The organism is Zoogloea sp. (assembly GCF_028689785.1).
In the GTDB taxonomy this organism is placed as follows: domain Bacteria; phylum Pseudomonadota; class Gammaproteobacteria; order Burkholderiales; family Rhodocyclaceae; genus Zoogloea.
This window is the reverse complement of the sequence record NZ_JAQVCN010000002.1, coordinates 57,473-112,823: the sequence shown is the minus strand read 5'-3', so window position 1 is coordinate 112,823 and position 55,351 is coordinate 57,473. Positions and strand designations below refer to the sequence as shown.

At 65.3% G+C, this 55,351-nt stretch carries 56 protein-coding genes (2 of these 56 cut by a window edge); 22 read left to right on the top strand and 34 right to left on the bottom strand.

Translation table 11 applies throughout. From position 1 onward, the window contains the following. Positions 1-2,171 carry the 5' portion of a cyanophycin synthetase gene (cphA, locus tag PHI64_RS01720; RefSeq protein WP_299877612.1) on the bottom strand. Its footprint begins 400 nt before the window's first position, so only the first 2,171 of its 2,571 coding nucleotides appear in the window; its start codon is at positions 2,169-2,171; the stop codon falls past the left edge of the window. An 80-nt stretch (positions 2,172-2,251) separates the two neighbouring features. Next, the gene (cphA, locus tag PHI64_RS01715) at positions 2,252-4,447 is read right to left on the bottom strand and encodes a cyanophycin synthetase (protein WP_299877609.1); all 2,196 of its coding nucleotides are present in this window, start codon (positions 4,445-4,447) and stop codon (positions 2,252-2,254) included. A 263-nt stretch (positions 4,448-4,710) separates the two neighbouring features. On the opposite strand from cphA (PHI64_RS01715), the gene PHI64_RS01710 reads away from it, so the two are divergent. Together PHI64_RS01710 and PHI64_RS01705 are read left to right on the top strand one after the other, a co-directional pair. Then, positions 4,711-7,026: an ABC transporter ATP-binding protein gene (locus PHI64_RS01710; protein WP_299877606.1), complete on the top strand. Its 2,316-nt coding sequence runs from the start codon at positions 4,711-4,713 to the stop codon at positions 7,024-7,026. 9 nt (positions 7,027-7,035) lie between these two features. After that, positions 7,036-7,503: a DUF1854 domain-containing protein gene (locus PHI64_RS01705; protein WP_299877602.1), complete on the top strand. Its 468-nt coding sequence runs from the start codon at positions 7,036-7,038 to the stop codon at positions 7,501-7,503. 112 nt (positions 7,504-7,615) lie between these two features. Here the strand turns inward: PHI64_RS01705 and PHI64_RS01700 are convergent, their stop codons facing one another. Then, positions 7,616-9,139 (bottom strand): DUF5666 domain-containing protein, encoded by a 1,524-nt coding sequence (locus PHI64_RS01700; RefSeq protein WP_299877599.1) that lies wholly within the window; start codon positions 9,137-9,139, stop codon positions 7,616-7,618. A 110-nt stretch (positions 9,140-9,249) separates the two neighbouring features. Further along, complete coding sequence (locus tag PHI64_RS01695) at positions 9,250-10,017, bottom strand: hypothetical protein (RefSeq protein WP_299877596.1); 768 nt, start codon at positions 10,015-10,017, stop codon at positions 9,250-9,252. A gap of 171 nt (positions 10,018-10,188) precedes the next feature. Between PHI64_RS01695 and PHI64_RS01690 the strand changes: the two genes are divergently transcribed. Further along, positions 10,189-10,782, top strand: coding sequence for a hypothetical protein (locus tag PHI64_RS01690; protein WP_299877593.1), 594 nt, complete (start codon positions 10,189-10,191; stop codon positions 10,780-10,782). 47 nt (positions 10,783-10,829) lie between these two features. Here PHI64_RS01690 and PHI64_RS01685 read toward each other — a convergent pair whose 3' ends face one another. Continuing rightward, the gene (locus PHI64_RS01685; RefSeq protein ID WP_299877590.1) at positions 10,830-12,494 is read right to left on the bottom strand and encodes an aminotransferase class III-fold pyridoxal phosphate-dependent enzyme; all 1,665 of its coding nucleotides are present in this window, start codon (positions 12,492-12,494) and stop codon (positions 10,830-10,832) included. Positions 12,495-12,518: 24 nt separating this feature from the next. Between PHI64_RS01685 and asd the strand changes: the two genes are divergently transcribed. Further along, the gene (gene asd / locus PHI64_RS01680) at positions 12,519-13,430 is read left to right on the top strand and encodes an archaetidylserine decarboxylase (RefSeq protein WP_299877587.1); all 912 of its coding nucleotides are present in this window, start codon (positions 12,519-12,521) and stop codon (positions 13,428-13,430) included. 73 nt (positions 13,431-13,503) lie between these two features. Here the strand turns inward: asd and PHI64_RS01675 are convergent, their stop codons facing one another. The 6 genes from PHI64_RS01675 to PHI64_RS01650 all read right to left on the bottom strand — a co-directional run bounded on the left by PHI64_RS01675 (position 13,504) and on the right by PHI64_RS01650 (position 20,490). Beyond that, entirely contained in the window at positions 13,504-13,788 is a 285-nt protein-coding gene (locus tag PHI64_RS01675) for a hypothetical protein (RefSeq protein ID WP_299877584.1), read from the bottom strand. Positions 13,789-14,139: 351 nt separating this feature from the next. Beyond that, on the bottom strand, positions 14,140-15,282 hold the full coding sequence (locus tag PHI64_RS01670) for a M14-type cytosolic carboxypeptidase (RefSeq protein WP_299877582.1): 1,143 nt from the start codon (positions 15,280-15,282) through the stop codon (positions 14,140-14,142). A gap of 12 nt (positions 15,283-15,294) precedes the next feature. Continuing rightward, positions 15,295-16,563 (bottom strand): DUF445 domain-containing protein, encoded by a 1,269-nt coding sequence (locus PHI64_RS01665; protein WP_299877580.1) that lies wholly within the window; start codon positions 16,561-16,563, stop codon positions 15,295-15,297. Positions 16,564-16,571: 8 nt separating this feature from the next. Next, positions 16,572-17,357 (bottom strand): peroxide stress protein YaaA, encoded by a 786-nt coding sequence (yaaA, locus tag PHI64_RS01660; RefSeq protein WP_299877577.1) that lies wholly within the window; start codon positions 17,355-17,357, stop codon positions 16,572-16,574. 55 nt (positions 17,358-17,412) lie between these two features. Beyond that, entirely contained in the window at positions 17,413-18,276 is an 864-nt protein-coding gene (locus PHI64_RS01655) for a cation diffusion facilitator family transporter (protein WP_299877574.1), read from the bottom strand. 9 nt (positions 18,277-18,285) lie between these two features. Continuing rightward, complete coding sequence (locus PHI64_RS01650; RefSeq protein WP_299877571.1) at positions 18,286-20,490, bottom strand: bifunctional (p)ppGpp synthetase/guanosine-3',5'-bis(diphosphate) 3'-pyrophosphohydrolase; 2,205 nt, start codon at positions 20,488-20,490, stop codon at positions 18,286-18,288. A gap of 124 nt (positions 20,491-20,614) precedes the next feature. On the opposite strand from PHI64_RS01650, the gene PHI64_RS01645 reads away from it, so the two are divergent. From PHI64_RS01645 to PHI64_RS01635, 3 genes are all read left to right on the top strand, one after another. Continuing rightward, the gene (locus PHI64_RS01645) at positions 20,615-21,418 is read left to right on the top strand and encodes a M90 family metallopeptidase (protein WP_299877568.1); all 804 of its coding nucleotides are present in this window, start codon (positions 20,615-20,617) and stop codon (positions 21,416-21,418) included. A gap of 70 nt (positions 21,419-21,488) precedes the next feature. Beyond that, positions 21,489-21,929 carry a host attachment protein gene (locus PHI64_RS01640; protein ID WP_299877565.1) on the top strand — a complete coding sequence of 147 codons (441 nt, stop codon included), beginning with the start codon at positions 21,489-21,491 and terminating at the stop codon, positions 21,927-21,929. A 205-nt stretch (positions 21,930-22,134) separates the two neighbouring features. Further along, on the top strand, positions 22,135-22,974 hold the full coding sequence (locus tag PHI64_RS01635; RefSeq protein WP_299877562.1) for a PEP-CTERM sorting domain-containing protein: 840 nt from the start codon (positions 22,135-22,137) through the stop codon (positions 22,972-22,974). A 68-nt stretch (positions 22,975-23,042) separates the two neighbouring features. Here the strand turns inward: PHI64_RS01635 and ispF are convergent, their stop codons facing one another. Continuing rightward, entirely contained in the window at positions 23,043-23,534 is a 492-nt protein-coding gene (gene ispF, locus PHI64_RS01630) for a 2-C-methyl-D-erythritol 2,4-cyclodiphosphate synthase (RefSeq protein WP_299877559.1), read from the bottom strand. A gap of 2 nt (positions 23,535-23,536) precedes the next feature. Further along, positions 23,537-24,238 carry a 2-C-methyl-D-erythritol 4-phosphate cytidylyltransferase gene (gene ispD, locus PHI64_RS01625; protein WP_299877556.1) on the bottom strand — a complete coding sequence of 234 codons (702 nt, stop codon included), beginning with the start codon at positions 24,236-24,238 and terminating at the stop codon, positions 23,537-23,539. A 72-nt stretch (positions 24,239-24,310) separates the two neighbouring features. Between ispD and PHI64_RS01620 the strand changes: the two genes are divergently transcribed. The 5 genes from PHI64_RS01620 (at position 24,311) to PHI64_RS01600 (ending at position 28,825) form a co-directional block, all read left to right on the top strand. Beyond that, positions 24,311-25,579, top strand: coding sequence for an MgtC/SapB family protein (locus PHI64_RS01620; RefSeq protein WP_299877554.1), 1,269 nt, complete (start codon positions 24,311-24,313; stop codon positions 25,577-25,579). A 49-nt stretch (positions 25,580-25,628) separates the two neighbouring features. Next, positions 25,629-26,447: an AmmeMemoRadiSam system protein B gene (amrB, locus tag PHI64_RS01615; RefSeq protein WP_299877552.1), complete on the top strand. Its 819-nt coding sequence runs from the start codon at positions 25,629-25,631 to the stop codon at positions 26,445-26,447. Further along, a complete protein-coding gene (amrA, locus tag PHI64_RS01610) occupies positions 26,434-26,997 on the top strand; it encodes an AmmeMemoRadiSam system protein A (RefSeq protein ID WP_299877549.1) in 564 nt (187 codons plus the stop codon). The genes amrB and amrA overlap by 14 nt, the downstream gene beginning before the upstream one ends. 4 nt (positions 26,998-27,001) lie before the next feature. Then, a complete protein-coding gene (gene amrS / locus PHI64_RS01605; RefSeq protein ID WP_299877546.1) occupies positions 27,002-28,075 on the top strand; it encodes an AmmeMemoRadiSam system radical SAM enzyme in 1,074 nt (357 codons plus the stop codon). A 75-nt stretch (positions 28,076-28,150) separates the two neighbouring features. Continuing rightward, positions 28,151-28,825, top strand: coding sequence for an alpha/beta hydrolase (locus PHI64_RS01600; protein WP_299877543.1), 675 nt, complete (start codon positions 28,151-28,153; stop codon positions 28,823-28,825). 19 nt (positions 28,826-28,844) lie between these two features. Here PHI64_RS01600 and PHI64_RS01595 read toward each other — a convergent pair whose 3' ends face one another. From PHI64_RS01595 to tadA, 3 genes are read right to left on the bottom strand one after another with little or no spacing between them, the layout of a single operon-like run. Then, on the bottom strand, positions 28,845-29,261 hold the full coding sequence (locus PHI64_RS01595) for a GNAT family N-acetyltransferase (protein ID WP_366945113.1): 417 nt from the start codon (positions 29,259-29,261) through the stop codon (positions 28,845-28,847). 20 nt (positions 29,262-29,281) lie between these two features. Continuing rightward, positions 29,282-29,761 carry a L,D-transpeptidase gene (locus tag PHI64_RS01590; RefSeq protein WP_299877537.1) on the bottom strand — a complete coding sequence of 160 codons (480 nt, stop codon included), beginning with the start codon at positions 29,759-29,761 and terminating at the stop codon, positions 29,282-29,284. A gap of 5 nt (positions 29,762-29,766) precedes the next feature. After that, a complete protein-coding gene (gene tadA, locus PHI64_RS01585; RefSeq protein ID WP_299877534.1) occupies positions 29,767-30,252 on the bottom strand; it encodes a tRNA adenosine(34) deaminase TadA in 486 nt (161 codons plus the stop codon). Between the two features lie 117 nt (positions 30,253-30,369). On the opposite strand from tadA, the gene PHI64_RS01580 reads away from it, so the two are divergent. Continuing rightward, positions 30,370-33,594, top strand: a complete 3,225-nt coding sequence (locus PHI64_RS01580; RefSeq protein ID WP_299877531.1) for a PAS domain S-box protein — start codon at positions 30,370-30,372, stop codon at positions 33,592-33,594. 39 nt (positions 33,595-33,633) lie between these two features. Here the strand turns inward: PHI64_RS01580 and PHI64_RS01575 are convergent, their stop codons facing one another. From PHI64_RS01575 to PHI64_RS01545, 7 genes are all read right to left on the bottom strand, one after another. Continuing rightward, positions 33,634-34,128, bottom strand: a complete 495-nt coding sequence (locus PHI64_RS01575) for a TPM domain-containing protein (RefSeq protein WP_299877528.1) — start codon at positions 34,126-34,128, stop codon at positions 33,634-33,636. 5 nt (positions 34,129-34,133) lie between these two features. After that, positions 34,134-34,997, bottom strand: coding sequence for a TPM domain-containing protein (locus tag PHI64_RS01570; protein ID WP_299877525.1), 864 nt, complete (start codon positions 34,995-34,997; stop codon positions 34,134-34,136). 33 nt (positions 34,998-35,030) lie between these two features. Further along, on the bottom strand, positions 35,031-35,654 hold the full coding sequence (locus tag PHI64_RS01565) for a LemA family protein (protein WP_299877522.1): 624 nt from the start codon (positions 35,652-35,654) through the stop codon (positions 35,031-35,033). Between the two features lie 160 nt (positions 35,655-35,814). Next, complete coding sequence (locus tag PHI64_RS01560; RefSeq protein WP_299877519.1) at positions 35,815-36,636, bottom strand: uracil-DNA glycosylase; 822 nt, start codon at positions 36,634-36,636, stop codon at positions 35,815-35,817. Positions 36,637-36,646: 10 nt separating this feature from the next. Further along, positions 36,647-37,102, bottom strand: a complete 456-nt coding sequence (gene rimI / locus PHI64_RS01555) for a ribosomal protein S18-alanine N-acetyltransferase (RefSeq protein WP_366945106.1) — start codon at positions 37,100-37,102, stop codon at positions 36,647-36,649. A gap of 43 nt (positions 37,103-37,145) precedes the next feature. Next, positions 37,146-37,838, bottom strand: a complete 693-nt coding sequence (gene tsaB / locus PHI64_RS01550; protein ID WP_299877517.1) for a tRNA (adenosine(37)-N6)-threonylcarbamoyltransferase complex dimerization subunit type 1 TsaB — start codon at positions 37,836-37,838, stop codon at positions 37,146-37,148. A gap of 57 nt (positions 37,839-37,895) precedes the next feature. Then, entirely contained in the window at positions 37,896-38,219 is a 324-nt protein-coding gene (locus PHI64_RS01545; protein WP_299877514.1) for a hypothetical protein, read from the bottom strand. A 191-nt stretch (positions 38,220-38,410) separates the two neighbouring features. Between PHI64_RS01545 and ompR the strand changes: the two genes are divergently transcribed. Genes ompR through PHI64_RS01505 form a run of 8 tightly spaced genes read left to right on the top strand, consistent with a single transcriptional unit; the run spans position 38,411 to position 43,617 of the window. Further along, the gene (gene ompR / locus PHI64_RS01540) at positions 38,411-39,139 is read left to right on the top strand and encodes a two-component system response regulator OmpR (RefSeq protein WP_299877511.1); all 729 of its coding nucleotides are present in this window, start codon (positions 38,411-38,413) and stop codon (positions 39,137-39,139) included. Between the two features lie 10 nt (positions 39,140-39,149). After that, the gene (locus tag PHI64_RS01535) at positions 39,150-40,508 is read left to right on the top strand and encodes a sensor histidine kinase (RefSeq protein ID WP_299877508.1); all 1,359 of its coding nucleotides are present in this window, start codon (positions 39,150-39,152) and stop codon (positions 40,506-40,508) included. Positions 40,509-40,547: 39 nt separating this feature from the next. After that, complete coding sequence (locus PHI64_RS01530; RefSeq protein WP_299877505.1) at positions 40,548-41,258, top strand: MBL fold metallo-hydrolase; 711 nt, start codon at positions 40,548-40,550, stop codon at positions 41,256-41,258. Beyond that, the gene (locus PHI64_RS01525; protein WP_299877502.1) at positions 41,248-41,646 is read left to right on the top strand and encodes a group II truncated hemoglobin; all 399 of its coding nucleotides are present in this window, start codon (positions 41,248-41,250) and stop codon (positions 41,644-41,646) included. The genes PHI64_RS01530 and PHI64_RS01525 overlap by 11 nt, the downstream gene beginning before the upstream one ends. A gap of 58 nt (positions 41,647-41,704) precedes the next feature. Beyond that, the gene (locus PHI64_RS01520; protein WP_299877499.1) at positions 41,705-42,241 is read left to right on the top strand and encodes a septation protein A; all 537 of its coding nucleotides are present in this window, start codon (positions 41,705-41,707) and stop codon (positions 42,239-42,241) included. Then, positions 42,241-42,543, top strand: a complete 303-nt coding sequence (locus PHI64_RS01515) for a YciI family protein (protein WP_299877496.1) — start codon at positions 42,241-42,243, stop codon at positions 42,541-42,543. The genes PHI64_RS01520 and PHI64_RS01515 overlap by 1 nt, the downstream gene beginning before the upstream one ends. Further along, positions 42,540-42,803, top strand: a complete 264-nt coding sequence (locus tag PHI64_RS01510; RefSeq protein WP_299877494.1) for a BolA family transcriptional regulator — start codon at positions 42,540-42,542, stop codon at positions 42,801-42,803. The genes PHI64_RS01515 and PHI64_RS01510 overlap by 4 nt, the downstream gene beginning before the upstream one ends. Positions 42,804-42,837: 34 nt before the next feature. After that, a complete protein-coding gene (locus PHI64_RS01505) occupies positions 42,838-43,617 on the top strand; it encodes a peptidyl-prolyl cis-trans isomerase (protein ID WP_299877491.1) in 780 nt (259 codons plus the stop codon). An 82-nt stretch (positions 43,618-43,699) separates the two neighbouring features. On the opposite strand, the gene PHI64_RS01500 is transcribed toward PHI64_RS01505, so the two are convergent. The 4 genes from PHI64_RS01500 to PHI64_RS01485 are packed head-to-tail and all read right to left on the bottom strand — an operon-like array spanning position 43,700 to position 47,933. Next, complete coding sequence (locus PHI64_RS01500; protein WP_299877489.1) at positions 43,700-45,496, bottom strand: acyl-CoA dehydrogenase; 1,797 nt, start codon at positions 45,494-45,496, stop codon at positions 43,700-43,702. A 52-nt stretch (positions 45,497-45,548) separates the two neighbouring features. Next, positions 45,549-46,214 (bottom strand): energy-coupling factor ABC transporter permease, encoded by a 666-nt coding sequence (locus PHI64_RS01495; protein WP_299877487.1) that lies wholly within the window; start codon positions 46,212-46,214, stop codon positions 45,549-45,551. A 28-nt stretch (positions 46,215-46,242) separates the two neighbouring features. Then, positions 46,243-47,184 carry an FAD-binding protein gene (locus tag PHI64_RS01490; RefSeq protein ID WP_299877484.1) on the bottom strand — a complete coding sequence of 314 codons (942 nt, stop codon included), beginning with the start codon at positions 47,182-47,184 and terminating at the stop codon, positions 46,243-46,245. After that, the gene (locus PHI64_RS01485; RefSeq protein WP_299877481.1) at positions 47,184-47,933 is read right to left on the bottom strand and encodes an electron transfer flavoprotein subunit beta/FixA family protein; all 750 of its coding nucleotides are present in this window, start codon (positions 47,931-47,933) and stop codon (positions 47,184-47,186) included. The genes PHI64_RS01490 and PHI64_RS01485 overlap by 1 nt, the downstream gene beginning before the upstream one ends. Positions 47,934-48,164: 231 nt before the next feature. Here PHI64_RS01485 and PHI64_RS01480 point away from each other — a divergent pair, with 231 nt between their 5' ends. Beyond that, a complete protein-coding gene (locus tag PHI64_RS01480) occupies positions 48,165-48,758 on the top strand; it encodes a TetR/AcrR family transcriptional regulator (RefSeq protein ID WP_299877477.1) in 594 nt (197 codons plus the stop codon). On the opposite strand, the gene PHI64_RS01475 is transcribed toward PHI64_RS01480, so the two are convergent. The 7 genes in view from PHI64_RS01475 to ppx are tightly spaced (at most 54 nt apart) and all read right to left on the bottom strand, a layout consistent with a single transcriptional unit that may run on beyond the window. After that, the gene (locus PHI64_RS01475) at positions 48,715-49,524 is read right to left on the bottom strand and encodes a TatD family hydrolase (RefSeq protein WP_299877474.1); all 810 of its coding nucleotides are present in this window, start codon (positions 49,522-49,524) and stop codon (positions 48,715-48,717) included. The genes PHI64_RS01480 and PHI64_RS01475 overlap by 44 nt on opposite strands. A gap of 19 nt (positions 49,525-49,543) precedes the next feature. Then, positions 49,544-50,344: an enoyl-CoA hydratase gene (locus PHI64_RS01470; protein WP_299877470.1), complete on the bottom strand. Its 801-nt coding sequence runs from the start codon at positions 50,342-50,344 to the stop codon at positions 49,544-49,546. 54 nt (positions 50,345-50,398) lie between these two features. Beyond that, a complete protein-coding gene (locus PHI64_RS01465; RefSeq protein ID WP_299877467.1) occupies positions 50,399-51,019 on the bottom strand; it encodes an ABC-type transport auxiliary lipoprotein family protein in 621 nt (206 codons plus the stop codon). 37 nt (positions 51,020-51,056) lie between these two features. Next, the gene (locus PHI64_RS01460) at positions 51,057-52,001 is read right to left on the bottom strand and encodes an MlaD family protein (RefSeq protein ID WP_299877464.1); all 945 of its coding nucleotides are present in this window, start codon (positions 51,999-52,001) and stop codon (positions 51,057-51,059) included. Continuing rightward, positions 52,001-52,777, bottom strand: a complete 777-nt coding sequence (locus PHI64_RS01455) for an ATP-binding cassette domain-containing protein (RefSeq protein ID WP_299877460.1) — start codon at positions 52,775-52,777, stop codon at positions 52,001-52,003. The genes PHI64_RS01460 and PHI64_RS01455 overlap by 1 nt, the downstream gene beginning before the upstream one ends. Next, entirely contained in the window at positions 52,774-53,895 is a 1,122-nt protein-coding gene (locus PHI64_RS01450) for an ABC transporter permease (RefSeq protein WP_299877861.1), read from the bottom strand. Before PHI64_RS01450 ends, PHI64_RS01455 begins: the two co-directional genes overlap by 4 nt. A 21-nt stretch (positions 53,896-53,916) precedes the next feature. After that, a protein-coding gene (gene ppx, locus PHI64_RS01445; RefSeq protein WP_299877457.1) for an exopolyphosphatase crosses the window boundary here: on the bottom strand, positions 53,917-55,351 show its 3' portion. Its footprint extends 77 nt past the window's final position; only the last 1,435 of its 1,512 coding nucleotides appear in the window; the start codon falls outside the window, past its right edge; its stop codon occupies positions 53,917-53,919.

The window sequence follows — 55,351 nt, the reverse complement described above, 5'->3', positions numbered from 1 at the left end:
AGGGTAGCGCCCTTGTAATCGAAGATGTTGAAGCGGCCCGGTGCCGTGGCCGCATCGTTGATGAAGGTGGCAACGCCCTTGAGGATGGTGTCCACCGACAAGCCCAACGCCCAGGCTGCGGCGATGGAGGCCATGGCGTTCTCGATCTGGAAGGAGATCGTGCCGTTGCGGGTGATGGGGATACCGGCCAGGGGCACGCGGAATTTCTCTTCACCCTCTACCGCCACGATGGCGTTGTCATCCACAAAAACCACGCGGTGCCCCTGCACCCGATGGGTGTTGAGCACGTGGTTGTGCTGGTCGGCCGCGAAATACAGCACCGAGCCCGGGCAGGCGCTGTACATCTTCACCACCATGGGGTCGGCAGCGTTGAGCACCGCCGTGCCGTGGGGGGCGACGTTCTGCACGATCACGCGCTTGACTACGGCCAGATCTTCCACCGTACTGATGTAGGACAGGCCCAGGTGATCACCCATGCCGATGTTGGTCACCACCGCCACGTCACAACGGTCGAAGGCCAGGCCTTCGCGCAGTACGCCACCACGGGCGGTTTCGAAGACCGCCGCATCCACATCCGGGTGCAGCAGGATGTTGCGGGCGCTGCGCGGGCCACTGCAGTCGCCGGTATCGATGCGGCGCTTGCCCACATACACGCCGTCGGAATTGGTCATACCCACCCGGTTGCCGGCCACGCCCAGGATGTGGGCGGTGAGGCGCACGGTGGTGGTCTTGCCGTTGGTGCCGGCCACCGCCACCACCGGGATGCGGCCGTTCTCGCCGGGCTTGAACATGTTGGCGACGATCGCCTCGCCCACCGGGCGGCCTTTACCGTAGGACGGCTGCAGGTGCATGCGCAGACCAGGGGCGGCATTGCACTCGACGATGCCACCACTCTGGGCCTCCATGGGTTCGAGCATGCTTTCGCACACCACGTCCACGCCGCAGATGTCGAGGCCGATGTTGCGGGCCGCAGCGATGGCGCGCTCTGCCACCTCGGGGTGCACGTCGTCGGTCACATCGGTGGCCGTACCGCCGGTGGACAGGTTGGCGTTGTTGCGCAGGATCACCCGCTTGCCCTTGGGCGGAACGGACTCGGCGTCGTAACCCTGCTTGGCGAGGGTGGCCAGGGCAATCTCGTCGAAGCGGATCTTGGTGAGGGAGGTGGCATGGCCCACACCCCGTCGCGGATCACTGTTCACATGATCGACCAGCTCGCGGATGGTGCGTTTGCCGTCCCCCACCACCAGCGGTGGATCACGCCGAGCGGCGGCGATGAGCTTGTTGCCGATGACCAGCAGACGATAGTCGTGCCCCGGCAGGTAGCGCTCGACGAGCACATCGTCGCTGATTTCCTCGGCCACGCGAAAGGCGTTCATCACTTCTTCCTGGGTACGCAGCTTGACCGCCACACCCTTGCCCTGATTACCGTCACGGGGCTTGACCACCACCAGCCCGCCAATCTCGCGGGCCGCCAGCCAGGCGTCCTCGGCGCTGGTCACCGAACGCCCCAGGGGCACCGGCACGCCAGCAGCGCGCAGCAGGGTCTTGGTGAGCTCCTTGTCCTGAGCGATGGACTCGGCGACGGCACTGGTGAGGTCGGTCTCGGCAGCCTGGATGCGGCGCTGCTTGCTGCCCCAGCCAAATTGCACCAGGCTGCCTTCGGTGAGGCGGCGATAGGGAATACCCCGGGCCACGGCGGCCTGCACAATGGAGCCAGTGGAAGGCCCGAGGCGCACGTCCTCATCCAGCTCCTGCAGACGCGCCAGAGCGCTGGTCAGATCAAAGGCGCCATCGCTTTCGGCGGCACGACAAAGCTCGATGGCCAGGTCAAAGGCGAGACGCCCCACCTTCTCTTCGGTGTATTCGACCACTACCTGAAAGACGCCTTCCTCAAGAGTCTTGGAGGTGCGGCTGAAGGTTACCGGGCAACCGGCGCTGGACTGCAGGCCAAGGGCCGCCATTTCGAGAGCGTGGGCCACTGAGATGGCACCCAGGTGGCTCTCGGCCTCGAGAAAGCCCATCTCGGGAAACAGATTGCGCAGGCGTGCCTCGTAACCCGGCACGGCGTCGATGTCGCACTCCGCCGGGGAGCAGGACACGATGGCCTCGATCGCGGTGTGCCGGCTCCACAGATTGGGGCCGCGCAGAGCCCGGATGCGTGAAACTTCCATGGATTTCAGTCCTTGTCTCTTATTGTCGCCAACCGCACTGGGGCGGCCGGCCGATATGTCGGTTCAGTTGAACGTGCGCTTCAGTCGTTACGCAGGGGGGCCTTGGGGTCGTAGGGCGTGACACCGGCACGGATCATGGCCGAAGAGATGCCCAGGGCCCAGGCCCCGGCGATGGCACCGAGCAGGTTGGAGAGCACGCCCGGCGCAGCCGCAGCATCCCCCGCCAGCATGGCGATCCGGTCCAGCTGGACCACCGGCTCTTCCGCGGCCCCGCTGGCCAGCACCACCGCACCGTCACGGATGTAGACGGTGCGCTTGCCCTCTGCCCGTGCCGTGGCAATGGCGGCTGCCTCGGCATCAAGGCCATAAAAGATCACCTCGCCGTCCGACAGCTCGGCCATTTCGACCACCGCCGCATCTTCGGCGTTGAGCACGGCAACGCCGTAGGAGAGCACCAGGTCCACCTGCGTGCGGAAGACGTTCCAGACCTTCTCGGCGCTGTCGATGTAGAACTCGCCGAAATGCAGCTCGGGATCAACGTTGGTGACGACGCCCACCAGGCAGCGGTCATACACCGTGCCATCCGCCAGAATGCTGCGGCAGCTGTTCTCGAACACCGCGGCCTCGACGGAGCGGTTCATCAGCACCCGCTCGGCGGCATCCCAGTTGGTGCCCTCGGCAGTTTCCACCTGGCGGCCGTCCAGGAACACGCCCTCGCTGCAGGCCAGGCCGGTGTATTGGCCGGAGATACGCAGCAGGTGGGCGATGAGGCGCGCCACCGGGGTCTTGCCGCGGCTGCCCGTCACCCCGACCACAGGGATGCGGGCATCCTCGTCCTTCTCGAAGAGGTGATCGACGATGGCCTCACCCACCGGGCGGGGCTGACCGACCGCCGGTTTGATGTGCATCAGCAGGCCAGGGCCGGCATTGACCTCGACGATGGCGCCCTGCTGCCCTGCGAGGGGCTGGGAAATGTCTTCACACACCAAGTCCACGCCGGCGATGTCCAGACCGACGATCCGCGCCGCCAGGCAGGCCAGCTCGGCGGTGTCGGGGTGGACCTCGTCGGTCACGTCGAAGGCCATGTTGCTGGTCCGGACGATCATCACCTCCTGGCCGGCCGCCGGCACCGAGGCGCCGGTGAAGCCCTGGCGGGCCACCTCCATCTGCGCCGCCGGGTAGTTGTCGAGCTTGATCAGGTAGAGGGGGAACTCATGCTCCACCCCCCGGCGCGGATCGGAGTTGATCTGGCTCTCGATGAGTTCGTCGATGCTGTGCTTGCCATCGCCGAGCACCGACACCATGTCGCCCTTGTTGGCCGCTACCATCTTGCCGCCCACCACCAGCAGACGGTGCTCGGCGCCGCGGATGAAGCGCTCGACAATCACCTCGGAGCCTTCGGCTGCAGTCAGTGGGTAGAGCTCACGGATCTCGTCGGCACTGCGCACATTGGTGAACACACCGCGGGCGTGGTTGCCGTCACTGGGCTTGATCACTACCGGGAAGCCGATGTCCTCAGCCGCCTCGATGGCATCCTCGACGCCATCCACAATGCGGCCTTCGGGCACCGGTACGCCGCAGGATTCGAGCAGGCTCTTGGTCAGATCCTTCTCGCGGGAGATGCTCTCGGCGATGGCTGGGGTCCGGTCGGTCTCGGCCGTCCAGATACGGCGCTGGCGGGCACCGTAACCCAACTGCACCAGGTTGCCCTCGGCCAGCAGGCGGATGAAGGGGATACGGCGGGATTTGTCGGCGGCAGCCTCGACGATGCAGCGGGTGCTCGGGCCGAGCATGTAGGTGTCGACCAGGTCACGCAGGCGCAGCACAGCGGCATCCACATCGTAAGGACGATCCTCGATGGCCGCCATCAGCAGGTCGTGGCCCATGTTGAGGGCGGCCATGGAAACGTCCTTCTGCCAGGCGCGGATCACCACCTTGTACACACCACGGATGGCGGTTTCCCGGGCCTTGCCGAAGCCACCCGTCATGCCCGCCAGGTTCTGCAGCTCCAGCGTCACGTGTTCAAGGATGTGCCCAGGCCAGGTGCCGTCCCGCAAGCGCTTGAGAAAACCACCCCGCTCGCCGATGCTGCAGCGGTGCTCGACCAGGGTCGGCAACATCGTGGTGATCCGCTCGTAGAAACCGGGGATCACGTTGGACGGGCAGTCTTCCAGGTCATGGATATCGACCCAGGCCTCAAGGACGGAACGGTAGGTCCAGATGTTCGGACCCCGCAGATGGAGCACGTTCAGGAATTCGATCGTTTTGTTGGTCATGGGCAAGGCTGTGGAAGTGACGAGCTGGGTAGCGGCACGGTGTAACAAAAACTGAGCCTTCGCTTAACGCGGCAGAGCACGGTTGGATTACCGGAGAAAAAAATATCGATGCGTCGATGATTCTGCCCGAACGCCGGGTGTACGTGCCTGTAACGAGTCAGTAAACTTCGGACGCAATTTTGCCCCACGCCGGCCCTTTCCTGTGGCCCTTTTGTCAGGCCCTTTTGTCGGGTCTTTTTCTCAGGCCACCTCGCGTCCCAAAAATGAATTCCGCGCCTGCACAACTTCCTTCCACCTATTCCGACTACCTCGGCCCCGCCGTCCCCGAAGCCTGGCGTGCCCGCCTCGACGCCGCCCTGAACCTCGGCGAGAAGGTCCTGGCCACCCTCAGCCTCGACCTGGACACCCGGCTGCAGTTCCGCAGCGGCATCGTTGCCCTGACCGACAGTCGCCTGATGGCCTGGGATCTGGACGCAGACGCCTGGCAGGCCTGGCCTTTCCGCGAAGGCCTGCAACTGCGCCACCGGGATCACGGCGGCGTGGCGGCTCTCGATCTGGTGGACAGCAGCGGCAAGCTGGCCGGCTGGCGCTTTACCCTGGCCCAGGACCCCGCCGCCCGCAACCTGTCCGACCGCTTCAAGGCCCAGCTTGAGTGCGTGCTGGCGGGCCGCCAGCCGACCCCGCCCGAGCCCCTCACCTGCCCCACCTGTGACGCGCCCCTGCCGCCGGGCACCGACGAGTGCCCCACCTGCGCCCGGGAGATCCACACCCCGCCATCCACCTGGACCCTCTTCCGCCTGTGGCGCTTTGCCCAGCCCTACAAGGGGCAGTTGCTGGCCGGCTTCGTCCTGACCCTGCTGTCCACGGCTGCCACGCTGGTCCCCCCCTATCTCACCATGCCGCTGATGGATGAGGTGCTGATCCCCTTCCAGAACGGCGCTCCCATCGACAGCCATCGCGTCATGATGATGCTTGGCGGCCTGCTCCTCGCCGCTGTGTTCGCCTGGGCCCTGGGCTGGGCCAAGACCTACATCCTTGCCCTGGTCAGCGAGCGCATCGGTGCCGACCTGCGCACCACCACCTACGAACACCTGCAAGGCCTGTCCCTGGAGTACTTTGGCGGCAAACGCACCGGCGACCTGATGGCGCGGATCGGCGCCGAGACCGACCGGATCTGCCTGTTCCTGTCCATGAATTTGCTGGACTTCGCCACCGACGTGCTGATGATCACCATGACGGCGGTCATCCTGGTGTCCATCAACCCCTGGCTGGCCCTGGTCACACTGGTGCCCCTGCCCTTCATCGCCTGGCTGATCCACACCGTTCGTGACAAGCTGCGCTACGGCTTCGAGCAGGTGGACCGGGTGTGGTCCGAAGTCACCAGCGTGCTCGCCGACACCATCCCCGGCATCCGGGTGGTCAAGGCCTTCGCCCAGGAGAAACGCGAGGTCGGCCGCTTCCGCGACGCCAACGCCCGCAACCTGGCGGTGAATGACCGGGTGAACAAGATCTGGTCGGTGTTCTCCCCCACCGTCACCCTGATGACCGAAATCGGTCTGCTCGTGGTGTGGGGCTTCGGCATCTGGCTGGTCTCCGAGAACGACGTCACGGTCGGCACCCTGGCCGCCTTCCTTGCCTACATCTCGCGCTTCTACACCCGCCTCGACTCCATGAGCCGCATCGTGTCGGTCACGCAGAAGGCCGCCGCCGGCGCCAAGCGCATCTTCGACATCCTCGACCACGTCTCCAGCGTGCCCGACCCCGCCACGCCCCAGCACCTGCCCAAGGTCACCGGCGCCATCGAGGTCAAGCGGGTCGGCTTCCGTTACGGCAACCGCACCATCCTGCGCGGTGTTGACCTCAATATTGCGCCGGGCGAGATGATCGGCCTGGTCGGCCACTCGGGCTCTGGCAAGAGCACCCTGGTGAACCTGATCTGCCGCTTCTACGACGTGACCGACGGCTCCATCCGCATCGAAGGCATGGACATCCGCTCGGTGCCCGTATCCGAATACCGCCGCAACATCGGCCTGGTGCTGCAGGAGCCCTTCCTGTTCTTCGGCACCATCGCCGAGAACATCGCCTACGGCAAACCCGACGCCACCCGTGAAGAGATCATCTCCGCGGCCCGCGCCGCCCACGCCCACGACTTCATCCTGCGCCTGCCCCAGGGCTACGACTCCCTGGTCGGCGAGCGCGGCCAGGCCCTGTCCGGCGGCGAGCGCCAGCGCATCTCCATCGCCCGCGCCCTGCTCATCGACCCGCGCATCCTGATCCTCGACGAGGCCACCTCGGCGGTGGATACCGAAACCGAGATGGAAATCCAGGCTGCGCTGGAAAACCTCATCCGCGGCCGCACCACCATCGCCATCGCCCACCGCCTGTCCACCCTGCGCAAGGCCGACCGGCTGGTGGTGCTGGACCGGGGCCAGATCGTCGAGATCGGCAACCACGACGCGCTGATGGAAAGACAGGGCGCCTACTTCCGCCTCTACGAAGCCCAGACCCGCAAACTGGACGACGACGCCATCGGCGCCGAGCCCCGCGTACCCCAGCACCGCGAACACGCGCCCGCCTGAAGACCGACCATGCCCCAGCAGAATCTCGACATCACCCGCAACAGCTTCGGCCAGTTGCTCTTCACCGACACCGAAGGCAAAGCCCACCTGGTCACCCCGGTGCGCGCCTTCCCTATCGGCGCCCCCTCCGAGAACATCGGCCTGATCAACACCGACGGCGAAGAAGTGGCCTGGATCGACAAACTGAGCGATCTGCCCGAAGGCGCCCGCCAGCTCATCGCCGACGAGATGGCCAGCCGCGAGTTCATGCCGGTGATCCAGCGCATCCGCCGCGTCTCCAGCTTTGCCACCCCCAGCACCTGGGATCTGGAGACCGACCGGGGCGACACCAGCATGGTGCTCAAAGGTGAGGAAGACATCCGCCGTCTCACCTCGCCCGCGCTAATGATCACCGACAGCCGCGGCATCACCTTCCTGATCCGCGATCGCTACGCCCTCGACAGCCACAGCAAGCGCCTGCTCGACCGCTTCCTGTAGAGCGAGACGCAAACAAAGGAAAAGCCCGCCAGTGGCTGCCCCTTGGGGGCGCCACTAGCGGGCTTTTCCTTGAGGCAGACGTGCCCCGGGAAGGGCCCCGTCGCCGCGGAGCTCAGTTGCCGCGCTTGGTTTCGATCTCGACGACCTGGAACACGCCGCTGGCATCCAGGTAGCCCTTGGCCTCCACGTAGGGCTGGCTGCCCTGCACATAGCGGCCACCGTCGTCCCACCTGGCGCCGGACAGGTTCGCGTTGAGCACGCTGTCTCCGCTCAGGGTGCAGCTCGACGGATAGCTCACGCAACTCAGGGTCGCGTAGATCTCGAACTTGCTGCTGCCACTGGACAGCACACCACCGGAGCCAGAGGTCAGACTCGCCGTAGCCCCCTTCAGCTCGACCTTGGTGGCCAGCAGCACGCCGTTCTGATAGGTGCCCTTGACCTCCACGTAGCTGTTGTTGCCCAGCGAATTGACGCCGTACTCGAAGCGCGCCTGGCTGGCATCAACGGGCACGCCCTGAACGGTAAAACTGGACAGGGAGCTGAAGTTGGCGACGACACCGTAGAGCTCCTGCTTGTAGGTGCCGCTGTAGGCCACCTGACCGTTGGCCCCCAGCACCTGCAGACTGCGGCCGCTGCCCTCGATTTCAATCCGGCTGGCCACCAGCGTAGCGCCCGACAAATTGCCCTTCACCTCGACAAAACTCCCGATGGCGGGCGCAGCCATGGTACCGAGGCTGACTGGGGTGCCGGAGACGGTGATCGTGCTGCCGCTGACCGAATCCACGACCCCCTTGATCTTCACGGAACTGCCGGAGACCGGGTTTGCGCTGCCCGACACCAGGGTCACCGCCCCCAGCGCCAGCACCCGGCTCGCCACCACCTGGCCATTGACCGGGGCGGCGGCAGCCAGGATGCGCACATCGCTGCCGGCAGCAATGCCCGCACCGGCCGGCGATACCGTGTCGGCCGCATAGAACACGCTGAGGCCATTGCGCAAGGTGAGGCTGCCTGCCCCCACCGAGGCCACGATGCCACGCAGGGCCACGCCGGAAACGCTGCCCGAGGCACTGCCACGGACTTCAATGCGCGTGGCGGTAAAACTGCCATCGGCCTGGGGCAGGCCATAAACCTCCACGTAGCTGCCAGCCACAAGCGCCGCCAGCCCGCTCAGGCCGGAGTCGAACACCGTCGTCCCGGTCACCTTCACGGTCTGGCCGCCCACATTCAGGGTCGCGGCATTCACGTCCACCCCGCCGACCGTACCGCGCAGGCCGCCCACAATGCGGATGCGGGCAGCGCTGCCCGTCCCCTTCACGTCGTCCACATCACCGCTCACCGACACCACGGTGCCGAGCCGGATCGGCGAGGCGTACTCGGTGTTCCCGTAAGGATCGTCCGCATCATGGACCGTGGCACCAAGGGTCTCGAAACGGACACCATTCACCACGATCGAGCCCAGGCCGGAAACCGGCCCGGTATAGGTCACTGCCGCCGGAGTGGCCGGCGCTGCGGAACCGGCGGAAATGCCGGTCCCGCCGCCACCGCCACCACCGCAGCCAGACAGTGCCGTAGCGGCACCCAGGCTGAGCAGGAACAGGGTTCTGGTTGTGGGCTTGAATGGACGAACTGGGTTCATGGGCGGGTTCTCCTCTGGGATTGGTCAGGATTGGGGGCCTGCCCGAACGGACCGGGCGACGGCCGAACTATCCCGGGCACAACTTAAGCCCCGCTTAAACCCCGGTGGCATCAGTCCCCCCCGCCACAACCTCCTCCACCACACCCACTGCCACCGTCGCCGGCATCTCCGCCGCCGCTGTCCGAATCACCGGAGCACCCTCCTCCTCCGCCACTGCAGCCGATATCGCTGGCGCAGTAGGCATCCCCCGACTGCGTCCCGTCCGGCCCCATGCAGTTGAGGGCATAGCGAAAGCCGTCAGGGATCAGCAACAGGCCATCCAGCGCAAAAAGCATGGGCAGGCGCTCGGGCTTGCGCGGGTTGATGCCGTCAAAACGGCAGGCGTGCAGCCAGGTACGACGCAAGCCCTGCCGGGCGCTGCGGGGGGTGGCCATGTATTCCGCCGGTGTGTGATCGAGAAAACGGCCCAGGCCCTGACGGCAGAACAACCGGTAGCCCTTGGTGAACAGAATGAACTCGTGCCAGGCCACGTCCACCGCCTGACTGGGCATGGACACCATCCGCCCCCGCGCCGCCAGCGCCACCTGAAAGAAAGTGCGCAGCTCACGCAACACCATCTCGGCCTGGGCATCACTGAGATGCGGATAGCGCTCGCAGACCTTGCGCGCCAGCCCCGCCGGAAACCGGAAATCCGCCAGGAAGCGCAGCCGTGCGCGCCGCTGCCAGCGCCGCCAGGCAAGGCCCACCAACGCCAGTACAGCGGCCGCCAGCAGCACCCGCGGGAGCCACTCACCGGTCTGCACCTGAGGATGGGTGAGGAGGCCGCCAAGCACTGCAAGGACCAACGCAACACCAAAGATCCGGCGCTTTTCCATCATCCCCTTCACCGCCCTTTCCTGCCCTGAAGATCATGCCGGCATTCTACCCACGGCCTCCGGTGGCCGCTGGAGCACGGGAGATCACACCGCTTTAACATTTTCGCAGCCGCCCGGTAACGCGAGCTTCTTAGTCTTGCCGCGAAGGCCATTCGGCCGATTTCGGGAGACGCCATGAAGGAATTTTTGCGCGCGCTGGAGAACCAGCGCTGGGACGACCACCGCTTTTACCACCACAGCCGGATCAATCAGACCCTGCACCTGATCAGCGCCATCAGCTTCCTGATCGCCTACTCGCTGCTCTTCGTGGATCCGGTAAAGGCCGCCCTGATTGGCTGGCTGATCTCCATGGTCACCCGCCAGTCCGGCCACTTCTTCTTCGAACCTCTGGGCTTTGACGAAGAGAACCAGGTCAGCAATGACTACAAGGAGGCCGTCAAGGTAGGCTACAACCTTCAGCGCAAGGTCGTGCTGCTGTCCATCTGGGCCTTCATTCCGGTGGCTCTGTGGCTCAACCCGACCATGTTCGGGCTCTTCGAGGCCCACACCGACATGACCGGCTACATCGATCACCTGGGCGCCCTGTGGCTGAGCCTGGGCGTGGGCGGGCTGCTGTTCCGCACGGTGCACCTGTTTTTCCTCCGCGACGTGCAGACGGGCCTGGTGTGGCTGGTCAAGATCCTCACCGACCCTTACCACGACATCAAGCTCTACCACCGTTCGCCCCTGCTTTTGCTGCGCGAACTGCGCGAGCGCCAAGCGGCCTGATCGTCCTGCGCTGGGGCGCCCCCCTTCGGGAGGGGGGCCCCATGCGTTCAATCACCCCGCTTCAGAAAACGCCGGAACAGCATCTCTTTCAGGATGCGCCGGCGGATCGCCTTGTTGGTCAGCGTCCCGTCATGCCACCACCAGCCATCGGCCTCCATGCGCCGGGCCGCCATAACAAAGCGGTCGGCCACCTCGGCAAAATCAGCCTCCGTGTAATTGAGGCTGAAGATGAAACGCCCCGTCCCCACCCAGCTCAGGGCCAGCCCCTCCGCCCGCATGTAGTACTGGAGCATCCAGTTGTAGCGGCTCGGGCGGGTATAGGTCACCGTCCAGATCGACGACAGATTGGCCACCCGGACAGGCAGCCCTTCGGCCTCGAAGCGCGCATTCAGGCGGCCGGCCCGGGCGTTCCAGAGATCGTCCAGGCCGTGATAAACGGCTTGAATCTCCGGGGCCTCGAGACGTTCCAGGAACTCCGCCATGGCCCCCATCACCCAGGGGTGGGAATTGAAGGTGCCCCGGGCAAAGCAGATGTCCGCCGGGCGGTCGTCACGGAAGCGCTTCATCAGCGCCCGGCGCCCGCACACCACCCCCACCGGCAGGCCGCCGCCGAGGGTCTTGCCGTAGGTCACCATGTCGGCCCGCACGCCGAAATACTCTTGGGCGCCCCCTGGCGCAAGCCGGAAGCCCACGAAGACCTCGTCGAAAATCAACACAATGCCGCGCTCATCACAGACCTGGCGCAGCGCCTTCAGCCATGCGGTGTAGGCAGCCCTGTCGAAGCCCGCCCGCCGGCTGCTGTCCACCAGAGACGAATCCCCCGGCGCAGCGCCATTGGGGTGCAGGGCCTGCAGGGGGTTCACCAGCACGCAGGCAATGTCCTTGCGCCGGCGCAGCACGCGAAGGGCGTCGGGGTGCATGTCCTTCAGGGTGTAGGTCTGGTTGGCCGCCGTGGGGTTGCCGACGCCAGGCTGCACCTCGCCCCACCAGCCGTGGTAAGCGCCACAGAAACGGACCAGATGGCTGCGTCCGGTGTGGTAGCGGGCCAGGCGCACCGCCTGCATCACTGCCTCGGTGCCCGACATGTGGAAGGACACCTCGTCCAGCCCGGAGATGGCCTTCAGGCGCATCACGTTGTAAGCAAGCAGCGGGTGATAGGCACCGAGCACCGGCCCCAGGGCCGCCACCCGCTCGCTCCCCCGGGCCATGCAGGTCTTGTAGAAATCGTAGCCGAAGACATTCACCCCGTAGGCGCCGCCCAGATCGTGGAAGACGTTGCCGTCCAGATCGGTCACGGTCACGCCCCCCGAGGACTCCAGAAAGGCCCCGCCCTTGAGGTGCTGGCGCAGGAAGCGGCTGTACTGAAAGGGCACCCGGTAGGCGCTGGTGAACTGCAGGTCGGATACCCCCTCCTGGACCTCCGCGGTCAGGGCCGCGCTCTCGGCAAAGCGCTGCCGGTAGAGGGCGGCCAGCCTGAAGAAGCCCTCCCTGCGCCGTGCCACCACCTCGGCCGGCGCATCATCGGAGTTGAAGAATCCGGCTTCGTCGTACTCATAGAAAGGCAGCAGCTTTGCCACCCGACGGGACATCTTGGCATGCCCGGTCAGGGAGGGGTGTTTCCCCTTCGACAGCTCCAGACGCCGCTTCATCTTGAGGATCAGCCCGGGCAATGCCACTGCGCCCAGGCCGGCCAACACCAATGCATCTTCCACGTGCGCGTTCTCCGCTACTGAAAGATGACTGATTTAACCGACCCCCGTTACAGCGCCATGAATCGTCCGACCCCGCCCCGCCGCCTGATCACCCGCCTGCTGGATCAGGAAGACATCAACTTCCTGATCACCAACCGCGTGCCCCGCGCCCTGCTCACCCGCTTCATGGGCTGGTTCAGCAAGATCGAACAGCCCCTGGTAGCCCGGCTGTCCATCGGCATCTGGCGTCTGTTTGCCGATCTGGATCTGTCGGAAGCCCGGGAGCGTCATTTTGCCAGCATGCACGCTTGCTTCACCCGGGCACTGAAGCCCGGCGCCCGCCCCATTGACAGCGATGCGGCAGTGCTGTGCAGCCCGTGCGATGCCATCGTCGGCGCCTGCGGTGATCTGGATGGCACCACAGCCCTGCAGGCCAAGGGCGCGCCCTATCCGCTGATCGACCTGCTGGGCAGCCAGCAGAGGGTAGACGCCTGCCGGGACGGCCACTACGTCACCCTACGGCTCAAGTCCAGCATGTACCACCGCTTCCACGCCCCGGCCGACCTGCAGGTTGAGCATGTGACCTACATCGCCGGAGACACCTGGAACGTCAATCCGCCCACCCTGAGGCGCATTGAGAAGCTCTACTGCAAGAACGAGCGGGCGGTCATCCAGGCCCGCCTCATCGGCCACGACGCGGTGCTGACCATCGTCCCGGTGGCCGCCATTCTCGTCGCCAGCATCCGCCTGCGCTGGCTGGACGTGCTGCTGCACATGCGCTATTCAGGGCCCACGGAGATCCCGGCCAGCGCCGTTTTTCACAAGGGTCAGGAAATGGGCTGGTTCGAACACGGCTCCACCATCATCCTGTTCGTACCGCCGGGATTTGCCCTGTGCGACGGCATCGCGGAAGGCCGGCCGATCCGGATGGGTGAAGCACTGTTGCGGGCTCAATAGAAAAGCCCTCTCTCCGCAGGGAGAAAGGGCTGGATCAATGCACCGGAACTGCCCGCCGGTACCCGGTGGGCGATCAACGATCAGCAGTGAGCTGGGCGATGAAAGCCGCTTCCTTTTCAGCCGGAAAGGCATGTTCTGCCATCACGCGCTGCACTGCACGGGGGTCACTGCCCTCGCCATTCACATGAAACTCGATACCGATCGTACGACCATTGGCGGCCAGGGTCATGAAGGCACTACGCCAGCGCTGGGACTCGGCCAAACGTTCGCGGACTTCGTTTTCATTGCGGATCACGACACCCGCGGCCTTGAGGGAATCCAGAAACTCTGCGTAGGACTCGTTGCAATAACTGCCCATCGACTTCTCCTGTTAAAACCGGCGATTTGGCGCCTGTGTGTCCTTAACGCGAAGGTCAGTCGGCTGGATGACACGATTTCAAAGTTTTTTTCGGCCCCGTGGAATTTCCGTATCGGCGCTGAAAACGGCCGAGGTACGCATTCAGCCGCACGGATCAGCGACTCGGCCTCGCTGGCGATGTCCTGGGCGACGGAGACAGCGCGTTTCGCCACCACGCCCCTCGCCCCGAGTCTGGCAACCAAGACGCAATCAGCCCGGCGGGATGACTACGGTGCCTTGTGTGAATGGACTGAACCCGATTCAGCAATCAGTGGAACAGCAGCTGCCCATCTTGCGCAGTCACTCCGGATTTCAGCCAATCAAATGCCCCAGAATGGGGTTGAGCATGGCCTCACCGAGCCGCTTGCTGCGCTCACCATTCCAGCCCACCAGGCCATCCGGCAGATTGGCGTTGTCCTTGAAGGGCATCTCCAGGGTCAGGGACACGCAGCCGAAGCGATGGGCCACCCACTTGGACGCCAGGGTCAGCAGCTCATCGCGGAAGCGCCCGCTCTGGTAGCCCTGCTCGGTCTGGAAATCAGGGCTGGCGGCCTGCAGGCTGTCAACAAAGCGGGCCTGGCGCACCTGCTGGGTCGGCGTGAAGCCCGGCACTTCCTCGGCGGTGGAAAAGAACACGTAGGGCAGCGCCTCGTCCCCGTGAACGTCCAGGAACAACTCGACGCCGCTGGCCTCCATGGCATCACGCACGAGCAGCACTTCGGGGCTGGTATCGGGACTGGGCTCACGCCACTCGCGGTTGAGGTTGGCGCCGGCAGCGTTGGTACGCAGGTTGCCGCGGATGGCTCCGTCGGGGTTCATGTTGGGCACGATGTAGAGCACGGCTTTTTCGCGGATGCGCCGGGCCACCGGGTCGGCACCGTCGAGCAGGCGCTCAAGCAGCCCCTCGACAAACCACTCGGCCATGCTCTCGCCCGGATGCTGCCGGGCGATGATCCACACTGGCGCCTTGCCCGGCCCCGGCCGTCCTACCGTGACGAGGTCCAGGTCACGCCCCTCCACCGTGGCGCCCAGATTGCTCACCGAGGCAAAGGGCGACATCTCGACCCGCCCCAGCAGATCAAGATGACGCTCATGGGAATACGGCTCGAAATAGGCGTAATAGATGCTGTTGCGCTCGGGCGTGTGCTCGACGATGAGCTGGCCGTTTTCGTAGCGCGTGCCGCGGATGCGGAACCAGTGGCGCCGGTCGTAGGACGCCACACAGCGGTAGTCAGGCCAGCCATCAGGATAGGCCGCCTCGGCCGCGTTCTCGAAGACCAGCCTCACGGGCTGGCCAGCGGCACCGTGCAGACGGAAGTGAAACCACTGGCGAAAGGCGGCGTCGCCGTGGATGCCCTGGTCGGCGCGGATGCGCAGGCGGATGTCGTCGGCCCGGGCCAGGGACAGCACCTCGATGGCGCCGGAATCAAAATTGCTGCTGATGCGAAGGGTCATGTTGAGCGGACTTCAGGCTGCGTACTGGGTCAGGGCGTAGAGGGCGAGGCCGATGAGGCCACCCACGAAGGTGCCGTTGAGGCGGATGAACTGCAGGTCGCGGCCGACGCTGACCTCCACCTCGCGCACCAGATCCTCGTCTTTCCAGGCTTTCATGGTGGCGGCGATGTGCTGGGCCAGGCCGTCGCGGAGCTCGGGCGCCAGACTCTCGACGGTGCGCTCCAGGTGTTCGTTGAAGGACTCGCGCAGGGACGGGTTGTCGGCAAGCGCAGCCCCCAGGGCCGCCACGGCCGAGCCCAGGTGGCGGCGCACCCGGGAGTCGGAGCGCTGCATGTCCCGGGCCAGCCAGGCGCGCAGGTCGTCCCACAGCTCGCGCAGGCTGGCGCCCACGGCCGGGTGAGCCAGGAACTCGCGCTTGGCCTGATCGACCCGGGCGCGGAAGCCCTGATCGTCCCCGAGCCGATCGATGTAGGCCGCAATCAGTTCATCGAAGGCCTGACGCCGGGGATGGGCCGGATCACGGGCAACCTCGTCGATCAACCCGTGCACACCGGTCAGGATGCCGGCCGAGACGCGCTCTCCCAGCTCGGCGGGGTTGATGCCGACGAGGCCCAGGGTGGCCACTACCTTGGGGTACTCATGCCCGGCCACATCCACGATCATTCGGGCAAAGCTCTGGCGCACCGCCGGGTCGTCCAGCCAGTGGGCCAGCCGGGCCAGGGCTTCGTCGACCAGGGCCTGATGGCGCCCCTGCTCGGTGAGCAGGGCGAGCAGCCGGCCGAGCCCATCGGCCATGTCGATGCTGCCGGCCCTCCGCCGCAGGGCGTGCAGAAAGAGGCGACGCACCCGCGGGTCATCCATGAAATCCACCGACTCGGCCAGCACCACCACCAGCCGGCCGGCCAGCAAGTCGCCATTGCCGGGGGTGCGCAGCCAGGCGGCCACACGCTCGGCGGGCTGGGCCGAACGCAGCCGCGCCACCAGGGACGCCGTGTCGAGAAAACGGTCGCGGATGAATTCCGCCAGGTTGTCGGCCAGGCGCGCCTTGTTGCGGGGCAGGATGGCGGTGTGGGGCACCGGCACGCCCAGCGGATGGCGGAACAGCGCTACCACGGCAAACCAGTCGGCCAGGGCACCGATCAGGGCCGCCTCGGCAAAGGCGCCCACCCAGTGCCAGCCCTGCAGCCGCGCCACCACCAGCAGCACCGCCACCGCCACCAGGGCGCCGGTGGCCAGACGCTTCATGCGGGCCAGGCCCGCCACCTTGTCCGGATGTGCCACGGGCCACCTCACTCCTGACGGCGCCGAAACACCCAGCGGGCGTCGTCGGAGACCTCGGGGGCAAAGGCGTAACCGTCCCCGGCAAAGCCCTTCAGCTGTTCAACCTCCTGCAGCCGCCCGGTGATGGCGTGGCGGGCCATCAGGCCGCGGGCACGCTTGGCATAGAAGCTGATGATCTTGTAGCGGCCGCCCTTCCAGTCCTCAAAGGCCATATTGAGAAGCCGCCCTTTGAGCCTGGCGGGTTTGACTGACTTGAAGTACTCCTCGGAGGCCAGATTGACCAGCACCGGCTCGCGCCCGGCCTCCTCCTCGACGGCGAGCAGGCGGTTGAGGGCCTCGGTCTGGGTCATGCCCCAGAAAGCGTAAAGATCCTTGCCCCGCGGGTTGGCAAAGCGCGTGCCCATCTCTAGCCGGTAGGGCTGCATCAGGTCGAGGGGCTTGAGGAGGCCATACAGACCCGAGAGGATGCGCAGCTGCGCTTGGGCGTAGTCGAGGTCGGCCTCGGACAGGCTGCGAGCGTCGAGGCCGTCGTAGACATCGCCATTGAAGGCCAGCACCGCCGGGCGGGCATTGGCCGGGGTAAAGGGCTGCGACCACTCGGCATAGCGCGCCACGTTGAGGGCCGCCAGGGTGTCAGACAGGCCCATCAGCCTCGCCACCTCGGCGTGGGACAGCTCGCGCAGGCCGGCGATCAGCTCGGCCGCATCCTTGAGGTAGTCGGGGTCGGTAAAGCGGGGAGTGGCCAAGGGCGACTCGTAATCGAGGGCCTTGGCCGGAGACAACACGAAAATCATCGAAACAGTCCGGAAGATCGGGAGACGCCCAATCTTATCAAACCGGCACCCCGCTTCAGGGCAGGGGTTCGAGGTGGGTAGTGACTTCCAGGCCGGGAATGGCCGATTCCAGCTCGGCCTCGATCTCATCCAGGAGATCATGCCCCTTGCGCACCGACCAGTCGCCGGGTACCAGCACCACCACCTGCAGGAAGGAGGATGCACCGGCACGGCGGGTGCGCAGCCCCTGGTAGCGCACGCCGCGCATCTGGTAGGCATCGAGCGCCGCCTGCGCCCGGGCCAGGCTGTCGGCATCCAGGCTGCGGTCCATCAAACCATCCACGGACTCCCGCAGCAGGCCCACCGCCTCCCAGGTGATGTGCAGGCCTACCACGATGGCGATCAGTGCATCCAGGCGTAGCCAGCCGGTCCATGCCACCAGGGCCACCCCGAGGATCACCCCGAGGGAGGTCCACACGTCGGTCATGAGATGGCGGGAGTCGGCCCGCAAAGCGATGGAGTTGAGCCGCTCGCCGGCTTTGCCGAGGACTCGGGCCACCACGAAGTTGATGGCAGTCGCCGCTGCTGACCAGGCCAGGCCCCACCCGGGTGATTCAATAGGGCGCGGGGCCATCAGCCGCTCGCCGGCAGTCCAGATGATGGCCACCGCGGCCCCCAGGATCAGAAAGCCTTCGAAACCGCTCGAAAAATACTCGGCCTTGCCGTGGCCGTAGGGGTGATTGCCGTCGGGCGGATCACGGGTGATGAGGATCATCCATAACGCAAAGCCCGCCCCCGCCAGATTGACGAAGGACTCCAGCGCATCGGACAGCAGCCCCACCGACCCGGTGATCGACCAAGCCAGGGTCTTGAGGGAGATGGTCGCCAGGGCTGCCGCGATGGACAGCCAGGCGTAATGGTGTCGCTCAAGAACCGGCACGCCGGCGCCTCAACCGCGCTCGACGTCAGTAACGCCCTTGACCTCGCGGATCAGTGTGAGAGCGCGCTGGATCTGGTGCACGCCCTGCACCTCGAGGGTGAAGCGCATGCGCGCCGCACCCTTGCGGCTAAGGGTGTTGACGGCGATCACGTTGAGCTTTTCCCGGGACAGCACTTCGGAGATGTCCCGCAGCAGGCCCTGACGGTCCATGGCATGAACCAGCACGTCCACCGGAAACACCGCCTCCTTGGGGCTGGCCGCGCCGCCCCACTGGGCGCTGATGAGCCGCTCTGGGTGGGAGCGGACGAGCTGCTGGAAATCACGGCACTCGACCCGATGGATGGAGACACCGCGCCCGCGAGTGACGTAACCCTGAATGGCGTCCGGAGGCGCCGGCTTGCAGCAGCGGCCGAGGGAGGTCATGAGCTTGCCAACCCCGACGATCAGGATGGTGTCGCCGGCATCACCGGAGTGGCTCTGACCCAGCACCACCTCGGGGATGTCCTGGGACTGGTCGCCCCCCTCGGCGCCGCGCAGGGCCACCTGGATGGCCCGGGGCCCTACCTCGCCGCGACCTGCGGCGACGAACAGGGCGTCCGGCCCCTTGAAGCCCAGGCGCGTGGCCAGATCGTCCAGATTGACCTGACCATGGCCCTCACGCTGGATCTCCCGGGCGAGCACGCTGCGCCCGCGCACCAGCAGCTCCTCCTCCTCAAGGGCGCTGAAATACTGCTTGATCTTCTGCCGGCCACGATTGGTGACCACGTAGTTCTGGTGGGGGTTGAGCCAGTCCCGGGATGGCCCGCCCTCCTTGGTGGACATGATCTCCACCGTCTGGCCGCTCTCCAGGGGCGTGTTGAGGGTCACCAGCTGACCGTTGACCTTAGCGCCGCGGCAGCGATGGCCGAGGTCGGTATGTACCCGGTAGGCAAAGTCGATGGGAGTGGCGCCGCGAGGCAGATCGATCACCCGCCCCTGCGGGGTGAGCACGTAGATGGTGTCATCCAGGGACGCCCGCTTGAACTGCTCCAGCCAGTCGGCCGAATCGGTCACCTCATCGCGCCACGACAGCAGGCTGCGCAGGAGGGCGATCTTTTCGTCGTAATCGCCGCTGGAGGGGCCGCTGCCTTCCTTGTAACGCCAGTGGGCGGCCACGCCCAGCTCGGCGTGGTTGTGCATGTCGTAAGTGCGGATCTGCACTTCCAGGGCCCGACCGTCACCGGCATATACAGCGGTATGCAGGGACTGGTAGTTGTTGCCCTTGGGCATGGAGATGTAGTCGTCGAACTCCTTGGGGATCGGCGTCCAGATCTGGTGCACGATGCCCAACACCGCGTAGCAGTCCTTGACCTCCTTCACCAGTACCCGCAGGGCCCGCACATCGTAGATCTGCGAGAAATCGAGCCGCTTGGAGCGCATCTTGTTGTAAATGCTGTAGATGTGCTTGGGCCGGCCATACACCTCGGCAGTGACGCCGATGGACTCCACCTCGCTCTTCAGGCGCACCACCGCATCGACGATGAACTGCTCCCGCTCCACCCGACGCTCATCAAGCATGCGGGCAATGCGTTTGTAGGTGTCGGGCTCGAGAAAACGGAAAGAAAGATCCTCAAGCTCCCACTTGAGCTGCCAGATGCCCAGCCGATTGGCCAGAGGAGCGTAGATGTCGAGGCTCTCTCGGGCGATGGACTCGCGGGTACGCCCGGGGTGGTCAGTAAAGTAACGCAGGGTCTGGGTGCGGGACGCGACCCGCAGCAGCACCACGCGGATATCCTCGACCATGGCCAGCAGCATCTTGCGCAGCACCTCGCTCTGGGCGCGGATCTCTGGCGCGCTGGCGGTGGTGGTCATGCGGGTGATCACACGCAGGCCGTTGAGGCGGCGCAGGCCGTCCACCAGCCGGGCGACGCCGTCGCCGTATCGGGTGGCGATTTCCTCGTTGGGGTGGTCGAGCACGTCGCCCACCGCAAAACACAGGGCGGCAATGCGGGTATCGGCGTCGAGGCGCAGGGATGCCGCAATCAGCGCCGTACCGAGGGCGTGCTGCCACACCTGCTCCTGGGTGCCGAGGGTCCGGCTGTCATAGATGGGCTGCACCCAGGCAAGGGCATCACCCACACGGTGGGCATCGTCGGGCAGCAGGCCCTCGCACAGCAGCTCAGCTGACGAAAGCGCGGACACGGACTGAGATATCGAATGAGTAACGGCGACCATGCCGGCATTATCCTATAGGCTGAGCAGTGAAAGTTTGATCTTGATCGCCCTGCCGGTGATAACGGGCGCGCCACTCCGACTCCGCGTCGGCCCTTTCGGTTTCATCGACATTTATCCCGAGCCCATGTTTTCCGCCTTTCGCCGCTGGCGCCGCCAGCGCGCCGCCGACCGCCACACCATAGCACCCGAGCAATGGAGCGCCGTCGAGAGCAGCCTGCCCTTTCTCGACTACCTGCCCCCCGAAGACCGCCCGCGCCTGCGCCGCATGTCCCTGGAGTTCCTCGCCGACAAGCAGGTACATGGTGCCGAGGGCGTGGTCATCACCGACACCCTCCTCCTCTCCATCGCCCTGCAGGCCTGCCTGCCGGTGCTGAACATCGGGCTCGACGCCTATGCCGGCTGGGTCGGCATCATTGTGTACCCCGGCGATTTCGTGATTCCCCGCAGCATCACCGACGAAGATGGCGTGGTGCACGAATACGACGACGAGGTGCTCGGCGAGGCCTGGGAAGGGGGCCCGGTACTGCTATCGTGGTTCGAAGGTGAAAGCCCTTTCGACGGCATCAACGTAGTGATCCACGAGTTCGCCCACAAGCTCGACATGGGCAATGGCGAGGTCGATGGCTACCCGCAGCTCCCGGCGTCCCTTTCCACCCGGGACTGGGCCCAGGCCTTCCGGCCTGCCTACGACGATTTCTGCAACCGGGTGGACCGGGGCGAGGACACCGCCCTCGACCCCTACGGCGCCGAGCACCCAGGGGAGTTCTTTGCGGTGATGAGCGAGGCTTTCTTCGAGACCCCTGGCCTCCTCAGATCCGAGTACCCCGCCGTCTACGAACAGCTGTCCCGTTACTTCGGACAAGACCCGGCCCTGCGTGAAGCCCAGCTTGGGCACCTTGCCTCCGGGTCATCAACAGGCTCTCTTTGATTTGCCTGGCGGTGCTGTCTACATTGCTTAGGCCGCTCCGGCATTCATGACAGAAAGTGGAGAGCAATTCATGGCCATCACCTGGATTCTTGTCGCCAACGCAAGTCTTGCCCGTCTGTATGCCAATCTGGGGCCCAACAAGGGCCTGCAGTTGGTCAAGGAGATCGCCCACCCCGAAAGCCGCATGAAAAATGCCGACCTTGCCTCCGACAGGGCCGGGCAGCTGCAGGCCGCCGGCAGTGGTCACGGGGCACGGGAGCAACCCACCACCCCAAAGTTGAATGCCGCCAGGGCCTTCGCCCAGCGCTTGGCGAAAGAGCTCTACATGGGCCGCAGCCGCAACCAGTTCGGCCGCGCCATCCTCATCGCTCCCCCCGCCTTCATGGGCATGCTCAACGCCACCCTGGACCGTCCCACAGCCCAGCTGGTAACCGACCGCTTTGAAAAGGACTATACCAAGTCGCCCGAGCCAGCCCTGTGCGGGCGTCTGGAGCAGTGCCTGTTCGTCTGACCTCCCTGCGGCCCCCCTGCGCCCATCCGCCGCGCTGACGGCCTAGACCGGCCCGAGGGGTACGCCGCGCTTGCAGGCAGCTGTGACCAGGGTCGCAACTGCCTGCTCTTTTGCCCCTCCCCGGCCGCCATCCGTGAGGAAGTGCCGGCGCCCGACGGGCCCGGGCTTCTATTCTCGCCACCATCCCATCCAGATTGGTGCGCCCATGAAAACAACGTCCCTCGCCGGCTTCGCCCTTGCCTTCGTTACCGCAGCCATCGCCCTTCCCGCCCATGCAAACCCGCTGACCATCGATGGCAACTTCGCCGACTGGGGTGTCAAGAACAATGGCACGCTCGCAGGATGGACACCGAACAGCGGCGTGCTATTTACCGTGGAAGACCAGAGCAACGCCAACGGCGGCTACCTGAGCCCCGGCTGGGGCGGCCAGGCTTACGACGCCGAAGCCATGTACCTGACCTGGTACACCAAGGCTGATGGCCAGACCTACCTGGCCCTGGGCCTGATTACCGGCCACGATCCGAACACCCCCACCAGCGGCAACAGCTATGGCCGTGGTGACTTCGCCATCGACTTCGGCCGTGACGGCAGCTTCGAATTCGGCGTACTCACCGCAGACCGCAGCAGCACACTGCATCAGGGCGACGTGGTGAGCACCACCAACGCCGACTGGGCCACCGGCCTATGGAGCGCCCCCGGCGTCTATGACCCGGCCCACTCCACCTACATCACCAAGGTGAATACCGGGACCGATGTGGGCAATGCCAGCATGGCCATCTCCAACCGCTTCGGCAACATGGGTACCCTGGGCGGCAACCACTGGTTCTACGAGGTGGAGATCCCGGTGTCGGCCTTCGGCAACCACTGGGTCGGCAACACCCCCTCCGAGAGCTTCGACGTGCAATGGACGATGCTCTGCGCAAACGACATCATCATCCTCGACCCGCCTGCTGCAACGGTGTCCGAACCGGCCTCCCTGGCCCTGGCACTGGGTGCATTCGGCCTCGCCGGCCTGGCCCGTCGGCGCAAACCAGTGCGTCATTAAGCAGAAAGCACGAAGCCGGCAATTGCCGGCTTCCTCGCATTCAGATCAGACCTTCTGCCGCGCAGCCCTCAGGCCTCCACCCGCGCCATCAGCGCCACAGCCTGGGCAGCGATGCCCTCGCCGCGGCCGGTGAAACCCAGCTTCTCGGTGGTCTTGCCCTTGATGTTGACGGCAGCCGGATCAATGCCCAGATCGGCCGCGATGTTGGCCGCCATGGCCGGCACGTGGGGCAGGATGCGCGGCGCCCGGGCGATCACCGTGGCGTCCACGTTCACCGTCACCCAGCCCGCTGCCCGGGCCGCCTCCGCCGCTTCGCGGAGCAAGACGCGGGAGTCCGCCCCTTCGAAACGCGGGTCTGTATCCGGGAAATGCCGGCCGATATCTCCCAACCCGGCGGCGCCGAGTATGGCGTCGGTGATGGTGTGAAGCAGGACATCGGCGTCCGAATGCCCGAGCAGACCCTTGGCAAAGGGAATCGTCACGCCGCCGATGATCAGCGGGCGACCGGGAACCAGGGCATGAACATCAAACCCCTGGCCGATACGAAACGGAACGTGCATCTTCAAGCCTCGCGGTGCTGGAGAATCCACTCGGCCAGGTGCAGGTCGAGGGGAAAAGTGACTTTCAGGTTGGTCGGGTCGCCACGCACCAGACGCGGGCGCAGGCCCATGGCCTCGATGGCGCTGGCCTCGTCGGTGACCTGACGCGCACTTTCGAGGGCCCGCTTGAGCATCACGTAGCGGAACATCTGCGGCGTCTGGGCCTGCCACAGACCCTCGCGGGGCACGGTGCCGGCGATGTGGTGGGTGCTGTCCTCCCGCTTCAGGGTGTCGGCCACTGGCACTGCCAGAATGCCGCCCACATCGTCGTGCATCAACTCGCGCACCAGCCCCTCGATGTGCCAGGGGGCCAGGCACGGCCGGGCAGCATCATGAACGAGAATCCAGTCGCCCTCCGAAGTGTCATCAGCAATGGCCCGCAGACCGTTGAGCACACTGTCGGCACGGGATGCACCGCCACAGAACAGGGGCACCAGGCGATCACCGAACGAAGACCAGTCGTGACGGTCCCATTCCTGGTCACCGACCGAGAGCACTACATAGACGCGGTCTATCATCGGTGACTCGCACAGAACAGCCAAGGTATGGCGGATCAGAGGCTCGCCGAGAAGGGAAAGATATTGTTTGGGTTGTTCGCTGCGCATCCGGCTGCCGCTACCGGCAGCGGGCACAATGGCGAAGCAACGTGTCGTAGAGGTTCGCATCCGCGCAATTCTACTCAATGTCCCTCCGCCTTCTGCCGCTGATTGTGTCTTCCTGCCTCCTGAAAGCACGCCATGCTCTTCTCGCTGCCTTTTGAACCCCGCCAGCTGGAAGCCCTCGCCCTGGCCACAGCCATTGGCCTGCTGATGGGCCTGGAGCGAGAGCGCCGCCCCAACGCGCTGGCCGGCGTGCGGACCTTCGGGCTCACCGGGCTGCTCGGCGCCATCGCCGCCCTGCTTACCGAACAGCTGGCCACCCCAGCCTTGCTCATCGCCGGTTTTGCCCTGGTGGCACTGATGATCATCGCCGCCAACTTCCGCCATCCGGAGCCCAATGACCCCGGTACCACGTCGGTGATCGCCCTGCTGGTGTGCTACACCCTCGGAGCCATGGTGTGGCTGGGTCACGGCCGGCTGGCGGTGATGGCGGCGGTCGGGTCCACCATGCTGTTGTACTTCAAGTCCGAACTACGCGGCGTGGCCTCCAGGCTAACGGCCCAGGACTGGCGATCCATCCTTCAGTTCTCGGTGCTCTCGCTGATCGTGCTGCCCATCCTGCCCAACCGGGGCTTCGGCCCCTACGAGGCTGTCAACCCTCACCAGGTGTGGCTGATGATCGTGCTCATCTCGGGCGTCAGCCTGGCCGGCTACATGGCCCTGCGTCTGGTTGGCGCCCGCTATGGCGCCCCACTGCTGGGTCTGCTCGGCGGGCTGGTGTCGAGTACCGCGACAACCATGGTGTTCTCCCGTCATGCCCGTGAAAACCCGGCCATGACCACCACTGCCAGCCTGGTGATCCTCCTCGCCAACCTGATCATGGTGCTACGCATCCTGGCCATCGCCGGCGCCCTGTCGGCTCCAGTGGTACCCCTGCTGGCCACTGGCTGCACCCTGGCGATCCTGCTCGGTGCAGTCATGCTCGGCCGCGACTGGCGCCAGCTGGCCGGCAAGGACGCCCTGCCCGTTCCGGAAACCCGCAACCCGACTGAACTCAGCGCCGCCATCGGCTTCGGCCTGCTCTACGCCGCAGTCCTCCTGTGTGCGGCCTGGCTGTCGGACATTGCCGGGCGCGGGGGGCTCTACCTGCTGGCCCTGGCCTCCGGCCTGACCGACGTGGACGCCATCACCCTGTCTACCCTGCGCCTGCACACAGTGGGCAAGGTAGAGACCCAGCCGGCTGCCGTCGCGATCCTGCTGGCCATGCTCGCCAACCTGGCGTTCAAGTCGGGGCTGGCCTTCACCCTTGGCGGAAACGCCCTCGGCCGGCATGTGCTTGGCGGCATGCTCGCCGTGGGCGTTGGCCTGGGCGGCGGCATCGCATGGCTGCTGCACTCCTCCCTATAATGGAGAGCTTGGGGGTGTCCCCGTCTCGACATAAGGACCGAAGGAAACCATGGCTCACGCGTCCCAACGTCTGCCGGCTGTCGCCGGGCTGTTTTATCCGGCCGACTCCCACAGTCTCCACGCCCAGGTAGCCGGCTTTCTGTCGGCAGCGATGCCGGCCGAGGTGGTCGATGCCCCCAAGGCCCTGATCGTGCCCCACGCCGGCTATATCTACTCGGGGGCCGTGGCTGCCTGTGCCTATGCCGAGCTCACGCAGCGCCGCGAGACCATCCGGCGGGTGCTGGTCCTGTGTCCGACCCACCGGGTCGCCATTCGCGGGATGGCACTGCCCGCCGCCCAGACCTTCATCACCCCTCTTGGCGCCGTGGCCGTTGACCGAGAGGCTTGGCTGAGGGCGCGGGAAATGCCTGGCGTGATCGTGGACGACCGCCCCCACGCCAACGAACACGGCATCGAAGTCCAACTGCCCTTCCTGCAGAGTACCCTCCATCACTTCGAGATCCTGCCCCTTGCTGTCGGCCAGATAGATGCCCACCTCGTTGCCAGCCTGCTTGAAGCCCTGTGGGGTGGCCCCGAGACCCTGATCGTCATCAGCTCCGATCTGTCCCACTACCATCCCTACCGCCAGGCCCAGTGGCGCGACAAGGCCACCGTCGCCCAGATTCGCCAGTTCGACGCCACCCTCAACGGCGAACAGGCCTGTGGTGCAGCTGCCATCAACGGCCTGCTGCTGGCGGCCCCCCGTCACCAGCTCACCCCTCACGTGCTCGATCTGCGCAACTCCGGCGACACTGCGGGCGACCGCGACCAGGTCGTAGGCTACGCAGCCATCGCCTTTGCCGAGAACATCAACCATGCCCGTCACTGACACCCTCGGGCCGGCCCTGCTGGCCCAGGCCCGCCACGCGATTGCCGCCGCCCTGGAACAGCCAGCGGACGGCAGCGTTGAACACCCGCAGTTCGCCGAACGTGGCGCCTGCTTTGTGACCCTGACCCTCGACGGAGCCTTGCGCGGCTGCATCGGCAGCCTCAACGCCCATCGCCCCCTGGGCGAGGACGTGCGCGAGAACGCCGTGGCCGCAGCCCTGCGCGACCCCCGCTTCCCGCCCCTCGACGCGGCCGAGCTCCAGCGTGTCGAGGTGGAAGTATCCCTGCTCGGGGAACCCGAATTCATCGACTTCCACGACGAAGCCGACGCCCTGAGCCAGCTCGTGCCCGGCCGGGACGGCGTGATCTTCTTCAATGGCTGCCAGAAAGCCACCTTCCTCCCCCAAGTGTGGGAGCAGCTGCCCGACCGGCGCAGCTTCATGGCGGCCCTCAAGCAGAAAGCCCGGCTGCCCGCCGACTTCTGGGGCCCCAACGTGATGCTGGCGCGCTATCAGGTACGCAAGTGGAAAGAGGAATCCGGCGGAAGCTAACGCCATGGACACCCACCCTGCCCGCTACTGGCATCTCCTCGACGACGGCCGCCTGCAGTGCGACCTGTGCCCGCGGGACTGCCGACTCCACGAGGGCCAGCGGGGTGCCTGTTTCGTGCGCCAGCGGGTCGGCGCCGGGATGGTGCTGAGCACCTACGGGCGCAGCTCGGGCTTCTGCATCGACCCCATCGAAAAGAAACCCCTCAATCACTTCCATCCAGGCAGCAGCGTGCTTTCCTTCGGCACAGCGGGCTGCAACCTGGCCTGCAAGTTCTGCCAGAACTGGGACATCTCCAAGAACCGCAGCATGGACCGACTGATGGATGCCGCAGCACCCGACGCGATCGCCGGGGCCGCCGCCCGCCATGCTTGCCACAGCGTGGCTTTCACCTACAACGACCCGGTGATTTTCGCGGAATACGCCATTGACACCGCCCTGGCCTGCCGGGCGCGGGGCATCGCCAGCGTCGCCGTCACTGCCGGCTATATGCACCCGACTCCACGCCGGGATTTCTACGCGGTGATGGATGCCGCCAACGTGGATCTCAAAGCCTTCACCGAAGACTTCTACGTGCACCAGACCGGCGCCCATCTCGCCCCGGTCCTCGACACCCTGCTTTATCTTCGCCACGAGACGCCGGTATGGCTGGAGATCACCACCCTGCTCATCCCTGGCCTCAACGACAGCGACACAGAGCTCGCAGCTCTGTCACGCTGGATCTGTGATGAGCTGGGCCCCGATGTGCCCCTGCATTTCACCGCCCTCCACCCGGATTACAAGCTCGACACCCTGCCGCCCACCCCACCGGCCACCCTCACCCGGGCCCGCCAGATCGCCCGCGCCGCCGGGCTGCACCATGTCTATACCGGTAACGTGCGCGACATCGACGGCGGCAGCACCCGCTGCCCATCCTGCGACAGCCTGCTGATCAAAAGAGACGGGTACCGGATCCTCTCCTACCGGCTCGATGCCAGCGGAGCCTGCATGGACTGCGGCCACAGGCTGGCCGGGCGTTTCGGCAATTTTGTCAGCCCATTCGGAGCGCGCCGTGTTCCAGTGCACATCGGCGATCAATAGGCGCCTGCACAGCCTTGCCGTGCCCGGCAGTGCATGCCATCGTAAACGGCAGAGTACCGCCCGACGCCTTCGATCATGATGAAACTGCGCCATAGCGCCCTCAGCATTGCCGCCGGCCCCGTCTGGCTGGAAGCTCTCCTGGCCCATTCACCCGACGCCGCCGGCCTGGTCCTGATTGCCCAGAATGCCGTCGGCAACCACCGTGACTCCCGGGAAGCCCACTTCGCCCGACGCCTGCAGGAAGACGGCTTCGCCACCCTGCTTTTCGACCTGCTCAACCACTACGAAGAGTCCCGCGACCCGGACACCCGCTTCAACACGCCCTTGCTCGGCCAGCGCATCCGCGCCGTATTCGAATGGCTGCGCCACCAGCCACCTCTCATCACCCTGCCGGTGGGGCTGGTAGCCAGCGGCACGGGCTGTGGTGCGGCAATCCGTGCGCTGGCCCATGAACCGGAAGCCGTAAGCGCTCTGGTGTGCCGCGGCGGCCGCCCCGGGCTGGCTGGCATCTCGCCCCTGCGACAGGTGCCCTGCCCGACCCGGCAGATCGTCGGCGAACGTGACGAGGGCCTGACCAACATCCGCCAGGCCTACGATCTGCTGACCTGCCCCAAAGACTGGCGCAGCATTGCGGGTACCGACGACTTCTTCCGCGAACCCGGCGCCCTGGACGATGCCGCCACCCAGGCCGCCGACTGGTTCCACCTTCACCTCATCCGCAGCACGCCGCCCCCCGAATCAAGCGCCTGAAACCAGCCCGTCGCCGACCTCAGCCCGCTGCCAGGCGCCGCTCCATGGCCTGATGGGGCAGACCTGCCTCCTCATACTCCGGCCCTACCGGCACAAAGCCGAAGCGCGCATAGAAACCCAGCGCGTGGGTCTGGGCGCTGAGGGCGAGCAACGGCTGGCCGCGTCGCAACGCCTCGTCGATGAGGGCCGCTAGCACAGCCGTGCCCACCCCATGGCCACGCCAGCCGGCACTCACCGCCATGCGCCCGATATGGCCGTCCGGCAGGAGACGCCCGGTGCCCACAGGCTCCTCACCAAGCAGTGCCAAGGCATGGCAGGACAGCGGATCGAACTCATCGAGCTCCATCTCCACCGGCACACCCTGCTCATCCACAAAGACCCGAAAGCGGATCGGCGCGACACGCTCGGCAAGTTCGTCCCACGTTCCCAGCACGATACGGACGGCCCCGTCGCCGCTCACGCCTCGATCTCCACTACGGTGCCGACTGGCACCAGGTCGAAGAGCTCAGCCACATCCCGGTTGCGCATGCGCACACAGCCGATGGACAGGGGAACGCCCATGGGCTCCGTGTCCGGAGTACCGTGGATATAGATGTAACGCTGCATGCTGTCCACCGCGCCGAGGCGATTGCGCCCAGGCTCAGTGCCCGACAGCCACAGGATGCGGGTCAGAATCCAATCCCGCTCCGGGGCGCTCTCAGCAAGCGCCGGTGTCCAAACCTCCCCGGTCGGTCGACGCCCCCGGAATGCCGCACCCAATGGCGCCCCTGCACCAATGCGCGCTCGCACGATGTGACGCCCACGGGGCGTACGGTAGCTGCCCTTCTCCTCGCCCGCACCGTTGCGGGCCGTGGACACGCGATAGCAACGCAAACAAGCACCGTCGTCGCCGAAAAGCCGCAGTGTCTGGGTAGGAATATGGATACGGATGTACACGGTATTCAGACTCCAGCAGCCCGTTTGCGGCGGGCAGCAAAAAAATCAGACAAAATCCCACCGCACTCCCCCGCCATCAGGCCTCCCTCGACTCGGGCGTGATGATTTAGGCGTGTTTCGGCAAAAAGATCGATTACGCTACCGGCAACCCCCGTTTTGGGGTCGCTGGCACCAAAAACAACCCTGCCGATACGTGCATGCATGATTGCGCCGGAGCACATGGCGCAGGGCTCAAGGGTGACGTACAGCGTACAGCCAGGAAGGCGGTAGTTACCGAGCGCTTCAGCCGCGCTGCGCAGGGCCATGACTTCGGCATGAGCTGTGGGATCATGCCGGAGAATGGGCTGATTGAAGCCCCGGCCAACGACGATGCCATCGGCAGAGACCACCAGGGCACCGACGGGTACCTCGCCACAGCGGCCTGCCTCGTGGGCAAGTTCGATGGCGGCCTGCATGAATAGCGTATCCTGCTGAGGGCTCGGAAATTTCATGGTGATGTACGGATTGTTGTTTCACAGGTTCGTTTAGGGATTTTAAAGCAGCATCGTGGAAAGACCCGGCACAACGACAACAGGCGCGCTATCGGTAGGGCCTGCGCGATGAACTCCATGCCGAGTTCTCGATCTGGCTCGAAACCGGCAGACGCCGCTTCGCCCCCGCGCCTCACCCCTGCCCTGCGGGCGGCGGGAGTCTACCTGCTGACAGCCTTGGTCCTTGTCGTCGTAAGGCAACTCATCACCGGCGGCGATGCCACTGCGCCCCTGCTGACAACCCCATGGCTGCTGCTGTTCCTTGTCGCCTCGGCGCTATACATCTTTCTCACCCTGAGGCGTGCCGGTAGTGGTTCGATGGCTCCGGCCACCCGAAGTATCGATGCCGACTACCGAACACTCTTTGACGCCAGCCCCGACCCTCAATGGCTCTACGATGCAGACAGTGGCCGTGTGCTGGCTGCCAATGCTGCCGCCCTCCGGCTCTACGGCCTTTCTGCCGACGCGCTGACAGCCACGCGGGCGGACACCCTCATCAGTCCCCTGCCGCTCCCGTCCACAGCCGCGGTGCTGCTCAACCACCAGCCTGCCGGTGGCACGGCGGTGGAGCTCGAAACCCGCATCCTTGAACAGCCCTTCGCCGGCCACGGCTGTCACCTGGTGGTGGTCCATGAGCAGGGCCAGCAGTTGCGCGCCGAGTCACGTTTTGCCGAGGCCCTGGCCAAGGTCCAGCATATCCTGTACCGCTTCGATCCGGTCCATGAATGCTACGACTACATCTCAGCCAAGGCCGAGGACTGGCTCGACACCCCGACCAAGACCCTGTGCTCCCCCGGCGGCTGGCAACATTTCGCCCGCCGTACCCCCCCGGAAGATCTCCGGCGGATGTGGATTGCCATCAGTGATGCCCTGAAAACCCCCGGGGATCATCCGGTCGAGATCAGCGTCGAATATCGCCTCGACGCCAGCAGCGGCCCCCTGTGGATTCATGACTCGATGACCCTGCTGCGCCACCCGGACGGCAGCCTCCGGGCCATCATCGGTGCCGCCTCAGACCAGACCACCCAGCGCGCTACCCGGGAATATCTCGGCGTAACCCTGCGCAGCATCGGCGACGCGGTGATCGCCACCGACGAAGGCAGCCGGATCACCCTGATGAACCCCGTGGCAGAGGCGCTCACCGGCTGGTCTGAAGACGAAGCCCGCGGCCTGCCCCTTGCCGATGTCTTCCGGATCATCAGCGAAGACACCGGCGAAGTGCTCGAAAGCCCTGCCGACAAGGTCATGCGCGACGGCCGACGCGTCGGGCTGGCCAACCACACCCTGCTGATCGATCGGGACGGCCGGCGTCGCCCCATCATAGACAGCGGTGCCCCCATCCTCATGGCGCCCCACCAGACGCCCCTCGGGGTTGTCGTGGTGTTCCGGGACCAGTCCGAGGAGCGAAGCATCGCCCGCACCGTCGCCGACCAGCAGGCCCGCTACCGGGCGCTTGTCGAGAACGCGCCGGTGGGCATCTTCCACTTCACCTCCGACCTTCTCGTCAGCTACTGCAACAGCCGGCTGGCCGACTTCTTCAAGTCTACCCCCGACCAGCTGGCCGGCATGGACCTGCACTCCCTGGGCGACCAGGCCATCCTGTCGATACTCCACAAGGCCCTGCTGGGCCAGCGGGGTGCCTACGATGGCCCGTTCGTCTCACCCCTGTCCACCGACATGCAGATTCTGTCGATCCGGGTAGCCCCCGAATACGATGCAGAAGGCAAGGTCTTCGGAGGCGTGGGCATCGTCGAGGACCGCACCGCCTTCCTCGAGACGGAAGAACAGCTGCGCGACACGCGCGAACGCTACGTGCTGGCCCAGCGGGGTACCAATGAAGGCCTCTGGGACTGGGACCCGAAAACCCGCTACCTCTATCTCTCCGCCCGCCTGCTGTCCCTCCTCGGACTGCACAGCGACACCCTGCGCACCACCGGCGAGGAGTGGCTGAAGCTGATCCACCCGGACGACCGGCCGCGCTTCCGGGCCGATTTTGTGGCCCACCTGCGCGGTGATACCGAACATTTCGAATCCGAATACCGTATTGCCGACAAGGACGGCAAGTTCCACTGGGTCCTGGCCAGGGGCCTTGCCCACCGCAACCAGCAGGGTCGGGCCGTACGCATCGTCGGCTCCATCGGCGACATCACCGCCCGCAAACTCGCCGAAGAGCAGCTCAAGGCCGAGCGCGATTTCTCCCGCGGCCTCATCGACAGCCTGCCGGCACCCTTCTTCCTGTTCGACCAGAGCGGCCACCTGCTGTTGTGGAACCGTTTCGTCAGCGACCTGACCGGGCTGGCCGACGACGTCCTGCTGCATGCCGAAGCCCAGAGCCTGGTGATTCCCGAACAGGAACCGCTGATGGCCCACCGCATCGAGACAGCGCTGATCTCCGGCGAGGCATCGGCCGAGGTGATGCTGCGGCGCGACGGCGGCGAGCCTGTGCCCTTCCTCGTGGTCGGCCGCCGGGTCATCCTCGACGGCAAGCCGCATATCGTCGGCGTGGGCACCGACCTGACCGAACGCAAGTTTGCCGAGCGGGCCATCAAGCGCCTCAACACCGAACTGGAACGGCGCGTGGCCGAACGAACCTCCCAGCTCAGCGCCGCCTTGAGCGAACTGGAGTCCTTCAGCTATTCGGTTTCCCACGATCTGCGGGCACCGCTGCGCGCCATCGAAGGCTATAGCGCCATTCTGGGCTCCGACTACGGCGACAAGCTCGACGATGAAGCCAAGGAGCTGCTGCGCCGGGTACGCGCCGCCGTGCATCGCATGGGCCAGCTGATCGACGACCTGCTGACCCTGTCACGGGTCAGCCGCAAGGAACTGGACCGCCGCCCCGTGGACCTCTCCAACCTCGCCCAGGTGATCTGCGACGAACTGCGCCAGCAGGAGCCCGAGCGGAACGTCAGCGTGCACATCGCCCCCCAGCTCCAGGTCGAAGGCGACCCCAGCCTGATGCGTACGGTGCTGGAAAACCTGCTGGGCAATGCCTGGAAATTCACCGGCCGGGTTGAGCACCCGTGCATCGAGTTCGATTACGCCCGCCACGAAGGCGTCGATGCCTTCGTGGTCCGCGACAACGGCGCCGGCTTTGACATGCGCTACCGGGAGAACCTGTTCCGGCCATTCCAGCGTCTGCACTCCGACCGGGAGTTCCCCGGCACGGGGATCGGCCTGGCAACAGTGGCCCGCATCGTTCACCGCCATGGTGGTGAGGTGTGGGCCGAAGGAGAAGTCGGCAAAGGCGCCTCGCTCTACTTCAGCATCGGCCAGCCTCCCGTCCTGCAGAACGTCAGCTGAGCGTGGGGCACAGCCTCCGCGGCATCCGAAAGCAGCCGTTCAGCGCAACAGCACGGGGTGATCGGAAAGTTCGTTGGGGTTGTCCAGCCGAGCCGGAAAATGCTTCTCCAGCAGATCGCCCACCGCCTTGACGGCGTCCACCGCCCCCTGCTCAAATCGACCACCACGGAAGGCCAGCTCCATCTGCCGGCAGATCCCTTCCCACTCGGCCTGGGCAACCCGGGCGGCAATGCCCCGGTCGGCCACGATCTCGACCCGACGGTCGAGCCACTGGACATACACCAGCACGCCGGTATTCTCCCCGGTGTCCCACACCCGGAGCTGCGAGAAGACCTCGACCGCCCGCTCCCGGGCCGACACGCCCTGGCGCAGGTCGGCCAGATCCAGGCCCGCCTCCACGGCAAAACGCAGCTCGCCCCGGTGACGCGTTTCCGATGCTTTCACCGCCTGCTCGATGGCAGCCAGCACGCCTGCCGGAAAGACCCGGTCCAGAACCCAGGCCGGGGTAAGCAGATGACGCAGAATGCGCAGCATGGACATCACCAGTCCCCCGAGGCGCCACCGCCACCAAATCCACCACCGCCGCCAGACCAGCCGCCTCCGCCGCCACCCCGCCCGAAACCGCCACCGCCCATTCCGCCTCCCATCCAGGGGCCGCCAATCCCGCGACCACCTCCGCCGGACCCCATGGCCAGAACGAATGCGAAAGCCAGCAACCCGCCCACCACACCAATCACGAGCACCCCCGAAAGGGTCCAGGCCGCGAAGCCCACGATCCCCGAGGCGAGACCGGCCCCCAGCAGACGACCGAAGATCGCTCTCAACACCCCCCCTACCACGATGGTGCCAATGATCCCGAGCACCAGCAGCTCCTCGAAGCCCGCCTCCTGCGTGCCACTCGCTGCCGTGGGGGGCGGCAGGGGCTCACCGGCGATGCGGGCCGCAATGGCGTCCACCCCGGCCTCGATACCACCTGCAAAATCCCCGCCCCGCAAATGCGGCGCCACCACGTCGGCGATGATGCGCTTGGCAATGGCATCGGGCACAGCCCCTTCCAGGCCCCGCCCCACCTCGATGCGCATGCGCCGATCATCTCGAGCAATCAGGAAGAGGATCCCGTCGTCGACACCCTGGCGGCCAAGACGCCAGGCTTCCGCCACCCGCAGCGCGTAGGATTCAACCGCCTCCGGCTGGGTAGTCGCCACCACCAGCACGGCCACCTGGGCACCTTTATCCTTCTCAAGGGCCACCAGGCGCGCCTCCAGGGCCTCGCGACGGGCCTCGGGCAACAGCCCCAGAGTATCGGTGACGTGGGCCGACAGACTCGGCAGAGCCTGCAGCTCCTGGGCGTGAAGCACCCCGGCCAGGCTGCACAGCAGCACCATGAAAAAACGCAGAAGCATGCTGCGGCCCAGGGCCTGCGACACGGATCGGACCTACTGGGCCTTGGCCGGCGCAGCCGCCGGAGCGGGAGCACCAAAATTCACCTTGGGCGGCTCGCTGATGGCCTGCTCGTTCTCGACGGTGAAGTTGGCCTTGGCCTTGGCACCGATGACCATGGCGGTCAGGTTGTTGGGGAAAGTGCGCACCGAGATGTTGTACTCCTGAACGGCCTTGATATAGCGGTTACGGGCCACGGTGATGCGGTTCTCGGTGCCTTCGAGCTGGGCCTGAAGGTCGCGGAAGTTGGCGTCGGCCTTGAGGTTGGGGTAGTTCTCGGACACCACCAACAGGCGAGACAGGGCACCGGACAGCTCCCCCTGGGCCTTCTGGAAGCGGGCCATAGCCTCGGGATCATTGACCAGCTCGGGGGTCACCTTCATGCCCGCCACACTGGCCCGAGCCTCGGTCACCCGGGTCAGAACTTCCTTTTCGTGGGCAGCATAACCCTGCACCACCTGCACCAGATTGGGAATCAGGTCGGCCCGGCGCTTGTACTGGTTGAGCACTTCAGACCAAGAGGCGTTGATCTGCTCGTCGTTGATCTGAATCTGGTTATAGCCGCAGCCCGAGAGCAGGAACAGCGAAAGGACCAAAGACAGAAGAGGCTTGATGGACATGGAGCACGCCCTCATGAAAGAGAAATCAGGTTGGAGCCGGCAGTCAAACAGACTCCGGCAAGGTCGCGGCCATTCTAGCGGCGCCCGGCGCACACGCGGGGCTCGCCGCCCCACGTATTGAAATCTTGCATTTCCAGCCCAGAAATGGCTCTTTCGAACCTCACGAGGCTTTCAGGCCAGCCATGGTACGGCGGGCAAAGCAGAGATCTTCCCAGGCCTTGGCCTTGTCTTGCAGATTGCGCAGCAGATAGGCCGGATGGTAGGTCACCACCACCGGAATGTCATTATGAGAGAACAGCTTGCCACGGGACGCTGCGATCCGGACCTCCTCGTTGAGCAAGGCCTGGGCCGCCGGGCGACCCAAGGCGACGATCAGTCGGGGCCGGATCAGGGCGATCTGGCGCTGCAGGTAAGGAAAGCAGGCAGCCAACTCGGCAGCCTCCGGGGTGCGATTGTTGGGCGGACGGCACTTGACTGCATTGGCGATGTACACATCCTCGCCACGCTTCAGATCGATGCGCGCCAGCATGGCGTCCAGCAGGCGCCCGGCCTGACCGACGAAGGGTTCACCACGCTCATCCTCCTCCGCCCCCGGGCCCTCGCCCACGAACAACCAGTCGGCCTGACGGTCGCCGACACCGGGCACGGCCTGCTTGCGACGCTTGCACAGGCCGCAGGCCTCGCAGCCGCGAATGGTCGCCTCCAGCGTCTCCCAATCCAGCCCGGATACTGCTCCGCCCACGTCGCTCCGCTGCATGGGCTGTACCGGAACAACTGGTGCAGCCGCCTGCTGCAGGCTCTCCCGCAGATCGGGGCGTGCCGGACGCGGCATGGGCGCGGAGGCAGACTGAAGCACCACTGGAACACGTTCGGGCGAGATTTCAGCCGGGGCCGGCTCCGCCTCCCCCTGCCCGGCGCCCCTCAGGCGCCACAGGGGTGCCAGCCCCATCTCCCGCAGAATCGCGTCACGTCGCAGGTTCATTCCACACACCTCACAGGGGCAGCCTCATGACCAGCGCGTCCTCGCGCCCATTGACCGCAGGGTAATAGCCCTTGCGCCGACCGATGGTCTCAAAGCCGGCCTTCCCGTACATGGCCAGGGCCGGCGTGTTGGACGGGCGCACCTCCAGGAACATCTGCCGTGCCCCCGCGGCCCGGGCCACGGCCCCCAGGTGATCGAGCAGGCGACGCCCGAGCCCCAGCCCCTGACGGGCCTTGCTGACACTAATGTTGAGAATGTGCGCCTCGTCCAGCACCATCATCAGCACCGCATAACCGACCCGCTGCCCGCCCTCGAACAGGGTCCAGCAACCGTACCCGGCAATGATCGAATCGGCAAAATTTTGCTCCGACCAAGGGAAGGGGTAAAGCTCACGATCCTGGGCCGCGATCCATTCCAGATCGTCGGTCTCCATAGGTACGAAATCCAGGGCAAGCACGCTCATCATGCCCTTCCCGGCCGCTTTGCCACACCTGTGACATTTTCAGCGCTCACGCCTTGCCCCCGCGGGCCAAGCGCTCGGCGGTGGTCATGGCGACCTTGTCGCGCACATAAAGGGGCGCGGCCAGGGCCGGATCAAGCAGCTCACCCCGCAGGAATCGCCCGCCCGCCAGGCGGGCAATGCTGGAAGCCAGGGGCACAGGCTCCCCGTCGAACCCGGCCAGACGGGCCCCCAGTGCCGGCACCAAGCGTTCCTGATAGGCCCGGAAGGCAGTGCCAAAGCCAAACCAGCTTCCCTCCGGTGGCAGACATACTTCGAGCGGTGTGGCACAGGCCGGCGCCATCACCTCCTCCAAGCCCCCCGCAGTCCGCCGGTAGGCAGCAAAATACACTTCGGACATGCGCGCGTCGGCAGCCACGAAAATGGCGTCCTCGCGGCACTGGCTGGCCAGTGCCTCCAGGTCACCCACCGGAATCACTGGCTTGCCAAGCCCCAGCGCCAAACCCTGGGCCACACCGCAGGCCAGGCGCAAACCAGTGAAAGCACCCGGCCCGGCGCCGAAGGCGATAGCATCGAGCTGAGCCAGGGCGACGCCACAACTGTCGAGGAGGGCGACGACCTCGGGAAGAAGGGTTTCCGAGTGACCAGGGCGGCCGGCAACCGGACGTTCAGTCAGGATGTCTCCGTCGAGCAAGGCAACGGAACCGGAATCGGTGGATGTTTCGAGGGCAAGAATCTTCATAGCGGCCGCATTCTACCGCCCTCCGGGCCTGAGGTCCGCCTGCGCGGAGGCCAGGCCTCAATCTGGACGGCGTGGTGGATTGCCGTAAACGTCGCGGCCTGCTTCGTGCACATCGCGACGCAACTGGCGACGCTCCTCCGGCGACCAGCGACGAGGATTTCGCTCATCCATCTCGCTGCGGCGCATCGGCTCGGCAGCAAAAGCCGGCATCTGACGCATCGGACGATCCTGGGGTGCCGCGTACTGGCGCAGAAAAGGGGTGAGACGCTCCCCCGGATCAGCCAGCGCACTACCGCCCGCAAGCAGCGAAGACAGCAGCACGACCACCCCGACGTGCAAGCCGTGACGAATCCATTTCGGTGAATCTATCCCGTGGCGCATGGTCCCTATCCTAACCCGGACCGGCGTTTTTCGGCATACCCGCCCGGCCCTGAATTGATTCTGGCAGCCCGCGCGGGGCTTGGAATCCACCTTTGTAAGAGAATGTTAGACCCCCACAGAGACTTACGTTTGCTTACCCGACCTTCGCAGCCGGCCTAGCCGGGCGATCGGTGAGCCGTTAGGATGAGGCCATGGAAAAAGAAAGCTATCGCATCCTTGTCGTCGATGACGACCTCCGCCTGCGCGACCTGCTCAAGCGCTACCTCGGCGAACAGGGCTTCAACGTCAAGGTGGTCAACGACGCTGCCCAGATGGACCGGGCCATTCTGCGCGAACACTTCGATCTGATGGTGCTTGACCTGATGCTGCCCGGGGAGGACGGCCTGTCGATCTGCCGGCGTCTGCGTGGCACAGGCAACCGGATTCCCATCGTGATGCTGACCGCCAAAGGCGATGACGTGGACCGCATCATCGGCCTCGAGATGGGTGCCGACGACTATCTGCCCAAGCCCTTCAACCCCCGCGAACTGGTGGCTCGCATCCATGCGGTGCTGCGCCGTCAGCCCCAAACGCCGCCAGGCGCCCCGGTGGCCGACGACGAGGACGTGAGCTTTGGCCAGATCGTCGTACAACTGGGCAACCGCATCCTGATCCGTAATGGCGAGGAAACCCTCCTCACCACTGGCGAGTTCGCCCTGCTCAAGGTCCTGTTACAGCATCCGCGCCAGCCCCTCTCCCGGGACCGCCTGATGGAGTTGGCCCGGGGTCGCGAATACGACGTGTTCGACCGTTCCATCGACGTTCAGATCTCGCGCCTGCGCAAGTTGATTGAAGAAGACCCCGGCAAACCCCGCTACATCCAGACCGTATGGGGTTTTGGCTATGTCTTCGTACCGGACGGCAACAAGCACGCTGCCTGAACCCGCCCCCATGGCGCCTGCCCGCTATCGTTCTTTCCTGGTGGGGGCGCCGCGTACCCTGCTGTGGCGCATCTTCTTGGTCGTCACCGTGCTGATGCTGGCATCGGTGGCCGTGTGGTCAGCCATTTTCAGCCATTTCGACCAGGCAAGCCGGGCCGCGCAAACAGCCCAGGCCGTCGTCAGCATCATCAATCTGACCCGCACCGCCCTGCTCAATGCCGACCCGTCCCTGCGCAAGGATCTCCTGCTTGACCTGGCCACCCAGGAAGGCATCCGCATTTACCCCGCCGAGGCCGATGACCGGACGACACCGCTCGAAGACAGCATTCTGGTGCGCAAGCTCACCGCCGATGTCCGCCACCAGCTTGGGCCAGACACCCGCTTCGCTGCATCCTGGGAAGGCCTGACCGGTTTCTGGGTCAGCTTCCACATCCAGGCCGACGACCCGGAGGACGCCGGCGAATTCTGGCTCATGCTCCCATCCGAACGCATCATGCGCCCCCATGCCCTGGAATGGATGTGGTGGGGCACTGCCGCCCTCAGCCTGGCCATGCTCGGCGCCTACATGATCGTCTCACGCCTCAACCGCCCCCTCAAGGCGCTGGCCTCTGCCGCCCGTACTGTGGGCCGGGGTGAAGTCCCGCCGCGACTCAGTGAGAGCGGCCCAGCCGAGCTGGCCGACCTGGCCCATGCGTTCAACCAGATGTCCAATGACCTTCAGGAGCTCGACGCGGACCGAGCCCTGATCCTTGCCGGTGTCTCCCACGATCTGCGCACGCCCCTTGCACGCCTGCGCCTGGGCGTCGAGATGTGCGGCGCCGATCCGGGTGAGGTCGATGCCATGGTCTCCGACATTGAGGACATGGATCGCATCATCGGGCAGTTCCTTGCCTTCTCGAAGCTTGACGGAGACGAGCCCCTGGAAGCCATGGATCTCGCCGAACTGGCCAACGATCTAGCCGGGCTCTACGCCCGCCGGGGCGTGCCGATCACGGTTCTTGCCACCACTGCGGCGCAGGCCCAGGTCCGCCCCCAGGCCCTGCGTCGGGCAGTCACCAATTTGATCGAGAACGCCCTGCATTACGCCGGCCACCCGCCTGAACTCGCCGTCGGCATGCTCGACGGACGTCCAATGATCGAAGTCCTCGACCGAGGCCCGGGGATTCCCGCTGAACAAACCGAAAAGGTGAAGCGCCCCTTCACCCGCCTGGAATCCGCCCGCAGCAACACCAAGGGCTCCGGCCTGGGGCTGGCCATCGTGGACCGCATCGTCCGTGGACAGCACGGCGAATTTCGCCTGCTCCCCCGTGAAGGTGGCGGCCTGCGTGCCAGCATCCTGCTGCGCGGTCATACCAAAAGCCTGAGTTGAAGCTAAAATCAGGTCCGTCACCCTCCACGTCGTGCTCCCATGATCCTGTTTCACCAGTTCTTCGATCCCACCAGCAGCACACTCAGCCATCTGCTTGCAGATCCCCTGACGGGCGACGCTGTCATCATCGACTCGGTCAAGGAGCACGTCGGTGCCTACATCACCTTTCTTCAGGAGCAGGAGCTTCAGCTGGCTTGGATATTGGAAACGCATGTCCATGCCGATCACATCACCGGAGCGGCCGGGCTGCGCGAGCTCACAGGGGCTCGCAGCGCCATTGGTGCCGGCGGCGGTGTCGGCTGTGCCGACCGCCTGCTCAGAGACGGCGATACCGTGGTCTTCGGCAACGAACTGATCCGCGTGATCCCGACCCCCGGCCATACCCCCGGCTGTGTCACCTACCACTGGCGTGACCGGCTATTCACCGGTGATGCCCTTATGATCGGAGGCTGCGGCCGCACCGACTTTCAGGGCGGCGACGCCGGAACCCTCTACGACAGCATCACCGAACGCCTCTTCGTGCAGCCTGACGAAACCCTGGTCTATCCGGGTCACGACTACCGCGGCGCCCGCGTTTCGTGCATCGGTCAGGAGAAAATCAGCAACCCGCGCCTGTCTGGCCGGAGTCGCAACGAGTTCATCGAACTGATGGCCAACCTCGACCTGCCCCGCCCGCGCATGATCGATGAAGCCCTGCCGGCCAATCTGCGTTGCGGCCGCATTGGAGAACACGACATCCATGGTGCCTGAGCAAACCACCCCTTACATCGAACTGGGCGGGGCCGAAGGCATCCGCCGCCTCGTGCATCGTTTCTACGCCCTCATGGACACCCTGCCGGAAGCCTGGGATGTGCGCCAGATGCACCCGGAAGACCTCTCCGGCTCTGAAGAAAAGCTCTTCAAGTACCTCAGTGGCTGGCTCGGCGGGCCGCCCCTGTTCGAACAGGAGTTCGGCCATCCCCGGCTGCGTGCCCGCCACCTCCTCTTCTCCATCGCCAGCGCCGAACGGGACCAATGGCTGATGTGCATGCGCCAGGCCTTTGACGAGTGCGTTCCCGACGGCCCCCTGCGCGAACGCCTGTGGGGCGCCATCGAGGGCCTGGCCGACCACATGCGCAACCGCGCCGAACCGACCTGATCCGCCCTTCCCCCTTCCGTACCACGCGCTCCGCACCCCGCTTGCCAAGCTCCGACCGATGAAATTCCTTTTCGACCTGTTTCCCATCATCCTGTTTTTCGTCGCCTACAAGTTCTCGGGGATCTTCGCCGCGACCGCCGTAGCCATTGTTGCCACCGTCGGGCAGATCGCCTGGGTGTGGTTCCGCCACCGCAAGGTGGATACCATGTTGTGGGTGAGCCTGGCCATCGTCACCGTATTCGGTGGCGCCACCCTGATCTTCCAGAACCCCACCTTCATCAAGTGGAAGCCCACGGTGCTGTATTGGTTCTTCGCGGGGGCGTTGTTGTTCTCAGCGCTGGTTCTGCGCAAGAACCTGATCCGCACGCTGATGGAAGCCCAACTCAAGCTACCCGACCCTTTGTGGGAGCGCCTCAACCTCGCCTGGGCCGCATTCTTTGCCGGCATGGGCGTACTCAACCTGTTTGTCGCTTACACCTACTCCGAAGACACCTGGGTCAATTTCAAGCTCTTCGGCGGCATGGGACTGATGCTCGTGTTCGTTGTGGCCCAGGGAATGATGCTGTCCCGTTACCTTGAAGAGGAACCCAAGTGATGCTGTATGCCCTGATCGGTGAAGATGCCCCCGGCAGCCACGAAAAACGCATGGCGGTGCGTGCCGAACATCTCGCCCGCCTCCAGGCTCTCCAGGCCGATGGTCGCCTGATCCTGGCGGGCCCCTGCCCCGCCGTCGATTCCGCCGACCCGGGCCCTGCCGGCTTCACAGGCAGTGTCATCGTTGCCGAGTTCGCCTCCCTGGCCGACGCGCAGGCCTGGGCCGATGCCGACCCCTACACCACCACCGGCGTGTTCGCCCGCTGCACGGTCAAGCCCTTCAAGAAGGTCTTTCCCCAATGAGCGTGATGGACACGATACGGGAGCGACTCGCAGCCCTGGCTCCGACCAGCCTAGAGCTGATTGATGACAGTCACCTCCACGCCGGCCATGCAGGCGCCCGCTCCGGCGGCGGGCACTTTCGCCTCAGCATCGTGTCCGAGTGCTTCCGCGGGAAAAACACCGTCGCCCGGCATCGGATCGTTTACGACGCCCTCGGCGAGATGATGCGCAAGGAGATCCACGCCCTTGCCATCCAGGCCCGCAGCCCCGAAGAAAACTGACTTTCAAACCGCAACACCCAAGCAAGGAAACCTGATGAAGATCGTCCCGAGCCGTCTGGCTCTGTCCCTCATCGCGGCCTTCGTCGCGATCCCCGCTTTCGCCCAGACTGTCGTCACCGTTAACGGCACCGCGATTCCCCAGGCCCGCGCCGACGTGATGATCGGTGAGCAAAAGGCCCAGGGCGCACCAGACTCCGAGCAACTGCGCAACGCGGTCAAGGAAGAGCTGATCCGTCGCGAGGTGCTCGCCCAGGAAGCCCGCAAGAAGGGCGTCGAAAAGGCTGGCAACGTGCAAGCCCAGATTGAACTCGCCCGTCAGGCCGTGCTGATCCGCGCCTACCTGCAGGACTACGTCAAGGCCCATCCGGTCACCGATGCCGAGATCAAGGCCGAATACGAGAAGATCAAGTCCCAGATGGGCGACAAGGAATACAAGGCACGCCACATCCTGGTCGAGAAGGAAGAAGAAGCCAAGGCCATCATCGCCAAGCTCGACAAAGGCGAGAAGTTCGAGGAATTGGCGAAGCAATCCAAGGATCCGGGCTCCAAGGACAAGGGCGGCGACCTGGGCTGGGCCAACCCGGCCGGTTTCGTCAAGCCGTTTGCCGACGGCCTGACCAAGCTCGAAAAGGGCAAGTACACCACCACCCCGGTGAAGTCCGACTTCGGCTACCACGTCATCAAGCTCGAGGACAGCCGCCCGGTCAAGGCACCGTCCTTCGACGAAGCCAAGGGTCAGCTCAAGCAACGCCTGGAGCAGATGCGCGTCGAACGTCACATTGCAGAGCTGCGCACCAAGGCCACCATCAAATAAGACCGGCGGCTGCGTACTTGCTAAAGAGAAAGGGGCCTCGCGGCCCCTTTCTCTTTGCTTCAAAACTCAGCAGCGGAGCAGATCAGAACTGATCCTCGGTCAACGCCAGGGCGCCAGCCGCGCCATTGACCACCGAGTAGGCCAGGCCGGGTGCCTGGGCCAGCAGGTGATCGGCATAGAAGCGCGCGGTGACGATCTTGGCCTTGTAGAAGGCGGCGTCGCCACTGCCTTCAGCCAGGCGGCGGGAGGCCACCAGGGCGGCACGGCCCATCTGCCAGCCACCGGCAACGATACCGAGCAGTTTGAGGAAGGGCACCGAACCCACCGAAGCCGCCTTGATGTCATTGCCATAGGTGGCAACGATATAGGCCACGGCCTCATCCACCGCGGTAACGGCAGCGGACAGCGCCTTGCGAATGGCCGCAAACTCTTCACCGACGGCCTCGCCCAACTGGGCTTCGACCTTGCGCATTTCGGCAATCACGGCCTTGACTGTCTGGCCGCCTTCCTTGGCGATCTTGCGACCGATCAGGTCGTTAGCCTGGATCGCCGTGGTGCCTTCATAGATCGCGGTGATGCGCGCATCACGGAAATGCTGGGCCGCGCCGGTTTCCTCGATGAAGCCCATGCCGCCGTGCACCTGCACCCCTGTGGAGGTGATCTCGATGGAGGCCTCGGTGAGCCAGCCCTTCACCACCGGGATCATCAGATCCATGAAGGCCTGGTTCTGGGCCCGCACGGCCTCGTCGGGGTGATGGTGAGCCATGTCGGTGGCGGCACCCACTACGTAGGCCAGCGCACGCTGTGCCTCAATCTGCGACTTCATGCTCATCAGCATACGGCGCACGTCGGCGTGATGGATGATGCTCACCTTCGGGCCGCCGCGCACGCCGGCCTCGGTCCCCTGGATGCGGTCCTTGGCATAGGCCAGGGCCTGTTGGTAAGCGCGCTCCGACAAGGCCAGGCCTTCCATGCCAACCGCAAAGCGGGCCTCGTTCATCATGATGAACATGTACTCAAGGCCGCGATTGGCTTCGCCCACCAGGGTGCCGATGGCGCCGCCGTTGTCGCCGAAGGCCAGCACGGCCGTCGGACTGGCGTGGATGCCCAGCTTGTGCTCGATGGACACGCAATGCACGTCGTTGCGCTCGCCCGGCGTACCGTCAGCCTTGAGCAGGAACTTGGGCACCACGAACAGGGAGATGCCCTTCACCCCCTCCGGTGCGTCCGGCAAGCGAGCCAGCACCAGGTGGATGATGTTGTCGGTCATGTCGTGCTCGCCATAGGTGATGAAGATCTTCTGGCCGAAGATCTTGTAGGTGCCATCACCCTGGGGCACCGCGCGAGTGCGAACGGCGGCAAGGTCGGAGCCGGCGGAGGGCTCGGTCAGGTTCATGGTGCCGGTCCATTCACCGCTCACCATCTTGGGCAAGTAGAGGGCCTTTTGTTCGTCGGTGCCACGCAGTTTGATGGATTCGATGGCGCCATTGGTGAGCATGGGGCACAGGGAGAAAGCCATATTGGCCGATTTCCACATTTCCATGACCGCCGTGGAGACCAGCTTGGGCAGCCCCTGGCCGCCATATTCGGGCTCGCAGGCCAATGCGGTCCAGCCGGCTTCGGCAAACTGCGTGTAGGCCTCCTTCCAGCCGGTGGCGGTACGCACTACACCGTTGTCCCAGGTGGCGCCTTCCTGGTCACCGGTCCAGTTGAGGGGCGCGATCACGCCGCTGGCAAATTTGTTGGCTTCTTCAAGAATGGCATCGACCAGATCGGAGGACGCATCCTCGCAGCCCGGCAGGGCGGCAACAGCGTCAAGGTCGGCGAGTTCGCGCAACACAAACTGCATGTCGCGAATGGGTGCGGTGTAGCTGCTCATTGTTTTTTCTCCACGGAATGTTGTTTTAGGTTTTACGACCCGTCGGGCCGGCTTACTTGTTCATCAGGTAACTTCTGTCATCAAAACTCGCCACCCACTCGGGGTAATACACCACCAGCAGGGTGAGGACCATGCCCGACAGCCATGCTTCGGCAAACCCCAGCAGCAGGAAGAACGGCAGGTACTCTGACAGCAGTTTGTCCGCCGGGTAAGCACCGGCGGCAAAGAGGGTCAGCGAAGCAATGACGCCCTGGAGCAGGACAATCACGGCAGCGCCGAGAAAGGCATTGACGAAAATATAGACGAAGAAGTGTCGCGGCAGCCAACGCCGGATGATGCGGGAATAGAGGCTGCCCAGCGCCACAGGGATCATTCCCATCACCAGGAAATTGATCGGGTAAGCGCCCCATTCGACGCTGCCGTTCAGCGTGACGCCTGCCAGGGCAAGACCCAGCACGACAAGGGCCATTTGCGGCCCGAAGATCAGGGTGCTTGCCATGGCGCCCAGCAGGTGAAGATTCAGGCCGGGATAGACACCGGCGTTGAGGCTCCACAGCAAGGTGAGGGCAACCGCTGCACCGAGAACAGCGTTGAGTTGATGCCCGTCGAGCAGACGGCGCCACGGGGCCGTACGAAGGATCCACAGCCCGCCCCCAACCCCACAGAGCGCAGCAAACACATGCCACGCTGTGGAGAAGAGCTCAGGCTGAAAGTTCATTCAGGCAGGCCCCGCGCCGTGCACTTGCTCAGACCGCTGCCGCGAGCTGGGGAACCGCCTCGAACAGATCGGCCACCAGACCATAGTCCGCCACCTGGAAGATGGGGGCTTCCGGATCCTTGTTGATCGCCACGATCACCTTGGAATCCTTCATGCCGGCCAGATGCTGGATGGCGCCGGAGATGCCTACAGCCAGGTAAAGCTGGGGTGCGACGATCTTGCCAGTCTGACCGACCTGATAGTCGTTGGGCACATAGCCCGCATCCACCGCCGCACGGCTGGCGCCGAGGGCCGCGCCGAGCTTGTCGGCCAGCGGCTCAAGCACGGCATGGTAGTTCTCGCCGCTGCCCATGCCGCGACCGCCGGAAACGATGATCTTGGCGGCGCCCAACTCGGGGCGGGCAGACTTGGTCAGCTCACGGCCAAGCAGTTTCGACAGGCCCGAATCGGCCACGGCAGAAAGTTGCTCCACCGCCGCACTGCCCCCCTCGCCCGCAGCTTCGAAAGCCGTGGTACGAACGGTGACGACCTTGACGGGATCAGCAGATTTGACCGTGGCCAAAGCGTTACCGGCGTAGATCGGGCGCACGAAGGTGTCGGCGGATTCAACGGCGACGATCTCGGAAATCTGGGCCACATCCAGCAGGGCAGCCACGCGGGGCAGTACGTTCTTGCCGAAGGTGGTGGCCGGGGCCAGCACGTGGCTGATCGAACCGGCGGATGCCCCCACGACGGCGAGGATCTGGGCTGCCACGTTTTCCGCGGACTGATCAGCAAAGACTGCCGAATCAGCCACCAGAACCTTGCTTACGCCAGCCACCCTGGAAGCAGCTTCGGCAGCCGCACCAGCACCGGTGCCCACCACCAGCACGGCAATGTCGCCCCCCAGCTTGGCTGCGGCGGTGACGGTGTTGAGGGTTGCGCCCTTCAGGGACGCGTTATCGTGCTCGGCAATCACCAGGACCGTCATCACAGCACCTTCGCTTCGTTCTTGAGTTTGTCGACCAGCTGAGTCACGTCAGCCACCATGACGCCCGCGCTGCGCTTGGGCGGTTCGACCACCTTGAGAGTGGTGAGGCGCGGAGCCACATCGACGCCCAGATCGGCCGGCTTGACGGTCTCGAGGGGCTTCTTCTTGGCCTTCATGATGTTCGGCAGGGTGGCGTAGCGCGGCTCGTTGAGGCGCAGGTCGGTGGTCACCACCGCCGGCAGGGCGATTTCGAGGGTCTCGAGGCCACCGTCGATCTCGCGGGTCACAGTGGCCTTACCGGCGCTGACCGCCACCTTGGAGGCGAAGGTGGCCTGGGGCCAACCCATCAGCGCAGACAGCATCTGGCCGGTCTGGTTGGCGTCGTCATCGATGGCCTGCTTGCCGCAGATCACCACCTGGGGTTGCTCCTTGTCACACAGAGCCTTCAGCAGCTTGGCCACGGCCAGGGGCTGCAGCTCCGCATCGGTCTCGACCAGAATGCCCCGGTCGGCGCCGATGGCCATGGCGGTACGCAGGGTTTCCTGGCATGCGCCCACGCCGCAGGAGACGGCAACCACTTCAGTGGCCACGCCGGCTTCCTTCAGGCGAACGGCTTCCTCGACAGCGATTTCGTCAAAGGGGTTCATGGACATTTTGACGTTGGCAATATCCACGCCGGTACCGTCACTTTTCACGCGGACCTTGACGTTGTAATCCACCACACGTTTAACGGGAACCAGAATCTTCAATGCTGCGCTCCTTGAAATTGGATTTTCTCCACCAGTTTTGTGGGTTTGCGACCGTAGCGGATTCCATCGGGAGACCTGCCCGCAAACCTGTTCTCCGACCACCAGCCCTGCGGCGCGACAGCACGCACGGAGACAGTTCGGTACAGCAGGCGGCAGCTTCTCACAGGCCGCCTTGCTTTGTCACTTTCCGTACGGTAGCGTATGGCCCTCAAACCGTCAATACTACGCCGTATGGAAAAGACTCCTCGCCTCCAGCTTGATCGTGCCACCTGGATCCAGGCCGCTCTCGACACCTTAGCCGACGAGGGCGTGACCGGCGTGCGTGTCGAAGTCCTGGCCAAGCGCCTGCATGTCACCAAGGGCAGTTTCTACTGGCACTTCAAAGACCGCCAAGACCTCCTGTCAGGGGTACTGGAGACCTGGAAGGACGGGCGTATCCGCGACATCATCAAACAGACCCGGCCCGAGACTGGCGACGAAGAGGCGCAGATCTTCCGCGTCATTGACGTTTACAGCACCAGCCGCAACCGAAAGGGCATCCTGATCGAGCTGGCCATGCGGGAATGGGCCCGCCGCGCCCCCGCCGCCGCCGCGATCGTCGAGGAGGTGGACACGTGGCGCCTGCGCTGCGCCCGAGAACTCTTCCTGGCATGCGGGGTGCCCATGCACGAGGCCTCGACCCGCAGCATGCTCCTGTACGCGTACGTGTTCGGCGTCTCGATGATGAACTGCGATAAATTCGACGGCGACATCACCCGCATGAAAGACGACATCCGCGAACTCATTGCCCGTAGCCGCACGCCCCTGGCAAGTCCGCAGCCCTGACATCCATCAGTCCTGGAATGGCCTGAAGCGCATTGCGGCCCGTGGCCGCAACCAGGGCACCCAGCTCCATCCCCCGCAATTCGGCCAGCACTTCGGCAAAACGGCGCAGGTTGGCCGGCACATTGCGCTGCCCTGCCCCCCAGGCCGGCGCAATGTCGGGGGCGTCGGTTTCCAGCACGATGCTGTCCAGGGGCAGACTTGCCGCCAGCTCCCGGATGCGTGTCGATCCACTGTAAGTCATGGCGCCACCGAAACCGAGATGAAAGCCCAGCCCGATGAAGGCCTCAGCCTGCTGACGGCTGCCATTGAAGGCGTGGGCGATCCCGCCGCGGGGGCGGAAACGGCGCAGCTGCTTCAGCACCGCATCCTGAGCGCGGCGGATGTGCAGCACCACCGGCAGGTCGAAATCCCGGGCAAGCCGGAGCTGCGCCTCGAAATACTGCAGCTGCAGCGGCATATCACCGTCGGGCACGAAACCATCCAGACCAATCTCGCCCACCGCCACCGCCCCCCCTGCCGCAAGCCGCTGGCGCAGGGTTTCCAGATCCGCAGCCTGCGCCGCCCGCACGTACATCGGGTGGATCCCGAAGGCGTGCCGGCAGTCCGGATTGTCGGTACTGAGCGCCGCCACCGCATCGAAGTTGGCAGCCCCGACCGCCGGCACCAGGAAGGCGCCGACACCGGCCCGCCGGGCCTCATCCAGCACCTTCCCCCGGTCCCCGTCGAACTCGGCGGCATCCAGGTGGCAGTGAGTATCGATCAGCACGAAGCCTACTGCCGGGGCCTCACTTGCCGGTCCACACCGGCTTGCGCTTGCTCATGAAGGCGTCGATGCCTTCAGCGGCGTCCTCGCACATCATGTTGCAGGCCATCACCTCGGCGGCGTGCTGGTAGGCGGCGTCGAGCCCCATCTCCAGTTGGCTGTAGAACATCTGCTTGCCCATGGCGATGGCCGCCGGGGACTTGGCGCAGATGGACGCCGTCAGGCGAGCCACCTCCTCGTCCAGCGCCTCCAGCGGTACCACGCGGTTCACCAGGCCACGACGACGCGCCTCGGCGGCATCGATGAAATCGCCGGTCACCAGCATCTCGAAGGCTTCCTTGCGCCCCATGTTGCGGGACAGCCCCACGCTCGGAGTGGCACAGAACAGCCCTACATTGATGCCCGATACCGCAAAGCGCGCCACATCAGAGGCCACCGCCAGATCACACATGGAGACCAGCTGACACCCCGCCGCCGTAGCAATGCCGTGAATGCGCGCAACCACCGGCTGGGGCATGTTCACGATCTGCATCATCACCTTGCCGCACAGGCGGAACAGGGCCTGCTGGAAGGCCTTAGTGTAATTGCCACGCATCTCCTTGAGGTCATGGCCGGCACAGAAGGCCTTGCCGGCGCCGGCAAGCACGACCACCCGCACCGACGGATCGGCGGCAATCGCCTCCAGCTCGGCCAGCAGAGCCTCAAGCATGTCCCGGGACAAGGCATTGAACTGGCCCGGCCGGTTGAGGGTCAGGGTGCTCACACCATCGGCATCGACGCGCAGCAGCATGGGCTCGGTGTGGGTTTCGGGGACTGCGTTCATGGTGTTCTCCTCCAGTCGATGAAATGCCGGCAAGTACCTGCCGGTCGTAAAAAATCAGCTACCACAACGGATGCGCAGACTGCCTGCAACTCCGGGAGGGGCGGCATCGAGCCCCTCCAGCCAGCTACGTATATCACTCTTCAGCTGCAACGCGCCGGCCCGCAGAGCGATCACCCCCCCCGCCGCATCCGCCGTTGGCGCCTCATGATCGACAGCAAAGGCGCGAACCGCCAGAGGTTGCTCGGTACGGGGCGCCAGCAGAGTGACCCGGGCCTCAATCACGCCCCGACTGAGCTGAGGTGAATCGAAGCGTTGGGTGAATTCGTCCAGATCTACCCGCAGCCTGCAACCGCCTGCGGGGGTCGCAGGATCCCCGGCACGCAGGGCACGTTTGAGCACCAGCTCGACGAGCTGTGCCGGCTGCGCCGCCCAGCGGCTGTCCTTGAATGCCTGGCGGCGCGTCGACTGGGCATAGACCAGCCGATAGGCCATGACATTGGAAGCCAGCCAGGGGGCCGGCACCACTTCAACATTACGCAGGGGCAGGCCCACCGGTATCAGCGTGGCTGCCTCCAGGGGGCCGAAGTCATGCACGGCGACTCCCGCCGTCGATGGCGGCAAGGCAGTACATCCACCGAGGGCAGAGAGCAGCAGGAGCAGGAGCAAACGCGGCATGGGGAGATGGGACTCCGGTCGGTAAAGGCTCATCAAATCATCGCCCAGGCTCGCGGAAGCCCGCCTCACCAGGCCCCGGTTGCGGTCGGCCACGCCCGAGGATGAGCATCTGAGGCGAGGAGTCGATCTCGTCGAGGAGCTCGGACAGTTGCCGCGACGTGGCGGTCAGCTCCTGGAGCAGCACATTGAAACGCGGCAGCGTGCTGCCGGTCAGGCCTTCCCCCGCAGTACCGGCAAGGTTGTCGAAGCGTTCGCTTAGGGTCTGCAGACGGACCAGCAGCTTGCGCCCCTCGATCACCATCGGCGTCGCTTCGGCGCTTGCCCGCTCCAGGTTCTCGAGGGTGCGGTCCACCCGCGCGAGCTTGTCCTTGCTGAAGGCCTGGCGCACGGCAGCCAAAGTGCGCGGCGCCTCCTGAAGCGTCCGGTCCAGCCCTCGGCTGGCCGCCTCCAGATTGGCCAGGGTGTCATCCACCCGCTTGAGATTATCCGCCCGGGTCAGGGTCGCCAGTCTATCGGTCATGTCGCGCAGTTGCCGCAGAGTCTGAAGGGCGGTATCGGAAAACTCATCGATGAGGCTTGGCCCCAGGGGAATCCGCGGCGCTTGCCCACCCTCTCCGGTCAGCGGCTGGCTGACTGTGCCGGGGTCGTCCAGGGCGATAAAGGCCAGCCCGGTCACACCCTGGGTTGCCATCCGGGCCCGGGTTGCGGTGGTGACGGGCAGGTCGGCACGGATGCGCACCCTTACCAGCACCTGGCGGGGATCGTCCGGATCAAGGGAAATGCCCGCCACCTTCCCCGCCACGATGCCGCGATACCGAACCGTGGCCTGGGGGTTGAGACCATTTACGCTGCCGGCACTCACCAGCACCACATCGCGGGTGGTCTCGCGCTTGTCTGAAAACCACCACAGAGCCAACACCACCGCGGCACTCAGCAGGATGGCAAACAGCCCGGCGGCGATGGCGTGAGCGCGGTTCTCCATCAGCCGGCCCCCTGCCCGCGGGCCAGCGCTGCCTGGCTGCGGATGCCATGAAAAAAACGTTCGATAAAGGGATCCTGCACGTTCATGATGTCGTCAAGGGTACCAAAGGCGAGTATACGCCCGGCCGAAAGTACAGCCACCCGGGTGGCCAGGGCTGCGAGGGTGTCTAGATCATGGGTTACCAGGATCACCGTCAGGCCGAGTGCCTGATGAAGGGAGCGGATCAGGGCCACAAAGGCGGCGCTCAGGTCGGGGTCTAGGCCGGCGGTGGGTTCATCAAGGAGCAGGAGCTCCGGCTCCAAGGCCAGGGCACGGGCCAGCGCAACCCGCTTGACCATGCCCCCCGAAAGCTCCGCCGGCATGCGCCGGGCCACCTCGGGCTCAAGCTCCACCATCGCCAGCTTGAGCAGCACCAGATCCCGCAACAGGCCTTCGTCCACAACACCAAACTCGCGCAGGGGGAAGGCAATGTTGTCGAAGACGTTGAACGCCGAAAACAGCGCCCCATGTTGAAAGAGCATGCCGAAACGCCGACGGCGGGCCAACTGCATCTGCCGTGAGCCTGAAAACAGTGGCTCACCGAACACCCGCAACTCCCCCTCATCCGGGGTCAGCAGCCCCACCATCTGGCGCAGCAGGGTAGTCTTGCCACTGCCCGACCCCCCCACCAGGGCAACCACCTCTCCAGCCGGCACGGCCAGATCGATGCCTTTGTGAACCCACTGCCTGCCAAAGCGGGTGGACACACCCTTCAGCTCAACGGGAAAGGCGCTCATCGGTAAGGCAGCCCAAAGGAGCGGGTGGCAATGGCGAAAACCGCATCCACCAGGATCACCACGGTGATGGAGGCCACCACCGACGCCGTGGTATTGGCGGAAAGGCTCTCGGTATTGGGGCGCACCCGCAAGCCGAAATAGCAGGCCACCAGAGCGATCAGCAGGCCGAAGACCGCACCTTTTGACAGCCCGATGACCAGGTTGGCGGCGGGCACCGCGCGGGGCAGTGCATTGAGGAAAAAGTCGAAGCTGAGGTCAAGCTGCAGGTTGGCCGACACCATGCCCCCAAAAATCGCCACTGCTGAGCCCCACAGGGTCAGCAAGGGCATCGCCAGGGTCAGTGCCACGACCTTGGGCAGCACCAGGCGCACGTGGCGGGAGATACCCATGGCGGTCAGGGCATCGATCTCTTCGGTGACCCGCATCACCCCCAGTTGGGCAGTCATGGCCGAGCCCGAGCGCCCCGCCACCAACACCGAAACCAGCACCGGGCCAAGCTCGCGGATGATGCCCAGACCAAGGATGTTGACGATGAACACATCCGCCCCGAAAGCCCGCAGCTGCAAGGCCGACAGATAGGACATCACCACCCCGATGAGAAAGCCCACCAGGGCCGTTACCGGCATCGCCCTCACCCCGACCTTGTAGAAATTGGCTGAGATCTCACGCAGCGGCCAGCGCTCGCGCTGGCGCAGCAAGCCCCCCAGGCCGATCACGATATGCCCGACCAGAATCACAAAGCCGAGCACATGGCGGGCAATCGCATACACGCCCCGCCCCAGCTGGGCGGTACCATCGAGAAAGCGATAGCCGGGCTCAAGGGGCAGAGCGTCCGCCGGCAGTGCCTCGGCCCGTGCCAGCACTGGCTCCAGGGCCACCGGCAGATCAAGCTGCAACGGACGCCGTCGCCCCCAGCGCCGCCACAGCAACAAGGCCCCGAAGCTGTCCAGGCGGGTCACCCCGGCCAGGCTCCAGCCGGCATCAGATGGCGCCAAATCAAGCTGCTGCTGGATATCCGGGGGCAAAGGGCACAGCAAGCGCAGGGTCCAGTCGCCGGATAAGAGCACCTGCACACCGTCCCCGCCGGCATCGATCCGGATGGCCGGGAGCGGGCGGATGGACTGGGTCACCCGCCGGCCTCAGGTCGCCGCAGAGCTGCGCGCCGACGCGCGCTCTAGGCGCACCTTAAGTGGCAAGCCGATGGCTTGCCACTGGCGCTCCTCTTCTTCCAGGGCCGCAGCCGTGAGGGGCAGATTGCGCAACCACTCGGCATCGGCCACCACCACGTGGCCGCGCCCCTCCCGCTTCAGACGCAGCGGGGGCACTCCACGACCATCACGGGCCCGGTGCACCACCGCAGCCAGGCGCAAGCACAGGATAAGCCGCCACTCGGGGCTCTCCGGCTCCAGGGAGCCGACCCGCGACAGCTTGCCCCGATGGGCCAGCACCATGCGCGCCAGGCGCCCCTGATCCATCCGGGAAAAACCCGGCATGTCGGCATTGGCCAGAATGTAGGCACTGTGCTTGTGGTAGCTGGAATGCGCCACCGACACCCCGATCTCGTGGAGCTGGGCCGCCCACTCGAGAAAGCGCCGGTCCACGTTTTCCTCTTCCGCCGCAGCCGGATCGAGCTGCAGCAGGAAGGTCCGGGCGGTTTCCGCGACCTGGCGGGAATGCGCACCGTCCACGTCGTAGCGGGCCACGAAGGCCGCCACGGTGGCGTCCCGCAGATCATGGTGGTGGTAGCGGCCGAGCAGGTCGTAGAGCACACCGAGACGCAGCGCCCCTTCAGAGAAGGTCATGCGCTCCAGGCCGAACTCTTCGAACACCGACCACATGATGGCGAAGCCGCCCGTCAGCACAGGCAGCCGGTCAGGGCGCAAACCTTCAAGCTGCAGATTGTTCACATTACCGGCCTTGAGCATCAGGGCACGCAGCCGCTCCAGGCCGGTGCGGGTAATGCCCCCGTCAGACAGACCATTGAGTTCGAGAATGTCCACAAGGGCCTTCGCCGAACCACTCGACCCCACCGCCTCCTGCCAGCCGATCTCCCGATAGGCATGGGAGATGGTCTGGATCTCTTTCAGCGCCGCCAGCTCGGCATCGCGCAGGCCACGCTTGTCCACCCGCCCGTCGGGAAAGTGCCGCAGGGAGAAGCTGACGCACCCCATGTACAACGACTCCAGGGCGATCGGCTGGAAGCTCTTGCCGATGACGAACTCGGTGGAACCGCCACCGATGTCCACCACCAATTGCTGGCGGTGGGGGTTCGGCAGGGTGTGGGCAACGCCCACGTAAATCAGGCGAGCCTCCTCCCGACCAGCGATCACCTCAATGGGAAAGCCCAGGGCGGCCTCGGCCTGCACCAGGAAGTGAGCGGCGTTCTTGGCCACCCGCAGGGTATTGGTCGCAACTGCCCGAACGGCATCCGGGGAGTAGTCGCGCAGGCGCTCATTGAAGCAGCGCAAGGCGCTGATGCCCCGAAACTGGGACGCGGCATCGAGCATGCGATCAGGGGACAGCCCAGCAGCCAGGCGCACGGACTCCTTGATACCATCGAGGGGATAGATCTGG

What these genes read in the sequence shown, in the direction of transcription:
- PHI64_RS01520 (WP_299877499.1), top strand. Translation starts at nt 41,705, where the DNA reads ATGAAATTCCTTTTCGACCTGTTTCCCATCATCCTGTTTTTCGTCGCC.
- PHI64_RS01575 (WP_299877528.1), bottom strand. Translation starts at nt 34,128, where the DNA reads ATGCTGCGCATTCTGCGTCATCTGCTTACCCCGGCCTGGGTTCTGGAC.
- PHI64_RS01580 (WP_299877531.1), top strand. Translation starts at nt 30,370, where the DNA reads ATGCCGAGTTCTCGATCTGGCTCGAAACCGGCAGACGCCGCTTCGCCC.
- yaaA (WP_299877577.1), bottom strand. Translation starts at nt 17,357, where the DNA reads ATGATTTTCGTGTTGTCTCCGGCCAAGGCCCTCGATTACGAGTCGCCC.
- PHI64_RS01600 (WP_299877543.1), top strand. Translation starts at nt 28,151, where the DNA reads ATGATGAAACTGCGCCATAGCGCCCTCAGCATTGCCGCCGGCCCCGTC.
- PHI64_RS01635 (WP_299877562.1), top strand. Translation starts at nt 22,135, where the DNA reads ATGAAAACAACGTCCCTCGCCGGCTTCGCCCTTGCCTTCGTTACCGCA.
- PHI64_RS01545 (WP_299877514.1), bottom strand. Translation starts at nt 38,219, where the DNA reads ATGCGCCACGGGATAGATTCACCGAAATGGATTCGTCACGGCTTGCAC.
- PHI64_RS01560 (WP_299877519.1), bottom strand. Translation starts at nt 36,636, where the DNA reads ATGAACCTGCGACGTGACGCGATTCTGCGGGAGATGGGGCTGGCACCC.
- PHI64_RS01455 (WP_299877460.1), bottom strand. Translation starts at nt 52,777, where the DNA reads ATGAGCGCCTTTCCCGTTGAGCTGAAGGGTGTGTCCACCCGCTTTGGC.
- PHI64_RS01650 (WP_299877571.1), bottom strand. Translation starts at nt 20,490, where the DNA reads ATGGTCGCCGTTACTCATTCGATATCTCAGTCCGTGTCCGCGCTTTCG.
- PHI64_RS01640 (WP_299877565.1), top strand. Translation starts at nt 21,489, where the DNA reads ATGGCCATCACCTGGATTCTTGTCGCCAACGCAAGTCTTGCCCGTCTG.
- ompR (WP_299877511.1), top strand. Translation starts at nt 38,411, where the DNA reads ATGGAAAAAGAAAGCTATCGCATCCTTGTCGTCGATGACGACCTCCGC.
- PHI64_RS01495 (WP_299877487.1), bottom strand. Translation starts at nt 46,214, where the DNA reads ATGAACTTTCAGCCTGAGCTCTTCTCCACAGCGTGGCATGTGTTTGCT.
- PHI64_RS01620 (WP_299877554.1), top strand. Translation starts at nt 24,311, where the DNA reads ATGCTCTTCTCGCTGCCTTTTGAACCCCGCCAGCTGGAAGCCCTCGCC.
- PHI64_RS01530 (WP_299877505.1), top strand. Translation starts at nt 40,548, where the DNA reads ATGATCCTGTTTCACCAGTTCTTCGATCCCACCAGCAGCACACTCAGC.
- PHI64_RS01480 (WP_299877477.1), top strand. Translation starts at nt 48,165, where the DNA reads ATGGAAAAGACTCCTCGCCTCCAGCTTGATCGTGCCACCTGGATCCAG.
- cphA (WP_299877609.1), bottom strand. Translation starts at nt 4,447, where the DNA reads ATGACCAACAAAACGATCGAATTCCTGAACGTGCTCCATCTGCGGGGT.
- PHI64_RS01510 (WP_299877494.1), top strand. Translation starts at nt 42,540, where the DNA reads ATGAGCGTGATGGACACGATACGGGAGCGACTCGCAGCCCTGGCTCCG.
- PHI64_RS01535 (WP_299877508.1), top strand. Translation starts at nt 39,150, where the DNA reads ATGGCGCCTGCCCGCTATCGTTCTTTCCTGGTGGGGGCGCCGCGTACC.
- PHI64_RS01515 (WP_299877496.1), top strand. Translation starts at nt 42,241, where the DNA reads ATGCTGTATGCCCTGATCGGTGAAGATGCCCCCGGCAGCCACGAAAAA.
- PHI64_RS01525 (WP_299877502.1), top strand. Translation starts at nt 41,248, where the DNA reads ATGGTGCCTGAGCAAACCACCCCTTACATCGAACTGGGCGGGGCCGAA.
- PHI64_RS01670 (WP_299877582.1), bottom strand. Translation starts at nt 15,282, where the DNA reads ATGACCCTTCGCATCAGCAGCAATTTTGATTCCGGCGCCATCGAGGTG.
- rimI (WP_366945106.1), bottom strand. Translation starts at nt 37,102, where the DNA reads ATGATGAGCGTGCTTGCCCTGGATTTCGTACCTATGGAGACCGACGAT.
- asd (WP_299877587.1), top strand. Translation starts at nt 12,519, where the DNA reads ATGACTGATTTAACCGACCCCCGTTACAGCGCCATGAATCGTCCGACC.
- PHI64_RS01570 (WP_299877525.1), bottom strand. Translation starts at nt 34,997, where the DNA reads ATGCTTCTGCGTTTTTTCATGGTGCTGCTGTGCAGCCTGGCCGGGGTG.
- PHI64_RS01695 (WP_299877596.1), bottom strand. Translation starts at nt 10,017, where the DNA reads ATGATGGAAAAGCGCCGGATCTTTGGTGTTGCGTTGGTCCTTGCAGTG.
- amrS (WP_299877546.1), top strand. Translation starts at nt 27,002, where the DNA reads ATGGACACCCACCCTGCCCGCTACTGGCATCTCCTCGACGACGGCCGC.
- amrB (WP_299877552.1), top strand. Translation starts at nt 25,629, where the DNA reads ATGGCTCACGCGTCCCAACGTCTGCCGGCTGTCGCCGGGCTGTTTTAT.
- PHI64_RS01645 (WP_299877568.1), top strand. Translation starts at nt 20,615, where the DNA reads ATGTTTTCCGCCTTTCGCCGCTGGCGCCGCCAGCGCGCCGCCGACCGC.
- tsaB (WP_299877517.1), bottom strand. Translation starts at nt 37,838, where the DNA reads ATGAAGATTCTTGCCCTCGAAACATCCACCGATTCCGGTTCCGTTGCC.
- PHI64_RS01500 (WP_299877489.1), bottom strand. Translation starts at nt 45,496, where the DNA reads ATGAGCAGCTACACCGCACCCATTCGCGACATGCAGTTTGTGTTGCGC.
- PHI64_RS01465 (WP_299877467.1), bottom strand. Translation starts at nt 51,019, where the DNA reads ATGCCGCGTTTGCTCCTGCTCCTGCTGCTCTCTGCCCTCGGTGGATGT.
- PHI64_RS01710 (WP_299877606.1), top strand. Translation starts at nt 4,711, where the DNA reads ATGAATTCCGCGCCTGCACAACTTCCTTCCACCTATTCCGACTACCTC.
- PHI64_RS01565 (WP_299877522.1), bottom strand. Translation starts at nt 35,654, where the DNA reads ATGTCCATCAAGCCTCTTCTGTCTTTGGTCCTTTCGCTGTTCCTGCTC.
- PHI64_RS01470 (WP_299877470.1), bottom strand. Translation starts at nt 50,344, where the DNA reads ATGAACGCAGTCCCCGAAACCCACACCGAGCCCATGCTGCTGCGCGTC.
- tadA (WP_299877534.1), bottom strand. Translation starts at nt 30,252, where the DNA reads ATGAAATTTCCGAGCCCTCAGCAGGATACGCTATTCATGCAGGCCGCC.
- PHI64_RS01490 (WP_299877484.1), bottom strand. Translation starts at nt 47,184, where the DNA reads ATGACGGTCCTGGTGATTGCCGAGCACGATAACGCGTCCCTGAAGGGC.
- ispF (WP_299877559.1), bottom strand. Translation starts at nt 23,534, where the DNA reads ATGCACGTTCCGTTTCGTATCGGCCAGGGGTTTGATGTTCATGCCCTG.
- PHI64_RS01675 (WP_299877584.1), bottom strand. Translation starts at nt 13,788, where the DNA reads ATGGGCAGTTATTGCAACGAGTCCTACGCAGAGTTTCTGGATTCCCTC.
- PHI64_RS01705 (WP_299877602.1), top strand. Translation starts at nt 7,036, where the DNA reads ATGCCCCAGCAGAATCTCGACATCACCCGCAACAGCTTCGGCCAGTTG.
- amrA (WP_299877549.1), top strand. Translation starts at nt 26,434, where the DNA reads ATGCCCGTCACTGACACCCTCGGGCCGGCCCTGCTGGCCCAGGCCCGC.
- PHI64_RS01690 (WP_299877593.1), top strand. Translation starts at nt 10,189, where the DNA reads ATGAAGGAATTTTTGCGCGCGCTGGAGAACCAGCGCTGGGACGACCAC.
- PHI64_RS01505 (WP_299877491.1), top strand. Translation starts at nt 42,838, where the DNA reads ATGAAGATCGTCCCGAGCCGTCTGGCTCTGTCCCTCATCGCGGCCTTC.
- ispD (WP_299877556.1), bottom strand. Translation starts at nt 24,238, where the DNA reads ATGCGAACCTCTACGACACGTTGCTTCGCCATTGTGCCCGCTGCCGGT.
- PHI64_RS01700 (WP_299877599.1), bottom strand. Translation starts at nt 9,139, where the DNA reads ATGAACCCAGTTCGTCCATTCAAGCCCACAACCAGAACCCTGTTCCTG.
- PHI64_RS01460 (WP_299877464.1), bottom strand. Translation starts at nt 52,001, where the DNA reads ATGGAGAACCGCGCTCACGCCATCGCCGCCGGGCTGTTTGCCATCCTG.